The sequence below is a fragment of the Actinomadura harenae genome (genome assembly GCF_003696215.1).
Lineage (GTDB): Bacteria > Actinomycetota > Actinomycetes > Streptosporangiales > Streptosporangiaceae > Spirillospora > Spirillospora harenae.
In genome coordinates, this window is record NZ_RFFG01000071.1 from 1 (window position 1) to 41,011 (window position 41,011).

38 protein-coding genes are annotated in these 41,011 nt (G+C 73.1%); 22 read left to right on the top strand and 16 right to left on the bottom strand.

The features are described 5' to 3' along the window. Positions 1-206 precede the first annotated feature (206 nt). The 5 genes from EBO15_RS30180 (at position 207) to EBO15_RS30200 (ending at position 4,354) form a co-directional block, all read left to right on the top strand. Positions 207-1,538, top strand: a complete 1,332-nt coding sequence (locus EBO15_RS30180) for a M16 family metallopeptidase (protein WP_122197864.1) — start codon at positions 207-209, stop codon at positions 1,536-1,538. Positions 1,539-1,603: 65 nt separating this feature from the next. Then, on the top strand, positions 1,604-1,978 hold the full coding sequence (locus tag EBO15_RS30185) for a phage holin family protein (RefSeq protein ID WP_122197865.1): 375 nt from the start codon (positions 1,604-1,606) through the stop codon (positions 1,976-1,978). Positions 1,979-2,101: 123 nt separating this feature from the next. Then, on the top strand, positions 2,102-2,848 hold the full coding sequence (dapB, locus tag EBO15_RS30190; RefSeq protein ID WP_122197866.1) for a 4-hydroxy-tetrahydrodipicolinate reductase: 747 nt from the start codon (positions 2,102-2,104) through the stop codon (positions 2,846-2,848). Further along, the gene (locus EBO15_RS30195) at positions 2,845-3,423 is read left to right on the top strand and encodes a transglutaminase-like domain-containing protein (protein WP_122197867.1); all 579 of its coding nucleotides are present in this window, start codon (positions 2,845-2,847) and stop codon (positions 3,421-3,423) included. Before dapB ends, EBO15_RS30195 begins: the two co-directional genes overlap by 4 nt. Positions 3,424-3,445: 22 nt before the next feature. After that, on the top strand, positions 3,446-4,354 hold the full coding sequence (locus tag EBO15_RS30200) for an SCO6745 family protein (RefSeq protein ID WP_122197868.1): 909 nt from the start codon (positions 3,446-3,448) through the stop codon (positions 4,352-4,354). Between the two features lie 50 nt (positions 4,355-4,404). On the opposite strand, the gene ftsH is transcribed toward EBO15_RS30200, so the two are convergent. Further along, on the bottom strand, positions 4,405-6,441 hold the full coding sequence (gene ftsH / locus EBO15_RS30205) for an ATP-dependent zinc metalloprotease FtsH (protein ID WP_233616532.1): 2,037 nt from the start codon (positions 6,439-6,441) through the stop codon (positions 4,405-4,407). Positions 6,442-6,687: 246 nt separating this feature from the next. Then, entirely contained in the window at positions 6,688-7,461 is a 774-nt protein-coding gene (gene modA, locus EBO15_RS30210; RefSeq protein ID WP_122197870.1) for a molybdate ABC transporter substrate-binding protein, read from the bottom strand. Between the two features lie 117 nt (positions 7,462-7,578). Between modA and EBO15_RS30215 the strand changes: the two genes are divergently transcribed. After that, the gene (locus EBO15_RS30215) at positions 7,579-8,268 is read left to right on the top strand and encodes a uracil-DNA glycosylase (protein WP_122197871.1); all 690 of its coding nucleotides are present in this window, start codon (positions 7,579-7,581) and stop codon (positions 8,266-8,268) included. Positions 8,269-8,380: 112 nt separating this feature from the next. Then, positions 8,381-9,394 (top strand): hypothetical protein, encoded by a 1,014-nt coding sequence (locus EBO15_RS30220; RefSeq protein ID WP_147481720.1) that lies wholly within the window; start codon positions 8,381-8,383, stop codon positions 9,392-9,394. Here EBO15_RS30220 and EBO15_RS30225 read toward each other — a convergent pair. The 4 genes from EBO15_RS30225 to EBO15_RS30240 form a co-directional block, all read right to left on the bottom strand. Beyond that, the gene (locus EBO15_RS30225) at positions 9,358-10,224 is read right to left on the bottom strand and encodes a 1,4-dihydroxy-2-naphthoate polyprenyltransferase (RefSeq protein WP_122197873.1); all 867 of its coding nucleotides are present in this window, start codon (positions 10,222-10,224) and stop codon (positions 9,358-9,360) included. The two genes, EBO15_RS30220 and EBO15_RS30225, sit on opposite strands and share 37 nt — an antisense overlap. 60 nt (positions 10,225-10,284) lie before the next feature. After that, complete coding sequence (locus tag EBO15_RS30230; protein ID WP_233616533.1) at positions 10,285-12,033, bottom strand: MFS transporter; 1,749 nt, start codon at positions 12,031-12,033, stop codon at positions 10,285-10,287. A 72-nt stretch (positions 12,034-12,105) separates the two neighbouring features. Beyond that, positions 12,106-12,675: a GNAT family N-acetyltransferase gene (locus tag EBO15_RS30235; protein WP_122197874.1), complete on the bottom strand. Its 570-nt coding sequence runs from the start codon at positions 12,673-12,675 to the stop codon at positions 12,106-12,108. Between the two features lie 21 nt (positions 12,676-12,696). Next, a complete protein-coding gene (locus tag EBO15_RS30240) occupies positions 12,697-13,332 on the bottom strand; it encodes a CGNR zinc finger domain-containing protein (protein ID WP_122197875.1) in 636 nt (211 codons plus the stop codon). A 124-nt stretch (positions 13,333-13,456) separates the two neighbouring features. On the opposite strand from EBO15_RS30240, the gene EBO15_RS30245 reads away from it, so the two are divergent. After that, complete coding sequence (locus EBO15_RS30245) at positions 13,457-13,801, top strand: VOC family protein (RefSeq protein WP_122197876.1); 345 nt, start codon at positions 13,457-13,459, stop codon at positions 13,799-13,801. Positions 13,802-13,824: 23 nt separating this feature from the next. On the opposite strand, the gene EBO15_RS30250 is transcribed toward EBO15_RS30245, so the two are convergent. After that, positions 13,825-15,219: an aminotransferase-like domain-containing protein gene (locus EBO15_RS30250; RefSeq protein ID WP_122197877.1), complete on the bottom strand. Its 1,395-nt coding sequence runs from the start codon at positions 15,217-15,219 to the stop codon at positions 13,825-13,827. Between EBO15_RS30250 and EBO15_RS30255 the strand changes: the two genes are divergently transcribed. Then, the gene (locus tag EBO15_RS30255; RefSeq protein ID WP_122197878.1) at positions 15,218-16,228 is read left to right on the top strand and encodes a DMT family transporter; all 1,011 of its coding nucleotides are present in this window, start codon (positions 15,218-15,220) and stop codon (positions 16,226-16,228) included. The genes EBO15_RS30250 and EBO15_RS30255 overlap by 2 nt on opposite strands. Here EBO15_RS30255 and EBO15_RS30260 read toward each other — a convergent pair. Then, entirely contained in the window at positions 16,197-16,385 is a 189-nt protein-coding gene (locus tag EBO15_RS30260; protein ID WP_122197879.1) for a hypothetical protein, read from the bottom strand. The genes EBO15_RS30255 and EBO15_RS30260 overlap by 32 nt on opposite strands. Before the next feature lie 146 nt (positions 16,386-16,531). Here EBO15_RS30260 and EBO15_RS30265 point away from each other — a divergent pair, with 146 nt between their 5' ends. From EBO15_RS30265 to EBO15_RS30315, 11 genes are all read left to right on the top strand, one after another. Next, a complete protein-coding gene (locus EBO15_RS30265; protein ID WP_233616534.1) occupies positions 16,532-17,521 on the top strand; it encodes a glycoside hydrolase family 18 protein in 990 nt (329 codons plus the stop codon). Between the two features lie 145 nt (positions 17,522-17,666). After that, the gene (locus tag EBO15_RS30270) at positions 17,667-17,882 is read left to right on the top strand and encodes a hypothetical protein (protein ID WP_147481721.1); all 216 of its coding nucleotides are present in this window, start codon (positions 17,667-17,669) and stop codon (positions 17,880-17,882) included. A 248-nt stretch (positions 17,883-18,130) separates the two neighbouring features. Continuing rightward, positions 18,131-19,054: a 4-hydroxy-tetrahydrodipicolinate synthase gene (gene dapA, locus EBO15_RS30275; RefSeq protein WP_122197881.1), complete on the top strand. Its 924-nt coding sequence runs from the start codon at positions 18,131-18,133 to the stop codon at positions 19,052-19,054. Further along, a complete protein-coding gene (locus EBO15_RS30280) occupies positions 19,051-20,739 on the top strand; it encodes a ribonuclease J (RefSeq protein WP_122197882.1) in 1,689 nt (562 codons plus the stop codon). The genes dapA and EBO15_RS30280 overlap by 4 nt, the downstream gene beginning before the upstream one ends. Before the next feature lie 218 nt (positions 20,740-20,957). Further along, positions 20,958-23,627, top strand: a complete 2,670-nt coding sequence (locus EBO15_RS30285) for an FtsK/SpoIIIE family DNA translocase (RefSeq protein ID WP_122197883.1) — start codon at positions 20,958-20,960, stop codon at positions 23,625-23,627. Positions 23,628-23,902: 275 nt separating this feature from the next. Beyond that, positions 23,903-24,670: a helix-turn-helix domain-containing protein gene (locus EBO15_RS30290; protein WP_122197884.1), complete on the top strand. Its 768-nt coding sequence runs from the start codon at positions 23,903-23,905 to the stop codon at positions 24,668-24,670. Between the two features lie 157 nt (positions 24,671-24,827). Next, a complete protein-coding gene (gene rimO, locus EBO15_RS30295; RefSeq protein ID WP_122197885.1) occupies positions 24,828-26,279 on the top strand; it encodes a 30S ribosomal protein S12 methylthiotransferase RimO in 1,452 nt (483 codons plus the stop codon). Further along, complete coding sequence (pgsA, locus tag EBO15_RS30300) at positions 26,276-26,878, top strand: CDP-diacylglycerol--glycerol-3-phosphate 3-phosphatidyltransferase (protein ID WP_122197886.1); 603 nt, start codon at positions 26,276-26,278, stop codon at positions 26,876-26,878. The genes rimO and pgsA overlap by 4 nt, the downstream gene beginning before the upstream one ends. An 86-nt stretch (positions 26,879-26,964) precedes the next feature. Next, on the top strand, positions 26,965-28,263 hold the full coding sequence (locus tag EBO15_RS30305; RefSeq protein ID WP_233616535.1) for a CinA family nicotinamide mononucleotide deamidase-related protein: 1,299 nt from the start codon (positions 26,965-26,967) through the stop codon (positions 28,261-28,263). Positions 28,264-28,374: 111 nt separating this feature from the next. Further along, complete coding sequence (locus EBO15_RS30310; protein ID WP_122197887.1) at positions 28,375-28,731, top strand: helix-turn-helix domain-containing protein; 357 nt, start codon at positions 28,375-28,377, stop codon at positions 28,729-28,731. Between the two features lie 169 nt (positions 28,732-28,900). Next, complete coding sequence (locus tag EBO15_RS30315) at positions 28,901-29,368, top strand: Dps family protein (RefSeq protein WP_122197888.1); 468 nt, start codon at positions 28,901-28,903, stop codon at positions 29,366-29,368. A 62-nt stretch (positions 29,369-29,430) separates the two neighbouring features. On the opposite strand, the gene EBO15_RS30320 is transcribed toward EBO15_RS30315, so the two are convergent. Together EBO15_RS30320 and EBO15_RS30325 are read right to left on the bottom strand one after the other, a co-directional pair. After that, positions 29,431-30,609 carry a methyltransferase domain-containing protein gene (locus EBO15_RS30320; RefSeq protein ID WP_233616536.1) on the bottom strand — a complete coding sequence of 393 codons (1,179 nt, stop codon included), beginning with the start codon at positions 30,607-30,609 and terminating at the stop codon, positions 29,431-29,433. 32 nt (positions 30,610-30,641) lie between these two features. Next, complete coding sequence (locus EBO15_RS30325) at positions 30,642-32,903, bottom strand: ATP-binding cassette domain-containing protein (protein ID WP_122197889.1); 2,262 nt, start codon at positions 32,901-32,903, stop codon at positions 30,642-30,644. A 72-nt stretch (positions 32,904-32,975) separates the two neighbouring features. Here EBO15_RS30325 and EBO15_RS30330 point away from each other — a divergent pair, with 72 nt between their 5' ends. Beyond that, entirely contained in the window at positions 32,976-33,794 is an 819-nt protein-coding gene (locus EBO15_RS30330) for a TetR/AcrR family transcriptional regulator (protein ID WP_122197890.1), read from the top strand. A 68-nt stretch (positions 33,795-33,862) separates the two neighbouring features. Here EBO15_RS30330 and EBO15_RS30335 read toward each other — a convergent pair whose 3' ends face one another. Next, positions 33,863-34,753, bottom strand: a complete 891-nt coding sequence (locus EBO15_RS30335; RefSeq protein WP_158628394.1) for a LysR family transcriptional regulator — start codon at positions 34,751-34,753, stop codon at positions 33,863-33,865. Positions 34,754-34,828: 75 nt separating this feature from the next. Between EBO15_RS30335 and EBO15_RS30340 the strand changes: the two genes are divergently transcribed. Further along, positions 34,829-36,049, top strand: coding sequence for an MFS transporter (locus EBO15_RS30340; protein WP_158628395.1), 1,221 nt, complete (start codon positions 34,829-34,831; stop codon positions 36,047-36,049). Between the two features lie 27 nt (positions 36,050-36,076). Here EBO15_RS30340 and EBO15_RS30345 read toward each other — a convergent pair whose 3' ends face one another. The 5 genes from EBO15_RS30345 to EBO15_RS30365 all read right to left on the bottom strand — a co-directional run bounded on the left by EBO15_RS30345 (position 36,077) and on the right by EBO15_RS30365 (position 40,844). Then, positions 36,077-36,856 (bottom strand): Fpg/Nei family DNA glycosylase, encoded by a 780-nt coding sequence (locus EBO15_RS30345; protein ID WP_122197893.1) that lies wholly within the window; start codon positions 36,854-36,856, stop codon positions 36,077-36,079. Positions 36,857-36,858: 2 nt separating this feature from the next. Continuing rightward, entirely contained in the window at positions 36,859-37,323 is a 465-nt protein-coding gene (locus tag EBO15_RS30350; protein WP_122197894.1) for an RrF2 family transcriptional regulator, read from the bottom strand. A 208-nt stretch (positions 37,324-37,531) separates the two neighbouring features. After that, positions 37,532-38,986, bottom strand: a complete 1,455-nt coding sequence (locus EBO15_RS30355) for a glycoside hydrolase family 3 protein (protein ID WP_122197895.1) — start codon at positions 38,984-38,986, stop codon at positions 37,532-37,534. Further along, a complete protein-coding gene (locus tag EBO15_RS30360; RefSeq protein WP_233616537.1) occupies positions 38,983-39,837 on the bottom strand; it encodes a carbohydrate ABC transporter permease in 855 nt (284 codons plus the stop codon). Before EBO15_RS30360 ends, EBO15_RS30355 begins: the two co-directional genes overlap by 4 nt. Then, positions 39,834-40,844: a carbohydrate ABC transporter permease gene (locus EBO15_RS30365; RefSeq protein WP_122197896.1), complete on the bottom strand. Its 1,011-nt coding sequence runs from the start codon at positions 40,842-40,844 to the stop codon at positions 39,834-39,836. Before EBO15_RS30365 ends, EBO15_RS30360 begins: the two co-directional genes overlap by 4 nt. Between the last annotated feature and the right edge of the window lie 167 nt (positions 40,845-41,011).

Genomic DNA, 41,011 nt, shown 5'->3' on the forward strand with positions numbered 1-41,011 from the left:
ACGACGAGCCCGAGGGCGCGCCGCGCGCGGCCGCGGGCGACGCGGACGGCGACAAGCGCGGGGCTCCGCGCCGCCGCCGCACCCGCCGTCCGGCCGGTGACGACAGCCGCAACTCCTGATCGCATAACCGCCGTTCCGGTCGGCCCGTCCCGTCAGTCGCTGACGGGACGGGCCGTCGGTCCTTCCAACCCCTGGAGATCCACCCCGTGACCAGCCCGCACCTGCCCGGCCGCAGCCCCCGTGGCGGCCAGCCCGACTCCGGCTCCGAGGGGGAGGGCGCCGTCCGGCGGACCGTGCTCCCCGGCGGGCTGCGGGTCATCACCGAGACGCTGCCGACGGTCCGCTCGGCGGCGTTCGGCATCTGGGCCGGCGTCGGCTCCCGGGACGAGGAGGTCGCCGACGCGGGCGCCAGCCACTACCTGGAGCACGTGCTGTTCAAGGGCACGAAGAAGCGCTCGGCGCTGGAGATCTCGGCGGCGGTGGACGCGGTGGGCGGTGACCTGAACGCCTTCACCGCCAAGGAGTACACCTGCTACTACGCGCGGGTGCTGGACAGCGACCTGCCGCTGGCGGTGGACGTCGTGTCCGACATGGTCGCGGCGTCGGTGAACCGGCCCGAGGACGTCGAGGCGGAGCGCGGGGTGATCCTCGAGGAGATCCACATGCGCGACGACGACCCGGGCGACCTGATCCACGACGAGTTCTCGCTCGCGCTGTACGGCGACGTCCCGCTGGGCCGGCCGATCCTCGGCACCGAGGAGTCCATCAACGCGCTGTCGCGGGACCGCATCCACGACTACTACCGCGACCACTACAAGCCGTCCGACCTGGTGGTGTCGGTCGCGGGCAACATCGACCACGACGAGGTCGTCCGGCTGGTGGAGTCCGCGTGGGCGCCGTACCTGACCGACCTCGGGGCGCCGTCGCCGTCCGCGCCGCGCGTCGGCGGGCCGGACATTCCGGTCGACCCGTCCGTCCGGGTGCTGGACAAGGACACCGAGCAGGCGCACATCGTGCTCGGCTGCGAGGGCGTGCGCCGCACCGACGAGCGGCGGTTCGCGCTGGGCGTGCTGAACGCGGCGTTCGGCGGCGGCATGTCGTCCCGGCTGTTCCAGGAGATCCGGGAGAAGCGCGGCCTGGCGTACTCGGTGTACAGCTTCACCTCGCAGTACGCCGACAGCGGCATCTTCGGCGTGTACGCGGGCTGCCAGCCCGGCAAGGCCGAGGAGGTGCTGTCGATCTGCCGCGAGGAGATCGCCCGGGTGCTGGACGGCGGGCTCACCGACGAGGAGCTGGAGCGGGGCAAGGGCCAGCTGCGCGGCGGCATGGTGCTCGGCCTGGAGGACACCGGGTCCCGGATGTCCCGGATCGGCAAGAGCGAGCTGGTGTACGAGTCGCTGCTGCCGGTGGACGAGGTGCTCGCCCGGATCGAGGCCGTCACGCTGGACGACGTCCGCGAGATCGCCACGGAGGTGCTCGCCCGGCCGCAGGCGCTCACCGTCATCGGCCCGTTCGAGGACGCCGACTTCACGCTCTGACCGGTCGCCGTCACGGTCCGCGCCGGTTTCGTTACCCGGGGTTCATGATCGGGTAGAGGACGGGCATGAGATTTCTGCTCAGGACCGTGATCTGCGCCCTGGCGCTGTGGGTCGCGACGGCCATGGTGCACGGGATCCAGGTGACCGCCGCGAACGGTACCAAGCAGGGGTTCACGCTGCTCGGCGTCGCGGTGATCTTCGGTGTGGTGAACGCGTTCATCAAGCCGGTCATCCAGGTCCTCGGCTGCGCGTTCTACATCCTGACCCTCGGCCTGTTCGCGCTGGTCGTGAACGCGCTGCTGCTGATGCTGGTGAGCTGGCTGGCCGGGAAGCTGCACCTGCCGTTCCACGTGGACGGCTTCTGGTCGGCGTTCTGGGGCGCCATCATCATCGGGATCGTGAGCTGGCTGCTCAACCTGTTCGTCGCGAAGAACGACTGAGCGGCCCGCCCGGCTCGCCATGCCGGCCGGGCTCGCCGGACCGGTGGGGCGCCGCGGTCGGCGGAGGGCGTCCGCGGCCCGCGATAGGCTCGGTCGGACCGACGCAGGACCTGGAGGAACATCGTGATCAGGGTTGGGGTTCTCGGCGCGCGCGGCCGGATGGGCAGCGAGGTGTGCCGGGCCGTCGACGGCGCGGACGACCTGGAACTGGTCGCCGCCATCGACCAGGGCGGCGACCTCGACGAGCTCGCCGCGGCGAAGGCCGAGGCCGTCGTCGACTTCACCCACCCCGACGTGGTCATGGACAACCTGCGCCACCTGGTCGCTCACGGCATCCACGCCGTGGTCGGCACGACCGGGTTCGACGCCGCGCGGCTGGACGACATCCGCTCCTGGCAGGCGGAGACGCCCGGGGGCAAGGTCCTCATCGCGCCGAACTTCGGCATCGGCGCCGTGCTGATGATGCACTTCGCGACCAAGGCCGCGCCGTTCTTCGAGTCGGTCGAGATCGTCGAGCTGCACCACCCGAACAAGGCGGACGCGCCGTCCGGCACCGCGCGCCGCACCGCCGAGCTGGTCGCCGCCGCCCGCGCCGAGGCCGGAACGGCCCCCTCACCCGACGCCACCAGCCAGGAGATCCCGGGCGCGCGCGGCGCGGACGTCGAGGGCGTCCGGGTGCACGCCGTCCGGTTGTCCGGGCTGATCGCGCACCAGGAGGTGCTGCTCGGCGGGCACGGCGAGACGTTCACGATCCGGCACGACTCGATGAACCGCGAGTCGTTCATGCCGGGTGTGCTGCTGGGCGTGCGCAAGGTCGCCGGCCTGCCGGACCGGCTGACCATCGGCATCGAGTCGATGCTCGGCCTGTGAGGTTCTCGCCGGTCTTCGCGGCCGAACCCTGGGCCTACCTCGGCGCGGACGAGGCGGTCGACGTCGAGCACCCGCTCGTCCAGGCGATCGCCTCCGAGCTGCGGACGGGCGACGACCTCACCTACGCGCGGCTGGCGTTCGAGTACGTCCGCGACAAGGTGAGCCATCCCGTCGACGTCCCGGATCCGCGGGTGACCTGGCGGGCCTCGGACGTGCTGGAGCAGGGCACCGGCTTCTGCTTCGCGCAGACCCACGCTCTGGCGGCCCTGCTGCGCGCTGGAGGCGTCCAGGCGGGGCTGTGCTACCAGCGGCTGCGTGCGGGCGACCAGTTCTTCCTGCACGGCCTGACGGCCGTCCTGGTGGACGACGGCTGGGTGCGGCTCGATCCGCGCGGCGTCGACCTGTCGTTCTCGGCCTCGGAGGACCGGCTCGCCTACCCGATGGACCCCGCCGCGGGCGAGGTCGACTACCCGACGGTCTACGCGTCGCCGCCGGAGGCCGTGCTGACCGCTCTCCAGAGCGAGACGGACGCCATGCACATGATGCGCAACGGCCTCCTCCCTTCTGTGCTCTGAGGAGATCATCCAGAATGTCCGCGTGGACGAATCGTTGACGCGGCGTCTGTGGACGCTTTTCGAGCCCGTGCACGGGATCACCTACTTCGCACCGGAGTGCGCCGAGGCGAACAAGCGCGTCGGCCTGCGCGGGTACTGGATGGGGTACTTCGGGAGCCGGGCCGCGCCGATGGGCGCGGTGTCGCCGGGCGTGGTGACGGCCGTGTTCCACGGTTTCCATCCCGACCGTGTCCGGCGGGCCGTTCCCGACGCGTGGTCGTTCGCCTCGCCTGAGGCGATCCTGGCCGCGCGGGCCGAGGGCGCCGCCGCGGCGCTGCGGCGGATCATGCCCGGGGTGGACGAGGCCGCCGACGCGGCCCGGCCGCTGATCGAGCGGGTGGTCCGGGAGGCGGACGGCGCGGGACGGCCGCTGTTCGCCGCGAACCGGGACCTGGCCTGGCCGGACGACCCCGTCGCGGCGCTCTGGCAGGGCGCGACGGCGCTGCGCGAGGAACGCGGCGACGGGCACGTGGCGGTGCTGACCGCCGAGGGCCTGGACGGCTGCGAGGCCAACGTGCTGGCCTCCGCGACCAGCGCGGACTCACCGGGGGAGTGGCTCAGGGAGAGCCGCGGCTGGTCGGAGGACGAGTGGGCGGCGGCCGGACGGCGGCTCGCCGACCGGGGCCTGCTCGACCTTGAGGCCGGCACGAACGAGGAGGGCTCGGCGACCGAAGAGGGCCGGGCGACCGCGGAGGGCCGGGCGACCGAGGAGGGGCGCCGCCTCAAGGCGCACATCGAGGCGCGGACCGACGCGCTGGCGTCCCGTCCGCTCCGGGCCCTGGACGACCCGGAGCGGCTGGCTCGGGCCCTGCGGCCCGTCGCGCTGGCCGTGCAGGACTCGAGCGACCTTCCGTTCCCGAACCCGATCGGCGTTCCCCGTCCCGCGCGGTAGCCGCGCGGTGACCCGGCTGCGGACCGGCCACAGCCGGGCCGCAGCCGGGATCAGGTCGTCGTGGTGCCGGAGCCGGTGCCGGCGCCGGAGCCGTTCTCGGACGTCGTGGGGCCGCCGGTCAGGGCGGGCTGTCCGGAGGAGCGCGGGACGCCCGCGGCGGCGTAGGCGCCCACCTCGTCGAGGGTCTCGGCCTCGAGCAGGGCGGTGGCGAGGGCGTCCAGCTTGTCGTGGTTGTCGCTGAGGGTGCGCAGGGCCTCCTGGTAGCACTCGTCCACGATGCGGCGGGCCTCCTCGTCCACCGCGTCGAGGGTGCCCTGGGAGGCGTACTGGCCCATCGGGTCGCCGCCGTCCGGTGGGAGGACCGACAGCGGCCCGATGCGGACCGACATGCCCCAGCGGCCGACCATGCCCCGGGCGATCTGCGTGACCTGCTGCAGGTCGCTCTCCGCGCCGGTGGTGATCACGCCGAACACCAGCTCCTCGGCGGCCATGCCGCCGAGCGCGCCGATGATCCGCCCGCGCAGGTACTTCTCGTCGTAGGCGTAGCGGTCGCTCTCCGGGGTGGAGACGGTGACGCCGAGCGCCCGCCCGTGCGGGACGATCGTGATCTTGCGGACGGGGTCGGCGCCCGGGTAGAGCATGCCGAGCAGCGCGTGCCCCGACTCGTGGAAGGACGTGCGGCGGCGCTCCTCCTCGGGCATCACCAGGGAGCGCCGGGTGCCGAGCTGGATCTTCTCCAGCGCGGTGTGGAAGTCGGCGTTGTCGGTGGCGGTGTGGCCTCGCTTGACCGCCATCAGGGCCGCCTCGTTCACCAGGTTCGCCAGCTCCGCGCCGGTCATGCCGGGCGTCATCTTGGCCAGCTCGGTGAGGTCGACCTCGGGCGCGAGCGGGACGTCCCGGACGTGCACCTTGAGGATCTCGACGCGGCCGTCCAGGTCGGGCGGGGACACGGTGATCTGCCGGTCGAACCGGCCGGGGCGCAGCAGCGCCGGGTCGAGGATGTCGGGACGGTTCGTCGCGGCGATCACCACGACGCCCTCGGAGCCGGAGAACCCGTCCATCTCGGTGAGGATCTGGTTGAGGGTCTGCTCCCGCTCGTCGTGTCCGCCCATGCTGGCGCTGGAGCTGCGGGTGCGCCCGATCGTGTCGATCTCGTCGATGAAGATGATGGACGGCGCGGTCTTGCGGGCCTCGGTGAACAGCTCGCGCACCCGGGCCGCGCCGACGCCGACGACCATCTCGATGAACTCCGACGCCGCCGCCGAGTAGAACGGCACGTCGGCCTCGCCCGCGACGGCGCGCGCGAGCAGCGTCTTGCCGGTGCCGGGCGACCCGGTCAGCAGCACGCCGCGCGGGGCGCGGGCGCCCATCCGCCGGTACTTGTCGGGGTCGCGGAGGAAGTCGACGACGTCCTCGAGCTCGGCCTCGACCTCGTCGATCCCGGCGACGTCGGCGAACGTGGCGCGCTTCTCGTCCGGGGTGACGGGCTTGGGGGAGCGGCCGAAGCCGCCGAGCATGCCCCCGCCGCGTCCGCCGCCGGTCATGCGGCGCTGGATCCAGATCATCGCGCCGATCCACAGGCCGACGAACAGCAGCGTGGGCAGCAGCGACAGCAGCAGGTTCGCCAGGAGGCCGCGGCTCTCGGTGACGGGCTTGGCCTCGACGACCACGCCCTTGCTCACCATCTCGCCGTAGATGTTGTCGTTGGCGAACTCGGGGCGGAGCGTCTTGAAGTCGGTGTAGGTCTTCTTCTTGTCGTCCTGGCCGGGGACCTGCTGGGCCTGCTTCAGCTTGCCCTGGATCTCCAGGCCCTTGGTGTAGACGTCCTTGACGTTGCCCGCCGAGACCTGCTGGGTGAACGCCGTGTAGGGGATGTCGGCGCGTTCCTTCTGCCCGGCGATGTTCATGGAGGTGTAGCTGAGCGCGAACACCAGCAGGAGCAGCAGCCAGAAGATCATCATGTTGCGGCTGGGCCGGAAGCCGCCCCCGCCACCACCGCCGCCGTCGGCCTTGTCCGTCTTCTTCTCGGGCCGGTTCTTCACGCCCTCGGCGCGCCAGGGCCGGTCGGGCTCGTCGCGGGGCGGCACCGCCTGCCTCCGGTCGGGCCGCCTCTGGTCGGGCCGTCCCTCCGGACGGGCCCCGTTCGGCCGGCCCGGCGGCGTCTCGCCTGGATTCGACGGCACCATCGCTCCCCTGCATCCCTCAGCGCGCCCCGAACCCGGGGGCGGAACAAGATCTTCCCTGGTCGGCGGCGCGGAAAACCCTGCTCACCGGCCGCCCGCACGGGCCCGGAGCGTGGTCGCGGAGGGTGCCGTCCGGTGCTTCCCGGGCCGTCAGCCGCCCGCCGCCGGAGCGGCGAACCCGTACTTCTGGAACAACGAACGAGCGGGCGCGGATGTCAGCCACGTGACGAACGCCTCCGCCTGCTTCGTGTGCCCGCCGCGCAGTGCCGCCGCGGGATAGGAGGCCGTGACGTTCATCGCCGCCGGAATCGGCACGATTCCGGCCGCCGCACCGGCGGAACGGAGATCGGTGACATACACCACGCCCGCGTCCGCCTCGCCGGTCCGGACCCGGTCCAGGACGGCGCGGGCGCTGATCTCCTGCGACGACGTCCGGACGGTCAGCCCGGCGCGGCCGAACATCTGCTGCGCGTACCGTCCGACCGGGACGATCGGCCCGCCCGTGACGACCCGCAAGCCGGGCCTGACCAGGTCGAACGGCGAGCGCAGCCGCTTGGGGTTGCCGGGCCGGACGGCGATGGCCAGCGAGTTCCCCGCGACGATCCGCGGGCGGCCCTCCAGCTTCCGCGCGACGTCCTTCATGGACGTCCCGTCCGCGGTGACCAGGACGTCGGCCGGCTCGTGGCCCTCGACCTTCGCGGTCATCTCCTGGGAGCCGCCGTAGACCGTCCGGAACCGCACGGCCGGGCGCGTCTGGTGGTAGGTGCCGGCCAGCTCGTCCATGACGTCGGTCAGCGAGGACGCGGCCAGCACGGTGAGCGTCACGGGACCGGACGAACCACCGCATCCCGCGAGGAGGGCGCCGAGCGCGGCGATCAGGGACGGACCGGCGAGGAGTCGCCGCCATCGGAGGGAGTCGGGCATATGCCGTCATCCTAGAGTTGCTTCGGCTTCGACCCGGTGATTCGCGCCAGGCGTGTCAGTGCCTCGGACTAGGGTTCTGCCCAGTGATCCTCGCGAACCCGGCTGGAGAGTCCCCCGATGACGTTCGACCTGATGGAACAGCTGCCCGGCGACTGGCGGGAGCGGCTCGACCCGCTGCTCGACCCGGCCCGGACCGAGGCGCTCGGCGCGTTCGTGGACGGGGAGTACGGGGAGCAGACCGTCTACCCGCCGCGTGAGGACCTCTTCAACGCCTTCCGGCACTGCCCGTACGACCGGGCGCGCGTGCTCGTCCTCGGGCAGGACCCGTACCACGGGCCCGGCCAGGCGCACGGCCTGTCCTTCAGCGTCAAGCCTGGCGTGAAGCCGCCGCCGTCCTTGCGCAACATCTACAAGGAGCTGGCGAGCGACCTCGACGTCCCGGTCAACACGCAGGGCGACCTGACGCCATGGGCCGACCAGGGCGTCCTGCTGCTCAACGCGGTCCTGACCGTCCGCGCCGGGGACGCCGGGTCGCACGCGAACCAGGGCTGGGAGGAGTTCACCGACGCGGCCATCCGCGCGCTGAACGAGAAGTCCGAGCGGGTCGTGTTCGTGCTGTGGGGCGCGTACGCGCGCAAGAAGGCCCGCCTCGTCACGGGCGATCAGCACGTCGTGATCGAGTCGGCGCACCCGAGCCCGCTGAGCGCCAAGAAGTTCTGGGGCACCAAGCCGTTCAGCGCCGTCAACAAGGCCCTGGCGGACGCGGGCCAGCCGGAGATCGACTGGGACCTCGGCTCCGCCTCCTGACCCTCCTGAGGGCCGCGTGGCGGCACAGGGTGATCTTTTTCCCCCGGCCGGGGGAGACGGCTCCCCTCCGGGCGGGAGGTGCGGCGGCGCGGACGCCGCGATGCTCGGGAGCATGACGACCATCGCTCCGCCCCTGCCGTCCGCCCCGCGCGGACGGCACGGGTCGCCGGGCCCGCTGCGCCTGGCCATCGCCTACCTGACCTGCGCGGCGTGCGCCCCCTACATCGTGTTGAAGCTGATCTGGCTGTTCGGGGGGAACCTCGGCGTCAACGAGGCCGGGTGGATGCACACGACCAAGGTCGAGGTCGCCAACGCGATCACCCTGACCCTGGACGCCACGGCCATCCTGATCGTGCTCGCGTTCACCTTCGGCTGGGGTCTGCGGCTGCCGTCCTGGCTGGTCGTGGTCCCCATCTGGGTCGGGACGGGACTGCTCTCCCCGCTCGCGCTCGGCGTCCCCGTGGGCGCGATGGTGCAGTTCGTGTCGGGTGAGGGGTCACCGACGTCGACGGCGTCGGCGTCCGCCCTCGACCCGTGGGTGTTCGCCGTCGTGTACGGCGGGTTCGTCACCCAGGCCATCGGCCTGACGATCGCGTTCGTGTTCTACGCGCGGGCGCGGTGGCCCGAGGTGTTCGCCCTGACGGCGCGGGACGTCCCGGCCGGGCCGGCCGACGTCATGCGGCGCTTCCTCGTCTGGGCGGCGGCCGTTCCGCTGACCTTCGCCGCGATCGTGGACCTCTTCTGGGCGTTCGGCGGCGGCGGCCGGGCGGAGGACCTCAGCACCGCGCAGCAGGTGTTCCAGTTCGTGAACGGCGCCATCCTGCTCGCCGGGGCCGCCGGGGCGGTGGCGCTCGTCCAGCGGCGGCGCGGGCGGCTGCTCGTCCCGCTGGTCGCGACCTGGGTCGGCGGCGGCGCGGGCTTCTCCTACGGCCTGTTCACGTCCATGGTCGCCGCGGACCCGGACACGACGACCCTGATGAACCTCCAGGCCCTGACGGCCCTGCTGGGCGGCCTGGTGATCGCCCTGGCCGGCGCGTCCCTGATCGCGGAACGCGCCGCCGGACGGGCCGCCGGGGTGGGCGCGGACGGTCAGAGCGCGAGCCCGACCGCCAGCAGCACGCCGTAGACGATCTGGAGGCGGGCGGTCATGCCCAGCACCGGGATGAGGTCCCGGCCCTTGGCGCCCTGGACGACCTTCTGCGTGGGCGGCACCGAGAACGGCGCGGCGAGCAGCGCGATCAGCACCCACGGGTGCGGGGCCGCGAGCGCGAGGACGACCATGAACGGCACCGCGCAGCACGCCGCGTACAGGATGCGCGTCCAGGGACCGCCGAGGACGACCGCGAGGGTCCGCTTGCCGGACTCCTGGTCGGTCGGCAGATCCCGCAGGTTGTTGACGACCAGCAGCGCGCAGGCCAGCAGCCCGATCGGGACCGCGGCCGCCCACGCCTCCCAGGGCAGCGTCTCGGTCTGGACGTACACGGTGCCGACGACCGCGACCAGCCCGAAGAACACGAACACCGAGATCTCGCCGAGCGCCCGGTACCCGTACGGGTTCTTGCCTCCGGTGTAGAACCAGGCGGCGAGGATCGCGAACGCGCCGACCAGCAGCAGCCACCAGGACGTCACGGCGGCGAGCACCAGGCCGGCGGCGGCGGCGACCGCGAAGCTGCCGAGCGCCGCCGCCAGCACCTGCTTGGGCTTGGCGACCTTGGACCCGACCAGGCGCAGCGGCCCGACCCGGACCTCGTCGGTGCCGCGCACGCCGTCGCTGTAGTCGTTGGAGTAGTTCACGCCGATCTGGAGCACGAGCGCGACGACGGCGGCCAGCAGGGCACGCCACCACACGGCGTGTCCCGCGCCGATCGCCACGCCGGTTCCGACGACGACGGGCACGAGCGAGGTGGGAAGGGTGCGGGGCCGGGACCCGGCGACCCATTGGGAGAGCGTGGCCACAGTGATACCGCTAGTTCTCGAGGAGGACAGGGGACGGTGCTTGATTCTCGCCGATGATGATCAATGCTCGGGCGCCGCCGTGCCGGCTCGTCCGGCGGAGGGCCCCTGACCAGCGGCGTCGCTACTGGTGTCGGGGGCGGCGTCGACGGCGGCGCTGTCGGCGGCGTCGGCGCTCTCGACGTCCGATTCGACCCGGGACGACCGGGACGCCCCGGACGGGCGCAGCCGCAGGGAGAGCAGCAGCCCCCCGGCGAGGATGACCGCGGTGGCGAGGGCTCCCGCGCGGGACGCGTCGGCGAGGCTCGCGTCGGCGGCGCGGGCGACCTCGCCCATGCCGGGCGTCCGGTGCAGGTCGCGGGCGGAGGTCCCGGCGCTGTGCCGCAGGTCGCGGGTGATCGCGTCGCGGCGCGCGGCGGGCAGGCCCTCGTGGTCGAGGCGTCCGGACATCGCGTGCCCGAGCGTGGTCGCGAACACCGTTCCGATCACCGCGACGCCGAGCGCCGCGCCGATCTGCCGGGCCGTCGACTGGGTGCCGGACGCCTGCCCGGCGCGGTCCGGCGGGACGTCGGCGAGCGAGACGTTGGTGAGCTGCGCGGACGTCAGGCCGAGGCCGAGCCCGTACAGCAGCATCCAGGGCGCGAGCCCGAGCCCGCCGGTCGTGGGGGAGAGGGTGGCCGCGAGCGCGAGGACGGCGAGGACCTCCAGCACCATCCCGCCCTGGACGACCCGGTGCGGCCCGTACTTGTTGGCGAGCACGTGCGCGACCGCCCCGGACCCGAACGCCCCGGCGGCCAGCGGCAGGATCGCGAGGCTGATCTCCAGCGGCGCGCTGCCGTGCACGCCGAGCAGGAACAGCGGCAGGACGAACAGCAGTCCCAGCTCACCGACGTTGATCAGTGCCGAGGCCAGGTTGCCGTTCCGGAAGCTCGGGACGGAGAACAGCGTCAGGTCGAGCATGACGGGCCGTCCGGCGGCCGCGCGGGCGCGCTCGACGAGGACCAGGACGACCAGCAGGGCCAGCCCGGCGGCGATCATCAGCGGTATCGGGGACAGCCCGCCGGCCGCGACGTGCCGGGTCGCCGTCCACCAGCCGAACGCGGGACCCTCGATGATCCCGCAGACCAGCAGGCCGAAAGCCGCGGCCGACAGCAGCGCGCCGGGCCAGTCGATCCCGAGCCGCCCGCCCGCCGTCGCCGCCCGGGTCTCCGGGACGACCTTCAGGACGCCCCAGATCAGCGCGGCGCCGAAGACCAGGTTCACGCCGAACGCCCAGCGCCACGTCCCGCCGGAGGCGAGCGCGCCCCCGACCAGCGGCCCGAGCGCGGACATCCCGGCGATCGTCGCGCCCCAGATCCCGAAGGCGTGCGCACGCTCCTTGCCGGTGAACATCGCGTTCAGCGTCGAGAGTGTGGCGGGCATCACCATGGACGCCCCGACCCCCTGGAGCGCCCGCGCGCCGATCAGGCTCGTCGAGTCGGTCGACAGCGCGGCCAGGACGCTCGCGACGGTGAACACCGCCACCCCGAGGACGATCATCCGGCGCCGTCCGAACAGGTCGCCCGCGCGCCCGAACGGGATCAGCAGCGCGGCGAACACCAGCGCGTAGACCGAGGTCACCCACTCCGCGCTCGCGGTGCTCAGCCCCAGGTCGTCGACCAGCTGCGGGAGCAGGACGCCGACGATCGTGGCGTCCACCACGATCAGCGAGACGCCGAGGCTGATGACGACCGCGGCGAACAGCGCGCGGCGCGCGGTCCGGTCGTCCGCGGCCGGGGCGATCGGCGGCGTCATGGAGGCGAGTCGGGGCACGGGGTCAAAAATATGCCCGCCGCCGGGGTGCCCTTCACCCGCCCCGGCCGGTGGCGGCCGGGGCGCGGGGGCCTACTGCGCGGGCGTGACGTCGGGCGTGGTGTCGGGTGTGATGTCGGTATGGAGCCGGATCTGCCGGATCGGCTCGCCCATGTCGAGGTCCCGGGCCGTCCCGTCGGGGGCCCAGCCCGCCGAGCCGAGGAACCGCCGGAGCACCTCGTCCCCCTCGAACGCCCAGGACACCAGGGTGCGGAAGCCGTCCTCGCGGAGCAGGTCGACGGTCGCGGCGAGCAGCCGGCTGCCGTGCCCCTCCCGCGCGTGGACGGGGTCGACGAGCAGGGTGAGCAGCTCGGCGTCCGCCGTCGCGTCGAGATCGCCGTCCTCGGCCGGTCCGTGCGCCGCGAACCCGACGACCAGGTCGGACGCCACCGCGACCAGCAGCCGGTGCCGGGGGCTCGGCGGCGTGGTCACCGCCTGCGTCCAGCGCTCTCGCCAGGCGTCCAGGGCCGGCGGGCTGGTCACCCGCTCCAGGACGTCCGCGGGCAGCAGCTCCGCGTATCCCCGACGCCAGGCTCGCACCTGGATGTCGGCCACAGCTCCGGCGTCCGCGCGCCGTGCCGGGCGCACCCCGACGTCAGCCATCCGCCACCTCCGCCCAGCAGCCTAGTGCTCCCCGGGCCCATGATCGGCGGCGTGCCCGGCGGGCCGGTCGACGAGCGGGCCGGCGGGCCGGTCGGCGGGCTGGTCGGGGGTGCGGAGGCGGGCGCGGTAGGCGCGGGTCTTGGTCCGGTTGCCGCAGACCCGCATCGAGCACCAGGCCCGCGAGCGGTTCTTGGACGTGTCGAGGAACGCCCAGCGGCAGGTGCTCTCCTGGCAGACCTTGAGGCGGGTCCACGTGCCGTCCGCGACGGCGTCCATGATCGACGCCGCGATCCGCGCGAGTCCGGCGCGGGCCCCGGTCCCGGCGTTCAGGGGGACGAGCCGGGGCGCCCCTTCGGCCAGGGTGACCCGGAGGGGGAGCGCGGTGAACGCGTCCTCGAGCCCCGGCGGGAACGGCGGCCCGGACGGATGGGACGGCCCGTGGTGGTCGAGCATCGCCGCGCGCAGCCCTTCGCGCAGGTCGCGTGCGAGATCAAAATCGGCGGCGGACGCGGCGGACGTGGCGGGGGCCAGGTCGTGCTCGCCCAGCCAGGCGACGAGGCGGCCGGGCGTGCCGATCTCGTCGGAGCCGGTCTCGACGTCCAGGGTGTTCACGAAGTCCCGCAGGAGCGCGGCCGCGTCGCGGGAAGTGTCGGTCATCGGGGTTCTCCTGCCTTCCCTCGCAGGGTACCAGCGCCGACACCGCCGTCCCCGGATCACTGGTTGCGGCGCTCCGAGACACCTGCATAGGCTTTTAGCCGGTGTCGACGAAGGAGTGGTCAGGATGTTCCCCCGTGTGCGCGCGATCGCGATCGACTGCAACGACCTCGAGGCCCAGGCGGGGTTCTGGGGCGCGCTGCTCGGCATGAAGGTCACCGAGCGGAGCGACGACTGGTACGAGCTCGAACCGCTCAGCGAGGGCGGCCCGAGGCTCTGCCTCCAGGGCGTCCCCGAGGGAAAGGCCGTCAAGAACCGGCTCCACCTGGACCTGGACGTCCCCGAGACCGCCGGGGCGCGGACCCGCGAGCTCGGCGCGACGCTCGTCAACCGCGCGGACAGCGGCACCTACGAGGTCTGGCAGGACCCGGAGGGCAACGAGTTCTGCCTCGTCCTGCCCGCGGCGGGCTGACCCCAGGGGACAGAGCGAACAGGTCAGGAGTGCAGGACGGTCGCCAGGCGGCGGACGCCCTCCGCCAGCTCGGCCTCGGACGCCGCCGAGCCGTAGCTCACGCGGAGGAACGGCGCCGGGGGCTCGGCCGGGAAGAACGGGCGTCCCGCGCTGACCAGGACGCCCGCGCGAAGGGCGTCGCGGGCCAGGGCCTCGTCGTCGGTGCCGTCCGGGAGGCGGAGCCACAGGTGCGTTGAGCCCTCCGGCCGCGAGTGGCCCAGGCCGGGGAGGTCGCGGGCGAGGGCGGCGGCGAGCGCGTCCCGGCGCGAGCGCAGGGCGGCGTGGACGGACCGCAGGTGGCGGGGCCAGCCCGGCGAGGTGACGAGTTCCAGCAGCGTCTCCTGGAGCACCCGCGCCGGGAAGAACTCCGCGACGAGCTGGGTCGAGCGGACGCGTTCGGCGACCGGCCCCCGCGCGACGACCGCCGCGACGCGCAGGCTCGGCGCGGTGGCCTTGGTCAGGGACGCGATGTGCACGACGCGTCCGTCCGGGTCGTCGGAGACCAGCGGGGACGGGGTGGGCGTCCCGAACCCGAGGTAGCGGGCGTAGTCGTCCTCGACGATGAACGCGCCCGCCGCGCGCGCCGCCGCCATGACCTCGGCGCGCCGTCCGGCCGCCAGCGTCGCGCCCGAGGGGTTCTGGTGGGCGGGCTGGAAGTACAGGACGCGCGCCCCGGTCTGCTCGAACGCCTCGGCCAGCAGGTCGGGCCGCAGGCCGTGCTCGTCCGCGGGGACGGGCACCGGGTGCAGCCCGCAGGTCCGTGCGACGGCGAGAACGCCCAGGTACGTCGGTGATTCCACGAGGATGGTCGATCCGGGCGGCGCGATCGCCCGCAGCACGGTCGTGAGCGACTGCTGCCCGCCGTTGCTGATCAGCACGTCGGACGGCGCGACCGTTCCGCCGAGCGCCCGCGCGTACCAGGCGCGGAGCTCCGGGACGCCTCCGAGCGGCGGGACCTCCCAGACGTCCGGGCGGCGCGCTGCGCGGGCGGCGGCCGTGGCCAGCGCGCGGAGCGGTTGGAGCGTCGGATGCAGGTATCCGCCGCTGAGCACGGCCGCTCCCTCGGGCGGACGGGTCAGCAGCCACGTGACCCCGGACGGATCGACGACCCGGTCGCCGAGCGCCACCGCCTGCCACCCGAAGTCGGACGGCTCGGGCGCGTGCTCCGGTCTCTCGGCCGCGTACGCGCCGCTGCCCGGACGCGTGACGACCAGCCCTTCCGCCGCGAGGAGTGAAAGCGCCCGCGTCACGGTGACCGGGCTGACCCGGTGGCGCTCCACCAGGGCCCGGCTCGACGGAAGGCGGTCCCCGGGGCGGAGCGCCCTCACCTCCGGGCGCAGCCGATCGGCGAGAGAAAGCGCACTGCTATCCTGGTGCATGAAGCACAAGGATAGCGCTACCGACACCAGGACGATAACGGCCGGAGGGCTCGGCCTCGCCGCCCTCGGCGTCCTGACCTTCTCGTTCACCCTCCCGAGCACGGCCTTCGCCCTCCGCGGCCTCGACCCGTACCTCATCGGCGTCGGCCGTTCCGGAGTAGCGGCCGTCCTCGCCGCCGTCGCCCTCCTCCTCGTCCATCCGCGCCTGTCCAGGAAGGACGCGCCGCAGCGATGGGCGCCGACGGCGCGGCAGATTCCCGCGCTGCTCGCGGTGGCCGGCGGGGTCGTCTTCGGGTTCCCGGTGCTGAGCACGCTGGCGCTCGACCACGGGTCGTCCTCCGCGCACGCGGCCGTGGTGATCGGGCTGCTGCCCGCCGCGACGGCCGTCGCCGCCGTCGTGCGCGCGGGGGAGCGGCCGTCCCCGGCGTTCTGGGCCGCGAGTGCTACCGGCCTTGTGTGCATCACCGCTTTCGCGCTCGGGAGGGCGGGCGGCCGGGTGACCGCCGCGGATCTGCTGCTGTTCGGGGCCCTGGTCGCCGCGGCGATCGGGTACTGCGAGGGCGGGCGCCTCGCCCGTGAGATGGCGGGCTGGCGCGTGATCTCCTGGGGCCTCGTCCTCGCCGCGCCCGTGTCCGTCCCCGTGACCGTCCGGCTCCTCGCGACCACCCACCCGCGCTGGACGGGCGACTCGGTCATGGGCTTCGCCTACGTCTCGGTCTTCTCCGCCTACCTGGGCTTCTTCGCCTGGTACGCGGGACTCGGCCGCGCCGGGATCGCCCGCGCCAGCCAGGTGCAGCTCACCCAGCCCGTCCTGAACCTGACCTGGTCGGCGCTGCTGCTCGGCGAGTCCGTGGACGCCACGACCGGCCTCACCGCCGTCGTCGTCCTGGTCTGCGTGGCCCTCACCCAGCGCGCCCGCATCGCCCAGCGCCCCCGCACGCCCCCCGGCCTCGGGCGATCGAGCCAGGGCGATCGGGCTAGTCGCGGACGATCTGGGCGAGCAGCGTGATCACCGTCGCGGCCAGCGTCAGCGGGACGGCGGTGTCGGGGAAGGCGGCGGCGATTCCGGCCGACCCCGCCGCCAGGGTGAGGATGAGCAGGGTTCTGGTGGTCAGAAGGGGGCGCGGCTCGCGGGCGCGGGGCCGTCGCGTGGAGCGTGTGGACATGGCCTGCGCCTCCTTCATCGGAGCCGGTCGCCTACCGAGTCGCCTACCAGAAGTGTGCACCCGGTCACTGGATCTTGGTGGGATCGGTGCGGCGTGTCGCCTGGCCATCGGGAATGATGGGCGAAATGCGGCGGATCTTGCGGTGGGTGACCTGGTTCACGGCCTACGCCCTCGGGCTGGTGCTGCTGGCCGGGACGGGCGCCTGGGCCTGGTGGCAGCCCGAGCCCAGGGCGCCCGGAACGGGGACGAACGCCCTGTGGGCCCGGCACCAGTGGGTCGGCGAGACGCACACCGACGCCGAGTACCGGGCCTTCGGGCAGCTGCTGCGCGAGAACCGGATCACCGACGTGTACTTCCACGCGGGCCCGTTCGAGGCCGACGGGACGATCCCGCCGGACAAGTACAAGAACGCTCCGGCCCTGCTCAATGCCTTGAAGGCGCACGCGCCGGGCGTCCGGGCGCAGGCGTACCTCGGGCAGATCCGCAAGGTCGAGGGCAAGGGTGTCATCGAGATCGGCGACGCGCGAGTGCAGGAGGAGATCCTCCGGACGGACGCATCGCTCCTCGACCTCGGATTCGCCGGAATCCACTACGACTTCGAACCGATCTACCCCGACGACACCGCGTTCCTGCGGCTCCTCGCGCGCACGCGCGACCTGACCCACGCCCGCGGACGGCTCGTCTCGGCGGCCCTCGAACAGCCCACCCTCGAGGACGGCCTTCAGCCCGTTTTCAAAGCGCTGGCCTCGCGCACCGGCACCGTCCGCTACCCGCCGCGTCCGACCGAGAAGTACCTCCGGGACGTCGCGGACCTGGCCGACCAGGTCGCGATCATGACCTACGACACCCAGATGCCCACCCAGGCGCTCGCCGGATGGCACTTCGCGCACCACACCGAGCGGGTCCTGCGCCTGATCGGCGACCGGACGACGGTCTTCATGGGCGTCCCGACGTACCGGCCGGTGACCGGCTGGGCGGAGAACCTGGAGGTCGCGCTCCGCGGCGTCCGGCGCGGCGTGGACGACCTGCCCCGGGCCCCGCGCCGTCCGTTCGGGGTCGGGATCTACGCGGACTGGACGACGAGCCCCGCCCAATGGGCGCGTTACAGGGCGAACTGGCTGACTCCGGCGACATAGAAGGAAAACCCTTCCGCCACCCCGCGGGTCACGTTCCCAAACGCCTGTTCCCGCAGGTGGAGAGCCCCGGATAGGGCGGCGTTCCGGGGGTAGTCATCGTGCGTATCGGCCTACTGGCTGATGGTGACGGAAAGTGGGGACGCCGATGAGTGACATGCACACCCCGCGTGACGGCGACCGGCTGGTCCAGCTGACCTCCGAGTTCGACGGGTGGCACTTCGGCCGGGGTGGATCCGGCCGGTGGTGGGCCGTCCGCGGCAACGACCTCGTCCGCGCCGAGAGCGTCGAGGAGCTCCGTCATCGGGTGCGGGAACTCGGCCCGCGCGAATTCGCCGGACGAGGACGCGTTTGGTCGGACTGACCCCGTAACGCGGCATTTGCGTGCCGCGATGTGTGAGGGAGGCCGCCCACCACACGTACCCCCGAGCGTGTGGCGGGCGGCTTCTTCCATCCCGGGCGCCCGCAGGGAATCCGCCCGCCGCCCGGCGCCGCGACCAGGGACGCCCGCCGCACCGCGCACCTGATCTTTCGCCTTCGCGCACGCCCGATCCGGCCGTGGGGCATACCTGCGGGTCCAAGCCGGGTGGCCGGAACGGTACCGTTCGGTGCATGGCACCCAGCACAACGAGTGACGCGCCGTTCGGGCGGATGCTGACCGCGATGGTCACGCCGTTCCTGCCGGACGGCGGAGTCGACTACGACGGCGCCGCCCGCCTGGCGACCCATCTGGTCGACCGGCAGCGCCATGACGGCCTGGTCGTCAACGGGACCACCGGAGAGTCCCCCACCACCAGCGACGCCGAGAAAGAGCGCCTGGTGCGCGCCGTGGTCGAGGCCGTGGGCGACCGCGCCACCGTCGTCGCCGGTGCCGGGACCAACGACACCGAGCACAGCCGCCACCTGGCCCGGCAGGCCGAGGCCGCCGGAGCGGACGCGCTGCTCGTGGTCACCCCGTACTACAACAAGCCGCCGCAGGCCGGCCTGCTGGCGCACTTCCGGGCGGTCGCGGACGCGTCCGGCCTGCCCGTGATGCTGTACGACATCCCCGGCCGGTCCGGGGTGCCGATCGAGACCGACACGCTGATCCGGCTCGCCGACCACCCGCGTGTCGTCGCGGTGAAGGACGCCAAGGGCGACCTGTTCGCGGGCTCGACGGTCATGGCGAACACCGACCTGGTGTTCTACTCGGGCGACGACGCGCTGAACCTCGCCTGGCTGTCCCAGGGGGCGGCCGGGTTCGTCAGCGTGGTCGGGCATGTCGTCGGGGCCGACCTGCATGAGATGATCGACGCGTACAGAGCGGGAGACCACGGCCGCGCGCTGGAGATCCACCGGCGGCTGCTACCCGTGGTCACCGCCATCATGACCCGCACCCAGGGCGCGATCGCCGTCAAGGCCGCCCTGAAGCTGTTGGGCCTGCCCGGGGGTGGGGCGCTGCGACCCCCGTTGGCCGAGGCCGATTCCGAATTCGCGGCGCGCCTCGCAGAGGACCTCACCATTGGGGGAGTGCAAGTGCCGGAGGTCATTAGTTGAGCCATCCTCACCCTGAACTGTCGGCCCCGCCGCGGCTCGCGGCGAACGGACTGCGCATCGTCGCGCTGGGCGGCCTCGGGGAGATCGGCCGCAACATGACGGTGTTCGAGTACGCCGGCAGGCTGCTCATCGTCGACTGCGGCGTCCTGTTCCCGGAGACCGAGCAGCCGGGGATCGACCTGATCCTTCCCGACTTCGACTACATCCGCGACCGCCTGGACGACATCGAGGCGGTCATCCTCACGCACGGCCACGAGGACCACATCGGGGCCGTTCCCTACCTGCTGCGCGAGCGGCCGGACATCCCGCTGGTCGGCTCCCGGCTGACCCTCGCGCTCCTGGCGGCCAAGCTCCAGGAGCACAAGATCAGGCCGGTGCTCCGGGAGGTCAAGGAGGGCGACCGGCACGGGTACGGGCCGTTCGACGCCGAGTTCCTCGCCGTCAACCACTCGATCCCCGACGCGCTCGCCCTGGCCATCCGGACGCCCGCCGGCGTCGTCCTGGCGACCGGCGACTTCAAGATGGACCAGCTCCCGCTGGACGGCCGGCTGACCGACCTGCCGGGGTTCGCGCGGCTCGGCGCCGAGGGCATCGACCTGCTGATGTCCGACTCGACCAACGCCGAGGTGCCCGGGTTCGTCACCAGCGAGCGGGCCATCGGCCCGGTCGTGGACGAGGTGTTCCGCACCGCGGAGGAGCGGCTCATCGTCGCCTGCTTCGCCTCGCACGTGCACCGCGTCCAGCAGGTCCTGGACGCCGCGGTCGCCAACAACCGCAAGGTCTGCTTCGTCGGCCGGTCCATGGTCCGCAACATGGGCGTCGCCCGTGAGCTCGGCTACCTGGACGTCCCCGAAGAGATCATGGTGGACGTCAAGGACCTCGACGCCGTCCCGCCGCACGAGCTGGTGCTGATCTGCACCGGGTCGCAGGGCGAGCCGATGTCGGCGCTGTCCCGGATGGCCGCCCGCGACCACCAGCAGATCCGGATCACCGAGCGCGACACCGTCATGCTCGCCTCGTCCCTGATCCCCGGCAACGAGACCTCGGTCAACCGGGTGATCAACGGGCTGACCCGGTGGGGCGCCCGCGTCGTGCACAAGGGCAACGCCCTGGTGCACGTGTCCGGGCACGCCTCGGCGGGCGAGCTGCTGTACGTCCTCAACATGACCAAGCCGGGCAACTTCATGCCGATCCACGGCGAGTGGCGGCACCTGCGGGCGCACGCCAAGCTCGCCGCGCAGACCGGCGTCCCGGCCGAGAACATCGTCATCGCCGAGGACGGCGTGGTCGTCGACCTGGTGGACGGCCAGGCCAAGATCGTCGGCGCGGTCCCCGCGGGCTACGTCTACGTGGACGGGCTGTCGGTCGGCGAGGTCACCGAGACCTCGCTGAAGGACCGCCGGATCCTCGGCGAGGAGGGCTTCGTCTCCATCGTCATCGGGATCGACTCCAGCAGCGGCAAGATGGTCGCCGGGCCGGAGATCCACGCCCGCGGCGCGGGCATCGTCAACGAGGACTTCGACGTGATCATCGATCGCCTCGAGGACGCCCTGCGCGACGCCGCCTCCAACGGCGTCAACGACCACCACCAGATCAACCAGATCATCCGCCGCACCGTCGGCAAGTGGGTCAGCGACACCTACCGTCGCCGCCCGATGATCATCCCGGTCGTCGTCGAGGTCTGACGCCTCGCTCGACCACCCGACGGCCCCGGCCCGGCACCCCCGGCCCGGGGCCGTCGCATGCCCGCCCCGCATGCCCGCGCCGACCGCCCGTCCCCGTGCGCCCGGCGTGTCGTCCCGGGACGCGCCCGTCCAGCTGGACATATCGGGTTTGCCCGGGTCGCACTGACACGCCGAAGCGATCCTGGGAACGCCGGTCGGACTTGGTTAATCTCTGCACCATGGCCACACGTCCGCCCGGGGGAGCGAAGACCGCTTCGTCGTCCTCGCGTTCCGGGAACGGCGGCGGGTCCGGCGGGTCCGGCGGAGGGCAGGGACGGCAGTCCGGGGGCAGGTCGCCGGGCGGGAGGCCGCCCGCGCAGCGCAAGCCCAGGCAGGGGTCCGGCAAGGGCCGCTCCCAGGCGCGCAACCAGCCCAGTCAGCCGGATCCGATCCCCCAGCTCGTGCTCGGCCTGTTCAAGTTGCTGTTCAAGCTCTACCATCTGGCCGCCGTGGCGGTCGGATCGGTCTTCCGCGCCTACGGGAACGGAGCGCGTGACTTGGACGAGCAACACCGCCGGGACGGGCTCGGCCTCGCGCTGCTCGGCGCGTCGATCGTGCTCGCCTCCGTGCTGTGGTGGACGCCGGAGGGCGTCGTCACGGTCGCGATCGAGCGGGTCGTGCGGGGCGCGCTCGGCGTCCTCGCCATGGCGCTGCCCGTGGTGCTCGCCGTCCTCGCCTGGCGGACGCTGCGCCACCCCGAGCACAACGAGGACACCGGGCGCATCGTCATCGGCATGACGGCGCTCGGCGTCGGCGTGCTCGGCATCGTCCACATCGCGTCCGGCCACCCGGCGCCCGCGCACGACATGGCCGGGGTGCGCGGCGCGGGCGGCGTGATCGGCTGGCTGGTCGCCGCCCCGATCCGGGCGACGCTGTCGGCGTGGGTCGCGGTCCCGCTGCTGCTCCTGCTGTCGGCGTTCGGGCTCCTGGTGGTGACGGCGACGCCGATCGCCCGCGTCCCGGACCGGCTGGCCGAGCTGTGGGCGCTCGCGACGCTCCAGGGCCGTCCGGCCCGCGAGGACGAGGCGGCCGACGAGGACGGCAAGCCCAAGCGCCGCCGCAGGAAGAAGGACGAGGACGAGGAGGAGGGCATCGAGCTCGGGGAGCACTCCCGGCCGTACGACACGCCCGTCCTCGACGACAAGGCCGCCAAGAAGGGCAAGCCCCGCAAGAGCGGCGACCTCGCCGACGAGTTGTTCGGCTCGGATCCGCTCGGCGCCGAGGGCGTGGACGACGTCCCGCCCCCGCCGCTCCCCGAGGACGACGTCCCCGAGGAGTTCCTTCCGGCCGACACGCCCCCGGACGTCCCGGACGGCCCCGACGTCCCGGATCCGACGCCCGCCCCGGCCCGCACCGAGCAGCTGCCGCTGTCGTCGTCCGGCGAGATCTACGAGCTGCCCGACCCGGCGACCCTCCGGCCCGGCAGCGTCGCCAAGCCGCGCACCAAGGCCAACGACACGGTCGTCGCCTCGCTCACCGAGGTGCTCGAGCAGTTCAACATCGACGCGCAGGTCACCGGGTTCACCCGGGGCCCGACGATCACCCGGTACGAGATCGAGCTCGGCCCGGCGGTGAAGGTCGAGAAGATCACCGCGCTGACCAAGAACATCGCCTACGCGGTCAAGTCCGCCGAGGTCCGGATCATCTCCCCGATCCCCGGCAAGTCAGCGATCGGGGTCGAGATCCCGAACGTGGACAAGGACATCGTCAGCCTCGGTGACGTGCTGCGTTCGCCCGCCGCGACCAACGAGCACCATCCGATGGTCGTGGGCCTGGGCAAGGACGTCGAGGGCCGCACGGTGGTGGCGAACCTGGCGAAGATGCCGCACATCCTCATCGCGGGCGCGACCGGTGCGGGCAAGTCGACGTGCATCAACGGGCTGATCACCTCGGTCATGATGCGGGCCACGCCGGACGAGGTCCGGATGATCCTGGTCGACCCCAAGCGGGTCGAGCTGACCATGTACCAGGGCATTCCGCACCTGATCACGCCGATCATCACCAATCCCAAGAAGGCCGCCGAGGCCCTGGACTGGGTGGTCGGCGAGATGGACCGCCGCTACGACGACCTGGCGGCGTCCGGGTTCCGGCACGTGGACGACTTCAACAAGGCGGTCCGCGCGGGCAAGCTGACCGCGCCGCCCGGCAGCGAGCGCGTCTACACGCCCTACCCGTACATGCTGGTGATCGTCGACGAGCTGGCCGACCTGATGATGGTCGCGCCCCGCGACGTGGAGGACTCGGTCGTCCGGATCACCCAGCTGGCCCGCGCCGCCGGGATCCACCTGGTGCTGGCGACGCAGCGGCCCTCGGTGGACGTGGTGACCGGCCTGATCAAGGCGAACGTGCCGTCCCGGCTGGCGTTCGCGACGTCCTCGCTCGCCGACAGCCGGGTCATCCTCGACCAGCCCGGCGCGGAGAAGCTGGTCGGGCAGGGCGACGCGCTGTTCCTGCCGATGGGCGCGAGCAAGCCGATGCGGCTCCAGAACGCGTACGTCTCCGAGAAGGAGATCCACGCGATCGTCGAGCACTGCAAGGCGCAGATGGAGGCGGTCTACCGCGAGGACGTCGCCGCCGCGTCCGGCCCGAAGAAGGAGATCGACGAGGACATCGGCGACGACATGGACCTGCTCGTCCAGGCCGTCGAGCTCGTCGTGACCACGCAGTTCGGGTCGACGTCCATGCTCCAGCGCAAGCTGCGGGTCGGGTTCGCCAAGGCGGGCCGGCTCATGGACCTGATGGAGAGCCGCAGCATCGTGGGCCCGAGCGAGGGGTCCAAGGCGCGCGACGTCCTGGTGAAGCCGGACGAGCTCGCCGGGGTCCTCGCCGACGTCCGGGGCGGCGCCTGACGCCGGTGCCCGGTCCACCGGGAGGGGACGGTGCGCCCGCGTGTGCCCCGGTGCGTCGTGTGTCCGGTTCGCTCCACGGCGCATGATCCACTTGCGCGGGGGTAGAAGTGGCCGTGAACGGTGGCGGCCGATGGCCGGGGCATGGACGGATTGATGCGAAATCTTGCCTCGTTTCCCAAGTGTTGACCATCGCCCCACCGGCATGGCGGTTCCTAGACTGGAAGCTCCGGCACGGTGGGACGGTCGCCCGGCGGCGCGCTCTGAGGGAGGCTCGCGTGAGCATCGGTGAGACCTTGGCGAGGGAGCGCGAGCAGGCCGGGCTCACCCTGACGGAGGTGAGCCTGCGCACCCGGGTCAGGGAGTCGGTCGTCCGCGCCATCGAGCACGACGACTTCTCCCCGTGCGGCGGCAACTTCTACGCCCGCGGGCACATCCGGAGCATCGCGCGGGTGATCGGCATCGACCCCGAGCCGCTCGTCCAGGAGTTCGACGAGGCGCACGGCGGCGCGCCGCAGCCCGCGTCCGCGGTGGCGGTCTTCGAGCCCGACCAGCAGGTCGCGCTGCGGGGGCGACGCTCCCCGAACTGGACGGCCGCGATGGCGCTCGCGCTGGTCCTCGTCGTCGGATACGGGATCTTCCAGGTGCTGCACCGGGGCGGCGGCGAGCACCACGCCGCCCAGCAGGTCGCGGGGACGCCCGCCCCGCCGAAGCCCAGCATGCCGGCGGCCGGGCCGTCCACGGCGTCGCCCTCGCCGTCCGGGAAGCCGCACAAGGGCGTCCAGGTCAGGCTGAAGGCGCGCCGGGCGACCTGGGTGGACGTCCGGGGCGACAAGGGCCGGTCGCTGTACACCGGCACCCTGGCGGCCGGGGCCGCCCGGCACTGGTCGGCGCACAAGGTGATCAGCATCGTGATCGGGAACGGCGGCACCGTCCGGCTGACGGTGAACGGCCAGGACATCGGCTCGCCCGGCACCGACGGGAACGTGATGACGCTGAAGTTCACCCCGGCCGACCCGAAGCCGCAGGACCGGCAGCCCACCTGACCGGCGGGCCCGGCGAGACGATCTCCGGGCGCCGGGAGTGGCGTTCGCCACGCTCGGCGGCCGCCCGGCGGCGGACCGGAACATCCCAGGGCGGACCGGGCGGAACCGGGGATCCCCGTGGTCCGGTGAGGGCTCGGCGCCCACTACCTTTGGATGCATGTCCACTAGCCGCAAGGTCTCGCTCGTCACGCTCGGATGCGCCCGGAACGAGGTCGACTCCGAAGAGCTCGCCGCCCGGATCGAGGGCGCGGGCTGGGATCTGTCCGACAGCTCCGACGGCGCCGACGTGGTCGTGGTGAACACCTGCGGGTTCATCGACGCGGCCAAGAAGGACTCCATCGACACCCTGCTCGCCGCGAAGGACTCCGGCGCGAAGGTCGTCGCCGCCGGGTGCATGGCCGAGCGGTACGGCGCGGAGCTGGCCGCGGCGCTGCCCGAGGCCGACGCGGTGCTGGGCTTCGACGACTACGCCGGGATCGGCGAGCGGCTGGACGACGTGATGGCCGGGCGCCGGCACGAGGCCCACAAGCCGCGCGACCGCCGCACCCTGCTGCCGATCTCGCCCGTGGAGCGGTCCGGTTCCCGTCAGTCCGTGGCGATTCCCGGGCACGGCGCGGGGCATGATCACGACGTGAACCCCGGCCTGGACGCCCCGACGGACCTTCCGGACGGCGTCGCCCCGGCGTCCGGGCCCCGCGTGCTGCGCCGCCGCCTCGGCGGAGGGCCGGTCGCGCCGCTGAAGCTGGCGTCCGGCTGCGACCGCCGCTGCACCTTCTGCGCGATCCCCGCGTTCCGCGGCGCCTACGTGTCGCGGAACCCGGCCGAGGTGCTGGAGGAGGCCCGCTGGCTCTCCGGGCACGACGTCCGCGAGCTGGTCCTGGTCTCGGAGAACTCCACGTCCTACGGCAAGGACCTGGGCGACCTGCGCGCGCTGGAGAAGCTGCTGCCGCAGCTGGCGGCCGTGGACGGCATCGAGCGCGTGCGCGCGTCCTACCTCCAGCCCGCCGAGCTCCGCCCGGGGCTGCTCGAGGTCCTGTGCCAGACGCCCGGCGTCGCGCGGTACTTCGACCTGTCGTTCCAGCACGCCTCCGGGTCCGTCCTGCGCTCGATGCGCCGTTTCGGCGACCGCGAGCGGTTCCTCGACCTGCTGACGCGCGTGCGCGAGCTGGCGCCCGAGGCGGGCGTCCGGTCCAACTTCATCGTCGGGTTCCCCGGCGAGACCGAGGAGGACCTGGACGAGCTGATGGCCTTCCTCACCGACGCCCGGCTCGACGCCATCGGCGTGTTCGGCTACTCCGACGAGGACGGCACCGAGGCCGCCACCCTCGACGGCAAGCACGACCCGGCCGAGGTCGCCCGCCGCGTGGAGGAGGTCTCCGCGCTGGCCGAGGAGCTGACCGCCCAGCGCGCCGAGGACCGGATCGGCACCGAGATCTCCGTCCTGGTGGAGGAGAGGACCGACGACGGCTACGAGGGCCGCGCCGAGCACCAGGCCCCCGAGGTGGACGGCATGGTGCTCGTCCGGGGCGAGGGGCTCACCCTCGGCGAGTTCGTCACCGCGACCGTGGTGGACAGCGACGGCGTGGATCTCGTGGCGGAACTCTCATGACCTCCGGCGCGCCGGGGCCGGTGGCCGAGCCGCCGTCCCCGCCGCCGCCGCCCGCGAGCGTCTACAACATCGCGAACCTGCTCACGATGGTGCGCATCCTGCTGGTGCCGCTGTTCGTCTGGCTGCTGCTCAAGGACACCACGGCCTGGCGGCTCGGCGCGTTCGCGGTGTTCGCGGCCGCGTCCGTCACCGACAAGATCGACGGGGACCTGGCCCGCAAGCGGAACCTGGTCACCGACTTCGGGAAGATCGCCGACCCGATCGCCGACAAGGCGCTGACCGGCGCCGCGCTGGTCGCCCTGTCGGTGCTCGGGCAGCTGTGGTGGTGGGTGACCATCGCCATCCTGGTCCGGGAGATCGGGATCACGCTGCTGCGGTTCGTGGTGATCCGGTACGGGGTGATCCCGGCCAGCAAGGGCGGGAAGCTCAAGACCACCCTGCAGATCCTCGCGATCGGCCTGTACGTCCTGCCGCTGCCGGGGTTCCTCCAGCCGGTCGCGTGGGTCACGATGGCCGCCGCGCTGATCGTCACGGTCGTGACCGGCGTGGACTACCTCTTCCATGCCTGGCGCCTGCGCAGGTCGGCCCTCGGCCGCTGAGGCGGGTCGCGCGAGGCCCCGCGGCCCCGCGCGGGACTGTCGGCGGCGGGCGGTAGGTTGCTGTGCGGACGGAAGGGGACGGGGCCGTGCTGCGAGTGGAACTGCTGACGGTCGGGGACGAGCTGCTGCTCGGCGACACCATCAACGGCAACGCGGCCTGGCTGGGCCGCAGGCTCGCCGAGCGGGGCGTGGAGGTCACGCGCGGCGTCGTCGTGGGCGACGGGCTGGACGAGATCATCCAGGCCGTCGGCGAGGCTCTGGGGCGCGCCGACGCGGTGATCACGACCGGGGGGCTCGGGCCGACGTCCGACGACCTGACCCGGGACGCGCTGGCGGCGGCGGCCGGGGTCGCGCTCGTCCGCGATCCGGAGCTGGAGCGGCGGCTGCGCGAGCGGGTCGCCGCGGCCGGGCGCACGCTGCAGCCGATGGCGCTGCGCATGGCGGACGTCCCGGAGGGCGCCCGCGTTCTGGCGAACTCGGCGGGGAGCGCGCCGGGCCTGCGGGTGGAACTGCCCGATGGTCCCGTGTACGCGCTGCCCGGCGTCCCGTTCGAGATGCGCACGATCATGGACGAGGTCGTCCTGCCGGAGCTGGCCGAGCGCGCGGGACTGCCCGCGGTGGCGCGCCGCACGCTGCGCACGGCCGGTCTGTGGGAGTCGGTCGTCGCCGCGCGGCTCGCCTCCGTCGAGGCCATGCCGGGGGTGACACTCGCGTATCTGCCCGACCGGTCAGAGGTGCGGGTGCGCGTCACGGCGGCGGGGGAGAAACCGTCCGAGCTGCTCGGTGAGGCCGAGGCGCAGGTGCGCGAGCTTCTCGGCGACGCGCTCTACGGCGCCGAGGACGAGACGCTCGACCGGGTCGTCCACCGGCTGCTGGCCGAGCGGGGCGCGACGGTCGCGACGGCCGAGTCGCTCACGGGCGGGCTGATCGGCGCGGAGCTGACCAAGATGCCCGGATCGTCCGCGACCTATCTGGGCGGCGTGGTCTCGTACGCGACCGAGCTCAAGCACCGGCTGCTCGGTGTGGACGAGGCCCTGCTCGCCAAGGAGGGGGCCGTCCATCCGGACGTGGCCCGGCAGATGGCCGAGGGGGTCCGGGACCGCCTCGGCGCCGTGTACGGCGTCGCGGTGACCGGTGTGGCCGGACCGGAACCTCAGGATGGCCGTCCGGTCGGAACGGTCTATGTGTCGGTGGCCGGACCCGGAAAAGCGTTCTGCGTCACCCGCCCGCGACTCCCCGTGCCCGGGACGGGGGAGGAGAGCCGGGCCGCGCTGCGCCGCATGACCGTGGTGCACGCCCTTGACCTGCTGCGTCGCGTCCTGCTCGGACTTGACGCGGAGCCCGGGGCCGAGGACGCTCAGAAAGATCGGGAAGAGTCGGGCTGATTACAGCGTTACGTTCCGAGCGAACACGAAATCGACGGTCTGCCACGGCCGCGCTCCGGGCGGGTACGGTGGAACCGGCAGATGGTCCGAACTGAGGGAGGGAGCGAGACGATGGTCCTGCTTCGCAGCCTGCTCGGTGACGTCCTGCGGGCGCTGCGGCTGCGCCAGGGGCGCACCCTCCGCGAGGTGTCGGCGGCGGCCCGGGTGTCGCTGGGCTACCTGTCCGAGGTGGAGCGAGGGCAGAAGGAGGCGTCCTCCGAGCTGCTGTCCTCGATCTGCAAGGCCCTGGGAGTGCCGCTCAGCCACGTTCTGCGCGAGGTGGCCGACCAGCTGGCGCTGGCCGAACTCCAGCACGAGCCGGTCATGGCCGGCCCGCCGCCGCAGCACGAGCGGATCACCACCGACACGGTGCCGGATTCGCCGGAGGAGATCGCGGGCGAGTTCCGGGCCGACATGGTGGCCGCCTGACGGTGGTCCGGAACGGCGACCGCCCCCGTGGTCGCCCCGCCGTGATCACCCGTGCCCGCCACGCTTCCGATCCCGGGATGTGCCACGGCTCACTCCCGGGAACGGCATGCCGGGGCGGGTCTCCGTGTTGTAACGATCATCGGATCGTGCCACACGGAAGGAGCTCAGGATGGCCGTGGTGAAGAGCCCCCTTTCCGAGACCGCGAGGACGGTCACCGGCGAGGCCCTGCAGGGCGCGCTGGTCGACCTGGTCGACCTCTCCCTGTACGCCAAGCAGGCGCACTGGAACCTGGTCGGGCCGCGCTTCAAGGTGGTGCACGAGCACCTGGACGAGATCGTCGACCTGGCCCGGCAGGCGCAGGACGACGTCGCCGAGCGCGCGGTCGCGATCGGCGTGAACCCGGACGGACGGTCCCGCACCGTCGCGGACCGCACCGAGATCCAGCAGCTCGAGCCCGGTGACCTTGCCGACGACAAGGTCGTCGCCGCCGTGGCCGACGCCCTGTTCGAGATCATCGGACGGTTCCGCGGCCGTATCGCGGCGACCGGCGAGCCCGACCCGGTCACCCAGGACCTCCTGATCGGCATCACCGCCGACCTCGAGAAGCAGCACTGGATGTTCCGGGCGCAGGCCTGACGTCTCGGAGAACCGAACCCCATCCCGGATGCCCGGGGTGGGGTTCTGTGTGTGCGGGGACGTCAGAGGGCCAGGGGCTGGTCGGGGCGGTCCAGCCAGATCTGCTGGCCGGACGGGGCGACGGTGAGGCCGAAACGGTCGCGGTCGGGGCGTCCCCAGGCGATCCAGTGCTGGTAGGCGGCCTCGACCTCGTCCCATAGGCGGCGGTCGCCGTACTGGTGGACGGGGTATTCGGCACGTCCCGGCAGGTATTCCACGGATGCCCACGCGGGGTCGTCGGCGCGGTTCTCGACGGCCCAGAAGCGGGACGAGCCGTCCACGGCGATCTCGACGTGGGCGCGGACGTCCGGGACGAGCGCGGCGATCGCGACCTCCGCGCCGGGGGACGCGCCGAGCAGGCCGCGCGGGTCGGTGCGGGTGGCGGACGCGATGGACCTCGGGTCGGTGACGCCCGTCCGGGGCGGCCCGAAGGGGCGGCGCTGGGAGCGGAGCATCATGAACCCGGCCGGGCCGGCGAGGCGTCCGAGGGCGGCGCCGTCCGCCGTGACGGCCAGGACGGCGAGGTGCCCGATGCCCCAGCCCGGCGACCAGGGCAGGACGATCACCCCGCCCGGCCGGGTCTGCGCGGCCCACGCGGGCGGCACCCGGTCGACGCCGCAGGTGACGTGGACGCGGTCGTAGGGAGCGCCGGACGCGTCGCCCGCAGCGCCGTCGCCCACGACGAGGCGGGGCGACAGGCTCAGCGAGGCGAGGTTGGCGGCGGCGCGGGCGGCGAGCGCCTCGTCGATCTCCACGGACGTCACCAGCCCCGGCCCGAGCCGCGCGGTGAGCAGGCCCGCCGTCCAGCCGGAGCCGGTGCCGATCTCCAGCACCCGGTGGTGGGCGAGCGGGCGCAGCAGTTCCAGGAACGCGCACACGACGCCGGGCGCCGAGCAGGACGACGTCCACGCCCCGGCGGGCTCGGCCGGGTCGCCCGCGCCCTCGTCCACCTGCGTCGCGATCGCGGTGTCGGCGTACACCGCGTCCCACCAGGCGGCGGGGTCGGCGTCGCGGTCGACGCGGAAGCCGGTGCCGCCGGGCCGGTCCGGGACCGCCCAGGCGGCCGGCGGGACGAACCGGTGCCGGGGCACGGCGTGCAGCGCCTCCCGCCAGCGCGGGTCGGTGAGCCTGCCGCGCGCGGTCAGCTCGTCCGCCAGCCGGTCGATCCTGGTGGTCACGTCCGGGTCGTCGGTGCCGTTCACCCTCCCACTGTGCGCAGCTCGCCGCGCGGAGATCAAGCCACGTATTCCCGCAGGTGGACGGCGGTGAGCGTGGTGCCGTGCGCGACGAGGTCGGCGGGCGTGCCGGTGAAGACGATCTCGCCGCCGTCCGATCCGGCGCCGGGGCCGAGGTCGATGATCCAGTCGGCGTGCGCCATGACGGCCTGGTGGTGCTCGATGACGACGACCGAGTTCCCGGCGTCGACGAGCCGGTCCAGGAGGGCGAGGAGCTGGTCGACGTCCGCGAGGTGGAGACCGCTGGTCGGCTCGTCGAGGACGTAGGTCGCGGCCTTCTCCGCCATGTGGACGGCGAGCTTGAGGCGCTGCCGCTCGCCGCCGGAGAGGGTGGTCAGCGGCTGGCCGAGGCTCAGGTAGCCGAGCCCGACGTCGCCGAGGTGGCCGAGGATCGCCTTGGCCTGTCCCTTGGTGAAGAAGCCGCGCGCCTCGTCCACGGACATGGCGAGGACCTCGCTGATGTTCCGCCCGTCGAGGGTGTACTCGAGCACTTCCGGAGTGAAGCGGCGACCCTCGCATACCTCGCAGACCGTGGCGACTCCGGCCATCATCGCCAGGTCGGTGTAGACGAGCCCGAGGCCCTTGCAGTTGGGGCACGCGCCCTCGGAGTTCGCCGAGAACAGGGCGGGCTTCACGCCGTTGGCCTTGGCGAACGCCGTCCGGATCGGGTCGAGCAGGCCGGTGTAGGTGGCCGGGTTGGAGCGCCGCGAGCCGCGGATCGGCGACTGGTCGACGGAGACGACGCCGTCGCGTCCGGCCAGGGAGCCGTGGATGAGCGAGCTCTTGCCGGACCCGGCGACGCCCGTCACGACGGTGAGGACGCCGAGCGGGACGTCCACGGCGACGTTCTTGAGGTTGTGTCGGGTCGCGTTCGTGATGGACGCGTGCCCGGTCGGCGTGCGGACGGTCTCGCGGAGCCGGGCGCGGTGGTCCAGGTGGCGTCCGGTGAGCGTGCCGGACGCGCGCAGCCCCGGGACGTCGCCGGTGAAGCAGATCCGGCCGCCCGCCGTGCCCGCGCCGGGGCCGAGGTCGACGACGTGGTCGGCGATCTCGATGGTCTCGGGCTTGTGCTCGACGACCAGGACGGTGTTGCCCTTGTCGCGCAGGCGCAGCAGCAGGTCGTTCATGCGGCGGATGTCGTGCGGGTGCAGTCCGACGGTCGGCTCGTCGAACACGTACGTCACGTCGGTGAGGCTCGAGCCGAGGTGCCGGACCATCTTGACGCGCTGGGCCTCGCCTCCGGAGAGGCTGCCGGACGCGCGGTCCAGGCTGAGGTAGCCGAGCCCGACCTCGACGAGCGACTCCAGCGTCTCGCGCAGCGTGACGAGCAGCGGCGCGACGGACGGCTCGTCCAGCTTGCGGACGAAGGTGGCGAGGTCGCTGATCTGCAGGGCCGAGCAGTCCGCGATGCTCACCCCGTCGATCTTCGAGGAGAGGGCCGCCGCGTTCAGCCGGGCGCCGCCGCAGTCCGGGCAGGCGGTGAAGGTGACGGCCCGCTCGACGAACGCGCGGATGTGCGGCTGCGCGGCCTCCTTGTCCTTGGCGAGGAAGAGCCGCCGGACCTTCACGAGCAGTCCCTCGTAGCTGGTGTTCAGCCCGCTGAGCTTGATCTTGGTGGCGGGCCTGTGGAGGAAGTCGTCCCACTGCTGCTCGGTGTAGTCGCGCAGCTTGACGTCGGGGTCGACGAAGCCGGACTGCGCGAAGTTCTTCCAGTACCAGGTGTCGACACCGAAGGTCGGGACGGTGATCGCGCCCTCGTTCAGCGACCTGTCGCGGTCGACGAGCTGGTCGATGTCGATGTCGGAGACCTTGCCGAGGCCCTCGCAGCGGGGGCACATGCCCTCGGCGGTGTTGAAGCTGAACGCGCTCGACGTCCCGACGTGCGGTTCGCCGAGGCGGCTGAACACGATCCGGAGCATCGCGGACGCGTCGGTGGCGGTGCCGACCGTGGAGCGGGCGTTCGCGCCCATGCGCTCCTGGTCCACGACGATCGCGGCGGACAGGTTGCGCAGGCCGTCCACGTCCGGGCGCGGGATGTTGGGCATGAACGACTGGACGAACGCGGTGTAGGTCTCGTTGATCAGGCGCTGGGACTCGGCCGCGATCGTGCCGAAGACCAGCGAGGACTTGCCTGAGCCGGAGACTCCGGTGAACACCGTGAGGCGGCGCTTGGGGAGGTCGAGGGAGACGTCCGCCAGGTTGTTCTCGCGCGCCCCGCGGACCTCGATGACGTCGTGGCTGTCGGCGGTGTGCCGGGTCATGGGCGTCCTCCCGTTGATATGCTTATGGCATAAAGAGATTTTCGATCAGCTTATGCCATAAGGAGTCCGGGTATGGCCGTGTTCGCGGGACAGGGTGACCCGCGCCGCTCGATGGAGCTGCTCTGGCGCGGGGCCTCGGGCCCGGCGCCGCGTCCGGGCGCGCCGGGCCCGAAGCCCGCGCTGTCGGTGGACGCCGTGGTCGACGCGGCGATCGAGGTCGCCGACGAGGTCGGCACGGCGGCGCTGTCGATGCGGCTGGTGGGGGAGCGGCTCGGCCGGACGGCCATGGCGCTCTACACGTACGTGCGGGGCAAGGCCGAACTGGTCGACCTCATGTACGACAAGGTCCTCGGCGAACTGCCCGCGTCCTTCCCGCAGGCCGGATGGCGGGACGCGCTGGGCGCGTGGGCCGAGGCCACGCGCGACTTCCACCTGCGGCATCCGTGGGTGTCGCAGGTGTCGCAGGCGCGTCCCGTCCTCGGGCCGAACGAGTACCGCGCGTACAACGCGCTGGCCGGCGTCCTGCGCCGGGCGGGGCTGCGGCCGGACGAGGCGCGCGCGATCGTGCCCGTTCTCGTCCGGTATGTGGAGGGCGCGGTGCGCGCGGTGAACGAGGCGCGCCAGGCGGCCCGCACGACCGGCGTCCCGGACGCGGAGTGGTGGAACGCCCGCGCGTCCGCGCTGGAGGAGATCGCGCCCGACTTCCTCGACGGCGTTCCGGACATGGCCTGGCTGGAGTCCCGCGACGGCCCGCCGCCCGAGCACGACGGGCCCTACCTGGAGATGCTGGTCGACGAGGGCTTCCACGAGGGCCTCGCCGTGATCCTGGACGGCGTCGAGGCGCGGCTCACGGCGCGGCTCGGGGCGCGGGGACCGGACGCGCCTCGCTAGGCCCCATCGCTTCTCAGGGCGCCGCCGCCTCTCAGGAAGACGCCGCTTCTCAGAGCGACGTCGTTCCTTCAGTACGACTCGGTCGCCTCCACGCAGGCGCGGACGAAGTCGCGCAGCACGGGGTCGGCGTCTCCGCGCGGCCAGACGACGGCGAGCTCGGCCTCCGGCGCGTCCTCGACGGGCCGGTAGACCACGCCCGGACGCCGGTACACGCGCGCCGTCATCTCCGCGACCATCGCGATCCCGCGGCCGGACTGGATGGCGAGGAAGTAGTCCTCGGAGTTGTGCACCTCCACGCCGATCCGCGGCAGCGTCCCGAGGCCGTCCAGAGCCAGCCAGTGCTCACGCAGCGGCCCGGACGACGAGGGCAGCGCCACGAACGTCTCGTCCCGCAGGTCGGCCAGGCGGACGGACGCGCGCCCGGCGAGCCGGTGCCCCTCCGGCAGCACGACGCAGCGCCCCTCGCGGACGATGACCACGTGGTCCAGCAGGTTCGCGCCCGGGACCGGGAGGCGTAGCAGCGCGGCGCGGTCGCGTCCGGACAGCACGGTGCCCGCCGGATCGTCCCAGTCGTTCAGCCGCAGCTCGATCCGCAGGTCGGGGCGGAGCGCGGCGAACCGCTCGGTGACGTCGCGCAGCAGCGCCGGGGAGACCGCGGAGTGGTAGCCGACCTGGAGCATCCGGGCGGCGGCGTCGCGGTCGGCGCGCGCCTGCCGCTCCCAGTCGTCCAGGGCCTCGACGGCGGTGCGGGCGACGGGCAGCAGCGAGCGGCCGGCTTCGGTCAGCGCCACCGAGTGGCGGCTGCGGACGAACAGCGCGGTGCCGAGCTCCTCCTCCAGCCGCCGGACGGCCTTGGAAAGCGCAGGCTGCGCCACGTACAACCGTTCCGCCGCGCGGGTGAAATGCAGTTCCTCCGCCACGGCGACGAAGTACCGTAGCGAGCGCGTCGAAACGTCCATGCCATAACGGTAATGCCGATCGGGCATCACCAAGGGTCTTGGCGAGGGACCCCCTTCCGGGCGGAACATCCCGGTATGAACACCTGGAAGGGCCTGGCCGCAGTCGTCCTCAGCATCGTCGCCGCGATGACACCCGTGTTCGGGGTCGCGGCGCTCGCCACCCCCGTCGAGCATGGGCTGCCGGTCTCCGGGACCGTGTTCGGCCTCATCCTGAGCGGATTCTTCGCCGTGAGCGCGCTCGGCGCCCCGCTCGCGCGCCGGGTCACCGCCACGCTGTCGGTTCCGGTCGTGCTCACCCTGATCAACGTCCTCGCCACCGTCGGGCTCGTCCTCGCGGCGCTGGCGCCGAACGCGGCCGTGCTCGGCGTGGCGCTGGCCCTCGCGGGCGCGGGCAACGCGCTCACCCAGCCGGTCGCGGGCCGGTTCATCGCGGCCCGCGTCCCGGCGCACCGGCTGTCGCTGGCGTCCGGGCTGGTCAGCGCGGCACTCGGCGTGAGCCCCCTGCTGCCCGGCCTGCTCGCGGGCCTGGTCGCCGGGCCGCACGGCTGGCGTGCCGCCCTCTGGGCCGCGCTGGTCTGCCCGGTGATCGGCTTCGCCGTGACGCCGCTGGCGCGCGGCCCCGTGACCGAGACCGTCTCCGCGCCGTCCGCGGGGAAGTCCGCGTCCGCCGGTAAGCCCGCCGCGGTGCCGCTCGCCGGGATCGGCGCGGTGCTCGTGCTCTGGACGCTCGCCGCGGCGCTCGCCACGATCGGCTCCAACGCCATGGCCTCGTACTTCATCCAGATCGGGACGCACTCGGGCATGTCCACCGGCCTCGCCGGGATCATGCAGTCGGTCGCCGGACTGCTCGCCGTCGCCGTCCGGCTCGTCGCGGGCATGGCCGCCGACCGGGCGCCGCGCCGCAACCCGGCGATCGTCGCGGGCATGATGCTCGCCGGGGGGATCGGCCTGCTGATCACCTCCGCCGGGAACCCGGTGTGCTTCGTCCTCGGCGCGGTGCTGACCGTCGCGGGCGGCTGGGGCTGGACGGGCCTGCTGTTCGCCGCCGTCCTGCGGGTGCTGCCGGGGGACGGGGCCCGCGCGGGCGGTCAGGTCCAGCTCGGCCTGTTCACCGGCGCGGCGATCGCCCCCTTCGCCTTCGGCGCGGTGTCCGGCCCGCTCGGCCTCGCGTCCACGCTGCTGATCGCGGCGGTCGTCGTGGGCCTCGGCGCGGTCGCCATGGTCGCCGGGACGGCGCTGCTCTCCCGCGTCGAGAACCCCTCCGCCGCGAAGGGCGAGGCCGCCGCCACGGTGTAGGCGCGCCGCGAGGACGGCGCCAGGCGCTCAGGGCCCGGGCTGGCAGCGGGGACACCAGAAGGTGACCCGCTCGCCGGCGACCGGGCCCTGATCCGCGCGCCGGACCGGGGTGCCGCAGCGCAGGCACGGACGCCCCGCCCGGCCGTACACCCAGTTGCGCCGGCCGGGCCGGAGGTCGCCGGTCGTGACGTGGCCGTGCCGCAGCCTGTTGGCCATGAGCAGCCGCCGGGCCAGGCCGACCATCCCGTCCGGATCGCGGACGGCGCCGACGGGCGTCCACGGATGGACGCCGCGCAGGAACAGGACCTCGGACTTGTAGACGTTGCCGATCCCCGCCAGCAGGATCTGGTCGAGAAGGGCCTCGCCGACGGCGCGTCCGGGTGCGCGGGTGAGGCGGCGGACGGCCTCGGCGGCGTCCCAGTCCGGGCCCAGGAGGTCGGGGCCGAGGCCACCGACCGCCCGGTCCTCCTCGCCCGTGGGGAGGACCTCGACCGTGCCGAGCGAGTAGCCCGCCGCCATCCACTCGGCGTTCGCCAGCACCAGCCGCACCCTGGGGTCGCGCGGCGGCGCCCCGGCCGGGCGGATCCGCCACTCGCCGTCCATCTTCAGGTGCGTGTGGACGGTCAGCCCGCCCTCGACCCTGGTCAGCAGGTGCTTCCCGCGCGGGACCACGTCGTCGACGGCGCGTCCGCGCAGGTCGAGCGTGGCGTACCGGGGGACGCGGAAGTCCGAGAGCGTGAGAGGCCGCCCGGCGAGCGCGTCGCGCAGTCGCCGGGCGGCCAGGAAGATCGTGTCGCCCTCGGGCATGGCTAGATCAGGGAGGGGCTCTCCCAGGCGGCCGGGTCCTCGGTGAGCTTGCGGACGTCCTCGGGCAGGTCGCCGGACGCGATGTGCGCCAGCGTCACCTGCTCCAGGATCGCCCGCTCACTGGCGCGCAGCGCGATCCAGACGTCCTGGAGGGACGCGGCGGGACCCTCGTACCCGACGTGCTCGGGACGCTCGCCCCGGACGCCGAGCAGCGGCCCGTCGATGGCGCGGATCAGGTCGGCCAGGGCGATCTGGTCGGCGGGACGCGCCAGCCAGTAGCCGCCCTCCGGCCCGCGCTGGCTGCGCACCAGGCCCGACCTGCGCAGCTGGCCGAGGATGTTCTCGAGGAACTTGGGAGGGATCTGCTGCGCCTCGGCGAGCTGGACGGCGGTCACGGGGTGGCTCCCGGCCACCGCCAGCTCCGCGGCGGCTCGCAACGCGTAGTCGACCCGTGCGGACAATCGCATGAACGTATTATCCCTTGCCGATCGGACTGGTTGGGCTTTAGCCCCCCGTTCCGGCCGCTCCGGCAGGATCGGAGCCCCGGTAAAAACCCCTGGAAAGGGGAGAGGGCGGACGCCGGATCGCGGCGCCCGCCCCCGCCTCCCTCGCCGGGAGACACCGGCTCGGTTCGTGAGGCCGACCAGTTGGTGAGGCCGATCAGTGGGAGGCCGGTCAGCTGGTGAGGCCGAGGACCTCCGCGGCGGCGCGGCCGTTGGCCTGCGCCGCGCCGTAGGTCGCGACGTGGACCGCGCCCTCCGGCCGCCACACCGGCAGGCCCATGTCCACCAGCACCGCGTCCGGACGGGCCGCGAGCAGCGCGGACGCCAGCGCCCGCTGCCCGGCGTGCCGGTGCGCGTCCCGCAGGACCACGACCAGGCCGCGTCCGGTGGCACGTTCCAGCACGTCGCCCGCCTCGTCGAGGGTCCCCTCCGCGCGGACGGCGTCGGCCGCCCACGGGGACAGGCCCCACGGCGTCGGGCCGACCGCGATGTTGCCGTCCGAGGCCAGCTCCACCACCAGCGGCGCGGCCGGGAAGACGGGCAGGTCGCCGGTGATCCGCACGGCGCGGCGCGCCGCGTCCAGCCCGGCGGCGCGGTCGACCGGAACGGGAGCGCTCCCGTGCAGCCAGTCCTTCAGCGCGCCGGTGCGGGCCGCGGCGTCCGCGAGCCGCTCGACCGGCAGCCGCCCGGACGCGACCGCGCCCTCGATCGCCGCCAGCACGGCCAGCACCGTCCCGTGATGCTCGCGCGGGCCGAGGCAGAGCAGGTCGGCGCCCGCGAGCAGGGCCCGGACGGCCGCCTCCGGGATGCCGATCGCGCCGCTCGCGCCCTTCATGTCCAGCGCGTCCGTCACGATCACGCCCCGGTACCCCAGGTGCTCGCGGAGCAGCCCGGTGATCACGGCGGGCGAGAGGGTGGCCGGGACCCCGGCGGTGATCTTCGGCAGGTCGAGATGCGCCGTCATCACCGCCCGGGCCCCGGCCTCGATCGCCGCCCGGAACGGGACCAGCTCGCGCCGGTCCAGCAGCTCCAGGTCGGCGTCGACGACGGGCACGCCCAGGTGCGAGTCCTCCACGGTGGCCCCGTGACCGGGGAAGTGCTTGGCGCAGGCCGCGACCCCCGCCTCCTGGGTGCCCGCGACGGCGGCCGCCGCGTGCCGCGCCACCAGCTCCGGGTCGGCCCCGAACGAGCGGGTGCCGATCACCGGGTTGTCGGCGGCGGTGTTGACGTCCACCGACGGCGCGAAGTTGAGGTTCACGCCGACCGCGCCCAGCTCCGCGCCGAGCGACCGGTAGACGCGGCGGGTCAGCGCCACGTCGTCCACGGCGCCGAGCGCCGCGTTCCCCGGGTACGGGCTGGCCTCCTTGTGCCCGCCGAGGCGGGTGACGTCGCCGCCCTCCTCGTCGATGGTCACCAGGGGCGTTCCGGCCTCCCGCATCCGCGCCGTCAGCGCGGCCAGTTCGGCGGTGCCCGGGACGTTCCCGTTCAGCGCGAACAGGGTCACGCCGCCGAGGCCGCGCTCCAGTTCGTCCAGCACCCAGCCGGGCGCCGTCGCGCCGTCGAAGGACGGCAGCAGGGCGCTCCGGGCGAGCCGTCCGACCTCGTCGTTTCCGATCCGCTGGCTCATCCCTTGACTGCCCCCGCTACCAGGCCGGACACCATCCGGCGTTGCACGATCAGGAAGAAGACCATCACCGGGATGGTGAACAGGGTGGAGGACGCCATGATCGAGCCCCACTCCACCTGCGTCCGGCCGAAGCTGTAGGACAGCGTCAGCGGCAGCATGTACTTGTCCTGGTCCTTCAGGAACGCGAAGGCGATGACGAACTCGTTCCACGCGTTCACGAAGGAGAAGATGCTGGTCGCGACCAGGCCCGGCGCGACCAGCGGGAAGGTGATCCGCCAGAAGGTCGTGGCCTTGGACGCGCCGTCGATGGACGCGGCGTCCTCCAGGTCCTTCGGGACGGCCGCGACGAACCCGCGCAGCATCAGCACCGAGAACGCCAGCATCGACCCGACGTACACGATGATCACGCCGCCCAGGCTGTTCAGCAGGTGCAGCCGCTGCGCGTTGAGCATCAGCGGCAGCATCAGCGCCTCGAGCGGCACCATCTGCACGATGATCAGCATCAGCAGGAACGCCGTCCGGCCCCGGAACCGGGTCCGGGCGACCGCGTAGGCGGCCAGGATCGAGACGACGCTTCCCACCACGACGGTGACGATCGCGACGATCAGGCTGTTCAGGAAGAAGTGGAACAGCCCGTAGTCCAGGCCCTGGCCGTTGATCACGGCCTTGAAGTGGTGCAGCGTCCAGTGGATCGGCACCGGCAGCGGCGTCTCGGAGTTGATGTCCTCGTCGGTCTTGAACGCCGACGACACCATCCAGAAGACCGGGAAGACGGCGAACAGGAAGACCAGGATCCCGGCGGTGTTCAGGGCGATGCGCGTGCCGCGCCCGCCCGTGCCCGGCGCGCTCACGCGACCTCCCCCTGCTTGATCATGACCCGCACGTAGAAGCCGGTGAACACCAGCAGGATGGCGGTGAGGACGAGCGCGATCGCGCCGCCCAGCCCGTACTTGGCCGGGAACGCCACGGCCTCGGAGTAGGCGTACATCGCGAGGTTGAAGGAGTCCCGGTTGGCGGTGCCGCCGGACAGGAAGTACAGCTGGGTGAACACCTTGAAGTCCCAGATGATCGACAGCACGGTGAGCACCAGGAACACCGGCTTCAGCAGCGGGAAGGTGATCTGCCAGAACGTCGTCCAGGCGGACGAGCCGTCCACCCGCGCCGCCTCGTACAGCTCGCTGGGCACGCTCTTCAGCCCGGCGAGGACGGACACCGCGATGAACGGGAACGACTGCCAGACGACGCAGAGGACCAGCACCACGTAGGTGGTCAGCGGCTCGGAGAACCAGTTGTAGTCGTCCCAGCCGCCGCCGACGAGCCAGTCGGGCAGCAGGTCCAGGAGCCATGGGACCAGGCCGCCGCCGGGCGTGAACAGCCACTTGTAGACGATCGCGGACGAGATCGCCGGGGTCGCCCACGCGAGCAGCGCGCCGGACGACACCAGCAGCGACATCCGCTTGCCGAGCCGGTTCAGGAGAAGCCCGACCAGGGTGCCGACGATCATCGTGAAGACGACCATCGCGGCGGCGGACAGCACCGTGTTGACGAAGACCTTCCAGAAGAAGTCGTCGTTCAGGACGGTGTCGAAGTTCTTGAACCCGACGTTCTTGGCCGGGTCGAGACCGCGGACCTCGCGGGTGCCGATCTTGTGGAACGACATCCAGACGAGCTGGCCGATCGGGTAGAGGATGAGCACCGCGATGGTCGCGACGGTGGGCGCGATCAGCAGGTACGGGCCCGGCCGGAACCGGACGGGGCGGCGGCGCGGCGGGCTCGAGGCGCCGGGCCTGCCGGAGCGCTCGGCCCGGCCGGGAGCGCGCGGAGCCGCCGTGTTCGCCTTGGAGGCGGTGTTCGCCATGGGGCTGGCCTATCCCTCGGGGACTCTCTGGAGGCCCCGGCCGGCGAGGCGTGTGCGGACGCCTCGCCGGCCGGGACGCTGTCGGCGGGCCGGGCAGCGGTCCCGGCCCGCCTGGCTGGTGCACCGGCGGGGGTGCGGCCGGAGCGGTCCCGGTCGGGGTCCGCGTC

What these genes read in the sequence shown, in the direction of transcription:
- EBO15_RS30185 (WP_122197865.1), top strand. Translation starts at nt 1,604, where the DNA reads ATGAGATTTCTGCTCAGGACCGTGATCTGCGCCCTGGCGCTGTGGGTC.
- modA (WP_122197870.1), bottom strand. Translation starts at nt 7,461, where the DNA reads ATGCCCGACTCCCTCCGATGGCGGCGACTCCTCGCCGGTCCGTCCCTG.
- EBO15_RS30215 (WP_122197871.1), top strand. Translation starts at nt 7,579, where the DNA reads ATGACGTTCGACCTGATGGAACAGCTGCCCGGCGACTGGCGGGAGCGG.
- EBO15_RS30220 (WP_147481720.1), top strand. Translation starts at nt 8,381, where the DNA reads ATGACGACCATCGCTCCGCCCCTGCCGTCCGCCCCGCGCGGACGGCAC.
- EBO15_RS30235 (WP_122197874.1), bottom strand. Translation starts at nt 12,675, where the DNA reads ATGGCTGACGTCGGGGTGCGCCCGGCACGGCGCGCGGACGCCGGAGCT.
- EBO15_RS30240 (WP_122197875.1), bottom strand. Translation starts at nt 13,332, where the DNA reads ATGACCGACACTTCCCGCGACGCGGCCGCGCTCCTGCGGGACTTCGTG.
- EBO15_RS30245 (WP_122197876.1), top strand. Translation starts at nt 13,457, where the DNA reads ATGTTCCCCCGTGTGCGCGCGATCGCGATCGACTGCAACGACCTCGAG.
- EBO15_RS30255 (WP_122197878.1), top strand. Translation starts at nt 15,218, where the DNA reads ATGAAGCACAAGGATAGCGCTACCGACACCAGGACGATAACGGCCGGA.
- EBO15_RS30250 (WP_122197877.1), bottom strand. Translation starts at nt 15,219, where the DNA reads ATGCACCAGGATAGCAGTGCGCTTTCTCTCGCCGATCGGCTGCGCCCG.
- EBO15_RS30260 (WP_122197879.1), bottom strand. Translation starts at nt 16,385, where the DNA reads ATGTCCACACGCTCCACGCGACGGCCCCGCGCCCGCGAGCCGCGCCCC.
- EBO15_RS30270 (WP_147481721.1), top strand. Translation starts at nt 17,667, where the DNA reads ATGAGTGACATGCACACCCCGCGTGACGGCGACCGGCTGGTCCAGCTG.
- dapA (WP_122197881.1), top strand. Translation starts at nt 18,131, where the DNA reads ATGGCACCCAGCACAACGAGTGACGCGCCGTTCGGGCGGATGCTGACC.
- EBO15_RS30285 (WP_122197883.1), top strand. Translation starts at nt 20,958, where the DNA reads ATGGCCACACGTCCGCCCGGGGGAGCGAAGACCGCTTCGTCGTCCTCG.
- rimO (WP_122197885.1), top strand. Translation starts at nt 24,828, where the DNA reads ATGTCCACTAGCCGCAAGGTCTCGCTCGTCACGCTCGGATGCGCCCGG.
- pgsA (WP_122197886.1), top strand. Translation starts at nt 26,276, where the DNA reads ATGACCTCCGGCGCGCCGGGGCCGGTGGCCGAGCCGCCGTCCCCGCCG.
- EBO15_RS30310 (WP_122197887.1), top strand. Translation starts at nt 28,375, where the DNA reads ATGGTCCTGCTTCGCAGCCTGCTCGGTGACGTCCTGCGGGCGCTGCGG.
- EBO15_RS30315 (WP_122197888.1), top strand. Translation starts at nt 28,901, where the DNA reads ATGGCCGTGGTGAAGAGCCCCCTTTCCGAGACCGCGAGGACGGTCACC.
- EBO15_RS30325 (WP_122197889.1), bottom strand. Translation starts at nt 32,903, where the DNA reads ATGACCCGGCACACCGCCGACAGCCACGACGTCATCGAGGTCCGCGGG.
- EBO15_RS30330 (WP_122197890.1), top strand. Translation starts at nt 32,976, where the DNA reads ATGGCCGTGTTCGCGGGACAGGGTGACCCGCGCCGCTCGATGGAGCTG.
- EBO15_RS30335 (WP_158628394.1), bottom strand. Translation starts at nt 34,753, where the DNA reads ATGGACGTTTCGACGCGCTCGCTACGGTACTTCGTCGCCGTGGCGGAG.
- EBO15_RS30340 (WP_158628395.1), top strand. Translation starts at nt 34,829, where the DNA reads ATGAACACCTGGAAGGGCCTGGCCGCAGTCGTCCTCAGCATCGTCGCC.
- EBO15_RS30345 (WP_122197893.1), bottom strand. Translation starts at nt 36,856, where the DNA reads ATGCCCGAGGGCGACACGATCTTCCTGGCCGCCCGGCGACTGCGCGAC.
- EBO15_RS30350 (WP_122197894.1), bottom strand. Translation starts at nt 37,323, where the DNA reads ATGCGATTGTCCGCACGGGTCGACTACGCGTTGCGAGCCGCCGCGGAG.
- EBO15_RS30355 (WP_122197895.1), bottom strand. Translation starts at nt 38,986, where the DNA reads ATGAGCCAGCGGATCGGAAACGACGAGGTCGGACGGCTCGCCCGGAGC.
- EBO15_RS30365 (WP_122197896.1), bottom strand. Translation starts at nt 40,844, where the DNA reads ATGGCGAACACCGCCTCCAAGGCGAACACGGCGGCTCCGCGCGCTCCC.